Consider the following 57671-nt stretch of genomic DNA (forward strand, 5'->3'; position numbering starts at 1 on the left):
CGACCGCATGGATCTCGCCCTTGCGGCGGCTGATTTTGCCGTAACCCGGGCGGGAGCTGCCACCGTGAGCGAATTGTGTGCGCTCGGGATTCCGGCCGTATACGTGCCATACCCGGTCGGCAATGGCGAACAGCGTTTCAACGCTGCACCGGTGCTGGCGGCCGGTGGCGGCATTCTGATCGATGATAAGGACTTCGTGCCGGCTTTTGTTCAGGCTGAGCTGGTGACCCTGTTGGGCGACCGGGCGCACGTGGCGGCTATGGCGCGGGCGGCGGCATCCGTGGGCGCGCTCGACGGAACGATCCAGATGGTCGACCTGATTCACGAGGCGCTCACGACCTGAACGTCGGTGGGCACGCGTAACGTAGTGCCCGCACAAACTGTTTTTTTAGCTTCAATCGAGAAGAGCGCACCACGGTGATCAAACCAGACCTCAACCTGACTATTCCCGACACGCTCGGAAGTGTGCACTTCGTGGGCATCGGCGGATCCGGCATGAGTGGCATCGCTCGGCTGTTTCTGGATCGGGGCTATACGGTCACTGGGTCGGACGCGAAGGATTCATCGAACATGCAGGCCCTGCGTGAACTCGGTGCGACCGTGTACATCGGGCATGATGCCGCCAACGTCGGAACCGCCGATTCCCTCGTCGTCACCGGCGCCCTCTGGCAGGACAACCCCGAATACGTGCTCGCAAATGAACGCGGCCTGCCGGTGCTGCACCGCGCCCAGGCCCTGGCCTGGCTTATCCGCCAGCACCGCCTGGTATCGGTCGCCGGCGCACACGGCAAGACCACCTCCACCGGCATGATCGTCACCGGACTGCTCGGCCTCGGCCAGGACCCCAGCTTCGTCAACGGGGGCGTGATCGAATCGCTCGGGGTGAGCTCCGCGAGCGGCGCCGATGACCTGTTCGTGGTCGAAGCCGACGAATCCGACGGTTCGTTTCTGCTGTACCACACGGCGGTCGCCCTGATTACGAACGTCGACCCCGACCACCTCGACCACTACGGCTCGCTCGAAGCTTTTGAGGCCGCCTTCGTCGAATTCAGCCGCGCTGCCAGCGAACTGGTCGTCATCTCCTCCGATGACATCGGCGCGGTGAGGGTCACCGCGGCCATTACGGCCGGCCTGAATAAAGCGGATGCCGCCGCCCGCGTCGTCACGTTCGGCCAGCACCGCGATTCCACAGTACGCGTGCATTCCATCACCACTGCCGGGCCGGTCAGTTTCAGCGTCTCCTGGGAGGGAGCGGATTACAGCGCCACCCTGCGCATCCCGGGCAAACACAACGCCATCAACGCCGCCGGCGCGTTCGCCGTGCTGGTCGGTCTCGGTTTCGACCCCGCCGCCAGCCTCGACGCGATCGCCGGCTTCGGCGGCACCCAGCGCCGGTTCGAACTGCACGGCACGGTCGGCGGCGTCAGCGTCTATGACGACTATGCCCACCACCCGACCGAGGTCGCTGCCGCTCTCGCCGCGGCCCGTACGGTGGTCGGTGAGGGCCGCATCATCGCCGTGCACCAGCCGCACCTGTACAGCCGCACCCGCCTGTTCGCGCGGGAATTCGCCGAGACCCTTGAGACCTTCGCCGACCAGACCATCGTGCTCGGCGTCTACGGCGCCCGCGAAGATCCAGAACCCGGTGTCACCGGCGCCCTCGTCTCCGACCGGTTCCGCGACCCCTCGCACGTTGCCTACGTGCCCGACTGGCAGGATGCGGCCGACTACCTCGCCGGTATCGCCCGCGACGGTGACTTCGTCGTGACCCTCGGCTGCGGAGACGTCAACCGCATCGTGCCCCAGCTGCTCGCCGCGCTCGAAAAAGTACGCGGATGAGGCGGCGGTGAAGCGACCGGCCAGCTTCGATCGGTCGGGCGAGCCGACTTCCGAGCCGGTTCGCCCGGCCGCTCCTGCCTCGAAACGGCGTGCGGACTCGCCCCGGGCCAAACCGAAACCGACGCCCACGCCCACGGATTCTCACGCGGCTCCAGCGCCTTCGCGGGTGCCCAGGAAGAAACCTTCCTCGTCGACAGCGCAGAAGGCTGCGCGTGCCGGGGGTGGCGCTGCACAAAAAAGTTCGCCAAAACCGTTCAGTGCGTCCGACACGACGACAGAACCGATCGTTCTCGCTGGGGGACGGGCGTCCGCTTCGCTGATCACAGCCGCGCCCGTGTCGGTTCTGATGCCGGCTGCGCCGGCGGCTTCGGAGCAGGCAGGTGGGGTCCAGGAGCCCTCTGGCGACACTGCGGGTGCCCGTGCGGCCCGGTCGTTGCTGCGGGCGGCCCAGCGCGCCCGCAAACGGTTCGAACGGGCCGAAGTGCGGCGGTTCACCGGGCGCACACGTCGTCGGCGCACTGCGTGGATTCTCGGTGTCGGTTCGATTCTTCTTGCCTTCACGCTCATCATCGGCGCCGCCTACTCACCCCTGATGGCTCTGCGCACGATAGAGGTCGTCGGGACGAGCCGCATTCCGGCGGGGGAGGTGTCGGCAGCGCTTTCCGAGGAGCTCGGAACCCCGCTGCCCCTGATCGACAGCAACCTGATCAAGCGTGAGTTGTCACAGTTCGCCTTGATTCAGAGCTACGTCACCGAGAGTCGCCCACCGGGCACACTCGTGGTGCGCATCGTCGAACGGGTACCGGTGGGTGTGCTTGCCGGTCCGACCGGATTCGACCTGGTCGACGCCGCCGGGGTGGTCATTGAAACGTCGCCGGAGCGCACGGCAGGCTACCCGCTCATTGACGCGCCGGACGGAATCACCAGTGCCGGATTCAAGGCCGCCGCCGCGGTCCTCGCAGCCCTGCCCGAAAGTATCCGTACCCAGTTGGACGCGGTGACTGCCGTTACCACCGACGATGTCACACTGAGCCTGCTCGGTGGTGAGCGGGTGGTCTGGGGCAGCCCGGAAAAATCCGGCTACAAAGCCATCGTGCTCGCCGCCCTACTGATCGGCCACCCCGCCGGCACGGTCAATGAGTACGACGTGTCGTCGCCCGACAGCGCGGTGTTGCGCTAGATCGCAACGGATTCTGCCCGTTCTTCGCGACACGCGGGCGAGCCTCCCCAGTGACGCGTCGCACCCGCATACTTTCGTAAACAGGAATTGCATACTCAGCATAACTTTAAACTTCGACTAGAGGTTTAGGGTTCCACCCGGAGGCCGGACGTGTCAAACAATCAAAATTATCTAGCCGTCATCAAGGTTGTCGGTATCGGCGGTGGCGGTGTCAACGCCGTCAACCGCATGATCGAATTGGGCCTCCGCGGTGTCGAGTTCATCGCCATCAATACGGATGCCCAGGCTCTGCTCATGAGCGATGCCGACGTCAAGCTCGATGTCGGTCGCGACCTCACCCGCGGGCTCGGTGCCGGCGCTGACCCTGAGGTGGGTCGCCGCGCCGCCGAGGATCACGCCGAGGAGATCGAGGAAGCCCTCGCCGGGGCCGACATGGTCTTCGTCACCGCTGGAGAGGGTGGTGGCACCGGAACCGGTGGCGCCCCCGTCGTGGCCCGCATCGCCAAGTCCATCGGCGCGCTCACCATCGGTGTCGTCACCAAGCCATTCGGCTTCGAGGGCAAGCGCCGCCAGGCCCAGGCCGAGACCGGTGTTGCCTCGCTCAAGAACGAGGTCGACACCCTTATCGTCGTGCCCAACGATCGCCTGCTCGAAATCAGCGACCGCGGCATCAGCATGCTCGAGGCCTTCGCGACCGCTGACCAGGTGCTCTTGGCTGGCGTGCAGGGAATCACCGACCTGATCACCACCCCCGGGCTGATCAACCTCGACTTCGCCGACGTCAAGTCGGTCATGCAGGGCGCCGGCTCGGCCCTTATGGGCATCGGCTCGGCCCGCGGAGCCGACCGTGCGATCAAGGCGGCTGAACTCGCCGTCGCGTCGCCCCTGCTCGAAGCCTCGATCGACGGCGCTCACGGCGTACTCCTGTCGATCCAGGGCGGATCCAACCTGGGAATCTTCGAGATCAACGATGCGGCCCGCCTCGTGCAGGAAGCTGTGCACCCCGAAGCCAACATCATCTTCGGTGCCGTCATCGATGACACCCTGGGCGACGAGGTACGGGTCACCGTGATCGCTGCCGGCTTTGACGGTGGCGAGCCCGGCGCCAAAGCGGTCGAGGTTCGGCGTGCCGACCTGGTGGCCGCTGGAATTGCGGCCGGTGCCGGGTCAGCAACGGCCGGTGCGGCAGCATCCGCCGGCAGCGCCACGAAAGTCCCGGCGACCGAGTCCAGCAGCTACAGCGATGGCGAGCTCGCGGCGTCCGTCTGGGGCGGCTCTGACGCTGGTAACGGCGTGACCGTTGCCGACCCGGCCTTTGAAGAAGAGGTCGACGACCTGGACATCCCCGACTTCCTCAAGTAAGTCGATGACAGGCAATCCCGGAGCCGATCAGGTCGCATCGGCTTCGGGATGTACCCTGATCACCAAACGAATCGACCACACGCAACGGACAGAACACTATGAGCCTGGCATTTCCCAACGGGGTTTCCTCCGAACCGGCAGCTGACGCGTCGGCACCGAGCGATTTGGCAACCCGTCTGGAAACCGTGCGCGTCGGTGTCGCCGATGCGGCCCGAACAGCGGGCCGCGATCCGGCCGACATCGCCACGATCGTCGTGACCAAGTTTCACCCCATTTCACTGATCGAAGAGCTCTACGCCCTCGGTATGCGCAACATGGGCGAGAACCGGCACCAGGAGGCGCAGTCCAAGGCCGCGTCGCTGGCCGATCTCGACCTCGTTTGGCATTTTGTCGGGCAGGTGCAGGGAAAGAAGGCGCGCCAGGTGCGGGCCTACGCCAACGTTATCCACTCGGTTGATCGGGAGTCTCTCGTGACCGCACTGGCCTCGGAAGAATCGACTATCGACTGCTTCATCCAGGTAAATTTGACGGATGACGCGGCGCGCGGAGGCGTGGATCCCGCACATCTGTCGGCCCTCGTAGACAGCGCTCTCATGGTTCCCGGCGTGCGCCTGCTCGGGCTCATGGCCGTCGCTCCCTTGGGGCAGGAGCCGCGTCGTGCTTTCGCCTACGTTCGCGAGCTCAGCGAACAGATCCGTCAGCAGGTGCCCACGGCCACCGCGTTGTCTATGGGCATGAGCCAGGACTACGCGGCTGCCGTGCTCGAAGGGGCGACACACCTAAGAATTGGCACGGCAATCACCGGCAATCGCCCGGTGCTCAGTTAATCTCGAAGTAGCAAACCAACACGGAGGTCGACATGTCCAACCCGCTCAAGAAAACCATGGTTTACCTGGGTCTGGCAGACGAAGAGCTGGAGTACCAGGCGCCCGCCAGCGCCCAGAGTGCTGCCGCCAGCAACCACGTGAGTGCGGTGCCTGCACGCGGGCACGACAACGCGCCGTACGGTAACGCCGCACCCTCCAACGCGGCCCAGAACTCTGCCGGTCGTGCACCGGTCACCCCGCTGCGTAAGACTTCGACCCCCCAGAATGTGGCTGCGTCTGATATGAATGAAATTCTCACGGTTCACCCGCGCGCCTACAAAGACGCCCAGGTCATCGCCGAATCCTTCCGTGAAGGCATTCCCGTCATCATCAATCTGTCGCAGATGAGCGATGGTGATGCTCGCCGCCTGATCGACTTCGCCAGTGGCTTGTCGCAGGGCCTCTACGGCAAGATCGAGCGTGTCACGGCCAAGGTCTTTTTGCTCTCGCCGTCCCACGTCGTCGTCTCCGGCGACAGCACCACCGAAGAGGGCGCTGAGGATAGCTCCTTCTTCGCGCAAGGCTAGACTTAAGTGTGACTGGTCTATCGATTCTGGGGAATCTTCTCTACTTCCTGTTCTTCATGTACTTCCTCGTGCTCTGGGGTCGGTTTATCATTGACCTCGTGCGCGGTGTCAACCGGTCTTGGCGTCCGCAGGGCTTCCTGCTCGTGCTCGTCGAATTCGTCTACACGCTGACGGACCCGCCAGTACGTTTCTTTCGTCGTCTGGTCCCGCCGCTGCGCATCGGGCCGATCGCGCTGGATTTCGGCTTCACGCTGACGATGCTTTGCTGCATCGTCGGCATGACCGTGGCAGGAATAATACAACGCGCCTAGTGGGGCATGTATCCTTGACGGATGACTGGTTCGCCCTGAGCCTGCACTCGCTCGACGGAAGCCCGTAGTCAATCCAACACTTGAGGCACCCATCGCCTCAAGTCAGTCAAATGTTCACAATTAACATAAGTTTTGAGGGTGGAAAGCCATGGCGCTAACTCCGGAAGATGTAGTCAACAAAAGGTTCCAGTCGACCAAGTTCCGTGAGGGATACGACCAGGACGAGGTCGATGACTTTCTCGACGAGGTTGTCGTCGAACTGCGTCGCCTCACCAAGGAAAACGAGGAACTGCGCGCTCAGGTCGGAGGGGACGCTGCCTCCGTGGCCGAGTCCGCTCCGCTCGCTGCCGCGTCGTCCGAACCCGTTGTCGTCACACCCGTTGTCGTCGAACCCGTCGCCGCTCCGGTTGCCGCAGTCGCCGCGACGCCGATCGACGAGACGGCCGGAACGACCAACCTGCTACAGCTGGCTCGCCGCCTGCACGAGGAGCACGTCAAGGAGGGCGCTGAAAAGCGCGACGCCCTGATAGCTGAAGGCCACGCCACTGCGGCGCGTGTCATCGCCGAGGCAGAGACCCAGCAGCGCGTTCAGCTGCAGAAGCTCGACCAGGAGCGTTCGACGCTCGAAGGCAAAATTGACGAGCTGCGCACGTTCGAGCGTGAGTACCGCCTGAAGCTCAAGAACTACATCGAGGGTCAGCTGCACGACCTCGACGCGAGCTCGGTCGGCTCTGCGGCTGACGCTGGAAACGCGCCGAAGCCCAGCTTCCAGGGCTTTGGAGCCTAGCGCCCGAACGAAGAAGCGTTCGCGAGCGCTCATCGTTCTAGCCCTCGTCGCGCTGGGCGTTTACGCGCTTGATCAATCCAGTAAGTATCTCGTCGTCGCTTCGATGACCGAGGGTTCCGTCATCCGGGTTCTGAACGATGCGCTGCAAATGCATTTCGTTCGGAACCCGGGGGCGGCATTCTCCCTCGCGAGCGGGTCTACCTGGATCTTCTCCATCATCGCTGCCGCCGTCGTAGTGTTCATTCTGTGGTTCGCCCGGCGCATCCGCTCATTCGCCTGGGGTCTCGTTTTCGGGCTGCTCCTCGGCGGAGTGCTGGGCAACCTGACCGACCGGCTGCTGCGCGAACCCGGCTTCGGGGTTGGGCACGTCGTCGATTTCATCTCGACACCGTGGTTGTTGCCGGCGATCTACAACGTCGCCGACATGGCCATCGTGAGCAGCATGGTCATCTTCATGATTCTGACCATTCGCGGTATCGGCCTCGACGGCAATAAGGTCGTGGCCGTCAGCAAGACCGCCACCCCAACACTGAAACAAACGGATGCTGTGACCCCCGATTCCATGACCCGCGAATCAGTTGACCCCGATTCGACGACCAGTGACCGGCCAAACCCCGGGGCCGAGGCTCGGCCATGACCGGTTCCCACGACCTGTCCAGCGCCCCGGAGCGGCGATCGCTGCCCCTGCCAGACGGGCTGGAAGGCGTACGCGTTGACGCCGGTCTGGCCAAGCTATTCGGATTCTCCCGCGGCTTCGCTGCCGAGGTGTCCGAGGCGGGCGGCGTCGTGCTCGACGGCGCCATCGTCGGCAAATCGGATCGCCTCCGGGCGGGCAGCTGGATCGAAGTCACCTGGCAACCCAAGCAACCGGTGCGCATCATCCCTATTGCCGTTCCCGACCTCACGGTCGTGCACGACGATGAGAGCATCGTCGTCATCAACAAGCCGGCCGGCGTGGCCGCCCACCCGAGCGTCGGATGGACCGGCCCAACCGTTCCGGGCGCCCTGGCGGCGGCGGGGTATCGCATCGCGACGTCCGGCGCTGCCGAACGGGCAGGCATCGTGCACCGCCTCGACGTCGGTACCAGCGGGCTCATGGTCGTTGCCAAGTCGGAGACGGCCTATGTCGCCCTCAAAAAGGCGTTCCACGACCGCGAGGTGGACAAGATCTACCACGCGGTCGTACAGGGCCACCCCGACCCGCTCGCCGGCACCATCGACGCGCCCATCGGGCGCCACCCGCGGTCCGACTGGAAGTTCGCGGTACGGGCTGACGGTAAGTCTTCGATCACCCACTACGAGACCCTCGAAGCCTTCCCTTCGGCCTCCCTGCTCGAGGTGCACCTGGAGACCGGTCGCACCCACCAGATCCGTGTACACATGACGGCGCAGCGGCATCCGTGTGTCGGCGACGCCATGTACGGCGCCGATCCGTCGATCACCGCCCGACTCGGACTCAAGCGCCAGTGGCTCCACGCCAAACAGCTGGCTTTCACCCATCCGGACAGTCACGAATGGGTCACCTACAACGCCGATTACCCGGCTGACCTCTCGCATGCCCTCTCGGTGCTGCGCGGAGACTGACCGGCCGACTCGTCCCTAACCGTTTCATCAACTCGTCGGAGTCTTTGTGAGTAACCCGGTCAGTGCCACCGAAAATTTTGTGCACCTTCACGTGCACAGCGAATACTCAATGCTCGACGGTGCAGCCCGCGTGAAACCCTTGATCAAGGCCGCTGTTGAGCAGGGGATGCCTGCGGTGGCGATCACCGACCACGGTAACGTGTTCGGCGCGTTCGACTTCTGGAAGAGCGCGACCGACGCCGGTATCAAACCGATCATCGGCACCGAGGCGTACATCACCCCCGGTACCGACCGCCGTGACAAGACCCGGGTGCGCTGGGGAACGAGTGGCCAGAACCGCGACGACGTCGGTGGCGCCGGCTCGTACACCCACATGACCTTGCTCTCCGAGAACACTGCGGGAATGCACAACCTGTTCCGGCTCTCTTCGAAAGCCAGCCTCGAGGGGTACTACTTCAAACCGCGCATGGATCGCGAGCTGCTGAGCCAGTACTCCACGGGTCTGATCGGAACCACCGGCTGTGTCGGTGGGGAGGTACAGACCCGCCTCCGGCTCGGCCAGTACGCAGAGGCCAAGAAGGCAGCCGGAGATTTTCAGGACATCTTCGGCAAGGAGAACTTCTTCTGCGAGATCATGGATCACGGCATCGATATCGAGCGCCGAACCATGACCGACCTGCTCAAGCTCGCCAAGGAGCTGGACCTGCCCCTGCTGGCCAGCAACGACCTGCATTACACCCACGCTCACGACGCTACCGCCCACGCCGCGCTGCTCTGCGTGCAGTCGGCATCGACCCTCGACGACCCGAATCGGTTCAAGTTCGACTCCAGCGAGTTCTACCTCAAAACGGCCGCTCAAATGCGGCACCTGTTTCGTGACCACCCGGAAGCCTGCGACAACACACTGCTCATCGCCGAGCGCTGTGAGGTGGAATTCAACACCAAAGCCAACTACATGCCCCGTTTTCCCTGCCCGGAGGGTGAGAACGAGGAAAGCTGGTTCATTAAAGAAAACGAGATCGGGCTGGCCAAACGTTACCCGAAGGGCATCCCGGCAGACGTGCGGAAGCGCGCCGACTACGAAGTCGGGATCATCGTACAGATGGGGTTCCCCGGTTACTTTCTCGTCGTCGCCGACTTCATCATGTGGTCCAAGCAGCAGGGCATCCGCGTCGGCCCCGGTCGTGGTTCCGGTGCGGGCTCGATGGTCGCCTACGCGATGGGCATCACCGACCTCGACCCGCTCGTGCACGGGCTCATCTTCGAACGGTTTTTGAATCCCGACCGCGTCTCCATGCCCGACTTCGATGTCGACTTCGACGAGCGTCGTCGCGGTGAAGTCATCAAGTACGTCACCGAGAAATACGGCGAGGAACGCGTTGCCCAGATCGTCACCTATGGCACGATCAAGGCCAAACAGGCCCTGAAAGATGCCTCTCGCGTACTCGGCTTTCCGTTCGGCATGGGCGACAAACTCACCAAAGCCATGCCGCCGGCGATCATGGGCAAAGACGTGCCTCTCACCGGCATGTTCGATAAGGACCACCCGCGCTACCGGGAAGCGGCGGACTTTCGTGCGGTGATCGAAAGCGACCCCGAAGCCCGTACGGTCTTCGACACCGCCCTCGGCCTGGAGAACCTGAAGCGCCAGTGGGGCGTGCACGCCGCCGGCGTGATCATGTCCAGCGACCCCCTGATCGACATTATTCCGATCATGAAGCGTGAAGCGGATGGTCAGGTCGTCACGCAGTTCGACTACCCGGCTTCCGAAGCCCTCGGACTGATCAAGATGGACTTTCTGGGGCTGCGCAACCTCACCATCATCGATGACACCCTCGACAACATCGCGGTGAACCGCGGCCATCGGCCCGTACTCGAAGACCTCGGGCTTGAAGACCCCGCCGCCTACGAACTGCTCGCACGCGGAGACACCCTCGGTGTCTTCCAGCTCGACGGCGGCCCCATGCGAGCGCTGCTGCGGCTCATGAAGCCCGACAACTTCGAAGACATCTCGGCGGTCATCGCCCTGTATCGCCCGGGGCCCATGGGCGCCAACTCGCACACCAACTACGCGTTGCGCAAGACCGGTGTGCAGGAGATCATTCCCATCCACAAGGAGCTCGAAGAGCCCCTCAAAGAGGTCATCGGTACCACCTACGGTCTGATCGTGTACCAGGAGCAGGTCATGTCCATCGCGCAGGTGCTCGCGGGCTTCACGCTCGGTGAAGCCGACCTGCTGCGCCGCGCTATGGGTAAGAAGAAGAAGTCTGAGCTGGACAAGCAGTTCGAGGGCTTCTCAAAAGGCATGCAGGACCGTGGTTACTCCATGGATGCTGTGACCACGGTCTGGAACATCCTGCTGCCCTTTTCCGACTACGCCTTCAACAAGGCGCACTCCGCTGCGTACGGGGTGCTCTCCTACTGGACCGCGTACCTCAAAGCCGTCTACCCGGCGGAGTACATGGCGGCGCTGCTCACGAGCGTTGGCGACTCCCGCGACAAGCTTGCGCTCTACCTCAATGAGTGCCGCCGCATGGGGATCCAGGTGCTGGCGCCCGACGTGAACGAGTCGATCGGGTTTTTCGCGGCCGTGGGCACGGACATCCGTTTCGGCCTGGGTGCTGTGCGCAACGTCGGTTTCAACGTGGTCGAGGCTATTCGCAGCGCCCGCGAGGAAAAAGGCCGCTTCGATTCCTTCCACGACTTTTTGCGCAAGGTGCCGCTGCCCGTCGCTAACAAGCGCACGATCGAATCGCTGGTCAAGGCCGGGGCATTCGATTCGCTCGGCGCGACCCGGCGCGGCATGGTTGAGATTCACGAATCGGCCGTGGAGTCCGCCGTCAAGATCAAGCGGGAGGAGAGCAACGGCAATATCGGGTTCGACTTCGACAGCCTCTTCGACGAACCGCAGGACACCGAGCAGGTGCCTGACCGGCCCGAGTGGAGCAAGAAAGAGAAGCTCGCCTACGAACGGGACATGCTGGGGCTGTACGTGTCTGACCATCCGCTCGCCGGGCTGGAAATTCCTCTTGCCAAACACGCCAGCACGACCATCGCCGACCTGATCGCGTCAGAATCGACCGAAGACGGCGACACAGTGACCGTGGCCGGCCTGATCACGAGCGTGCAGCACCGTATCGCCAAGAAATCGGGCAACCAGTACGGCATGATCCAGGTCGAAGACTTCGGCGGTGAAATCACCGCGATGTTCATGGGCAAGGCCTACCTCGAATTCGCACCCGAGTTGGTCAGCGACTCGGTCGTCGTGGTGCGCGGCCGCGTGAGCCTGCGCGATGACGGCATGAACCTGCACGCGTTCAGTGTTTTCCAACCGGAGCTCGGCCAGGGCTCAGACCAGAGCCTGGTCTCGATCACGGTAGGGGAGGCCCGCGCGACCACCGATACTGTCGGTGCGCTCGGCGAGATCCTCCAGCGACACAGTGGAGATGCCGAGGTACGGTTGAAACTGGTCAAGGGCGATGTGGCTCGGGTGTTCGAACTGCCGCACCGTGTGAAGGTGAGCGCTGACCTGTTCGGCGAGCTCAAGAGCATCCTCGGCCCGAACTGCCTGACCTGATGAGCGGCGCACGCGCTGCAGAAGACTGACAGCGGGCCAGCCTAGGCTGGATACATGCACAAGCGAGAGCTGATCTATTCGACCGCCATCGGCGCCGGACGCGCCCTGTTCGGCCTGCTCCGGGTGCGCCCGACTGTGACCGGCCTGGAACATCTGCCGGCCACCGGCGGCGCGGTACTCGCGATCACCCACTTCGGTTACCTCGACTTCGCCCTGGTCGAGTGGATCACCTGGCGACACAACCGTCGCCACATTCGTTTTATGGCCAAGAAGGGCGCCTTCGACCACCCCCTAATAGGTGCGCTGCTGCGGGGGATGAAGCACATCTCGGTCGACATGGACAGCGGCCGGGAGGCCTACGCGCAGGCCGTCGACGCTCTACACGACGGCGAACTGCTCGGTGTTTTTCCCGAGGGCGGCGTGAATGCCTCGTTCACGGTGCGAGAGCTCAAAACCGGCGCGGTGCGCATGGCGCAGGCCGCGAACGTGCCGATCATCCCGGTCGCCGTGTGGGGTGGGCATCGGTTGATGACCAAGAACCACCGGTCTACACTTCGGGAGCGGGTCGGCGTGCCGGTGGGCATCCGCTTCGGCCAGCCGATTCCACCGGATACGGCAGGCCCGGCCGACCGCGACGTCGCGGCGCACACGCTGCGGCTGCACGACACCCTGCAGTCTCTGGTCGACGCCGTGCAGGCGGAATACCCGGTGCCGGGCGCTGGAGCGTGGTGGCAGCCCGCACACCTGGGCGGGACCGCGCCGACACCGGCCGAAGCTGCGGTCGTCGAGGCTGAACGGCGCCGCCGTAAGGCCGCGGAGAAGTTGGCCGCCGCGCAGGCGAAGCCGAGGTTCTAGACGGCGGCACCCGGCACTCGGTAAGTACGCTCGTGGTATAGCAGGGCCTCAGCGTCGGGGCCCATGCCACCGCCCTCGATCTGCACGACGACGACGGCGTTGTTGTGCACCGACACCCGTTCGACGATGCGGCCGATCATCCAGCTGGTCACGCCCTCCAGCACCGGAAGTCCGTAGGGGCCGGGCTGCCAGTGCTCACCGACGAAGCGTTCGGCGTGCGGCCCGGCCAGTTTCTCGGCGACGCTGCGGTTATGCGCGCCGAGCATGTGGATGACCACGCGGTCGGCGGCGGCGATGGACGCCCACGAGCTGGCCGATCGGGCCATGTTGAACGTGGCAAGCGGCGGAACCGCGGAGAGCGACGCGAGGGAGGTAGCCGTGAAGCCGACCGGGCTGCCGTCTTGGGCCAGGGTCGTTATCGCGGCGACCCCGGCGGCGTGACGGCGAAACGCGTGCTTGAACGCGGCAAGGTCGTCGGGGGCATGGGGATCAGCGGTGAGCGGCGGGGCGACCGGCAGAGTCAGCGGGGGTTCAACATTACTTTTCATACGCAACCAACAATCTGTTTCACCCTCAGCCTATTCCCGTGCGCTGCTTGTTCCGGCTCGCGGCGGATAGGCTGGGACACGATGATCCAGACTATTGACCTTCGCGGGACCGAGCCGACCCCGGCCTCCCTCCTGGCTGCTGTACCGCGCGCCCTCACGAGCGTCGCCGTCGCCGCCGACATCGCCGCCGACCTCATCGCCGACGTGCGCGAGCGCGGCGAGGCGGCCCTGCTTGATCAGGCCGAACGCCTCGACCGGGTGCGCCCGGACCAGGTGCGGGTTCCCGCCAGCCACATCAATGACGCGATCGCCGGGCTCGACCCGGCCGTTCGCACGGCCATCACCGAGACAATCCGCCGCGTGCGCCTCGCCAGCGCCGCGCAGGTACCCCCACACGTGACGACGACGATCGAGGCCGGAGCCACCGTCACCCAGCGCTGGCAGCCGGTGAACCGGGTCGGTCTCTACGTGCCGGGCGGCAAGGCCGTCTACCCCTCGAGCGTCGTGATGAACGTCGTGCCCGCGCAGGTATCCGGCGTGAGGTCCATCGCTTTGGCCTCGCCGGCGCAGAGCCACTTCGACGGCCGGGTACACCCGACCATCCTCGCCGTCGCCGGACTGCTCGGTGTCGACGAGATCTACGCCATGGGCGGTGCCGGCGCCATCGGTGCCCTCGCCTACGGGGTGGCTGACATCGGCCTCGAGCCCGTGCAGATCGTCACCGGCCCCGGCAACGTCTACGTTGCCGCCGCCAAACGGCTCATTCGTGGGCAGGCCGGCATCGACTCCGAGGCCGGCCCCACCGACATCCTCGTGATAGCGGATGCCGCCGCCGACCCGCTGCTCGTCGCCGCCGACCTGGTCAGCCAGGCCGAACATGATGAACTTGCAGCGGCCGTGCTCGTGACCGATTCGGCCGAACTCGCCGACGCGGTGGCGGCGCGCCTCACCGAGCTGGCAGCATCCACAACCCACAGCGCACGGGTGAGCGCAGCGCTCGGCGGCCGCCAGTCGGCGATCGTGCTGGTGGACAACCTGCAGGTTGCCGCAGGGTTCAGCAACGCCTTCGGACCGGAGCACCTCGAGATTCAGACGAGCGACCCCGATGCGGTGCTGGCCGACATTGAGAATGCCGGCGCGATTTTTCTCGGCCCGTATTCACCGGTGAGCCTTGGAGACTACGTCGCGGGTTCCAACCACGTGTTACCTACCGGGGGACAAGCCCGGTTCTCGTCGGGACTCGGCGCGTACACCTTCTTACGGCCGCAGCAGGTCGTTCGGTACAACCGCGAGGCTCTCGAAGCCGTCGCCGATCACATTGCGGCATTGTCCGGCGCCGAAGCCCTGCCCGCACACGGCGACGCAGTGGCTGCCCGTTTTCCGGCCGACCGCTAAGCTGACAGCACCATGTTCTGCCCGTTCTGTCGCCACCCCGATTCCCGAGTCGTCGACTCGCGCACGAGCGACGACGGACTGTCGATTCGCCGCCGTCGGCAGTGCCCGGAATGCGGCCGCCGGTTCAGCACCACCGAAACGGCGAGCCTGAATATCATCAAGCGCAGCGGCGTGGTCGAACCGTTCAGCCGAGAGAAGATCGTCTCCGGCGTGCGCAAAGCGTGCCAGGGGCGACCCGTCACGGACTCCGACCTCGCCATGCTGGCTCAGAAGGTCGAGGAGACCATCCGCCAGACCGGCGTCTCCCAGGTCGACGCCAACGACATCGGCCTGGCCATTCTCCCGCCGCTGCGTGACCTCGACGAGGTCGCCTACCTGCGATTCGCGAGTGTCTACCAGGGGTTTGACTCCCTCGACGACTTTGAAGCCGCCATCGCCGCGCTGCGTACCGGGCACTCACAACGCTCGAAAAAGCCGAGCGCAGCGTCAACCGCTGGCACACCTGTGGTCGACGCTGCCGCGACCAAACGGTAGGGCCCGATGTATCCGCTGTTCTTCAAGCTCGTGCTCACCCGGATGGACCCCGAGCGCGCTCATCACCTCGCTTTCACCGTCATTCGGCTGCTGCCGGCGCTGGGCATCGGCCATCTCGTTCACCGCTTCACGCGCCCGCGCACCGACCTCAGCGTGAACACCCTCGGCCTGCACTTTGCGTCACCGTTCGGCGTCGCGGCAGGCTTCGACAAAGATGGCGAAGCCGTGCTGGGGCTCGGTCAGCTCGGCTTCGGCCACGTCGAGGTCGGAACTCTGACCGCCGTAGCCCAGCCCGGAAACCCGAAGCCGCGACTGTTTCGCCTCGTGGCCGACCGCGCGGTCATCAACCGCATGGGCTTCAATAACCACGGTGCCGCAGCAGCCGTCGCCCGGCTCACCCGGGTGCGTGCCGCGGCCGGCCGTCCGGTGCTCGGCATCAACATTGGCAAGAGCCGCGTCACCGCCGTTGAGAACGCCACGGCTGATTACCTCCAGAGCGCCCACACCCTCGCTGCCCTCGCCGACTACCTCGTGGTCAACGTGAGTTCACCCAACACCCCGGGCCTGCGCGGACTGCAGGAATTGGACCAGCTCACCCCGCTGCTGACCGCGGTCAAGAGGGCCGCCGGCGTCACCCCGTTGCTCGTCAAGATCGCACCCGACCTGTCGGACGCCGAGGTCGCGCGCATCGCTGCCCTCACCGTCGAACTCGGCCTCGACGGCATCATCGCCACGAATACCACGATCTCCCGCACGGGCTTGCGAACGGATGCCGCCACCATCGCCGCCGCCGGAGCCGGCGGCCTGTCCGGCGCCCCGCTGCACGCCCGGTCGCTCGCCATCCTGCGGCAGATTCGTGCCGTCGTGCCGCCCGGGTTCTGCGTCATCTCAGTCGGCGGGGTGGACACGGCCGCTCAGGTGGCGGAACGCCTCGCCGCCGGCGCGACCCTCGTGCAGGGCTATACGGCGTTCCTCTACCGCGGTCCCCTCTGGGCCCGCCAGATCAACCGCGGACTCGACCGCATCCTGGCGCCTGCCGCTTTGTAACCCTAGGGATCCGGCCGCCCGGGCATCGAGCCGGTCTAGCGGAGGATATCCTTCCTTTGTCGACATCTGTTTGAAACATAGTCGAACTGGGATCGTTACATGACACGCTTACACTGCCCCTTCCGGGGCATTTTCGTGGCTCGACAGCGCCCGAAAACAAGCCTCTCCAAAACCACAGCAGCTGTATCTCCACAGCGCCCTTGCTTCCTTGAAAGGAAACCCGCAATGACACCGTCCAGAGGCTCGTTCAATCATCGATCGGCAACCCGGGTGGTACGCGGCGTCGCGGTCGCCGCCGTCCTGGCGTTCTCCCTGGCCGCGTGCGCGGGCAGCGATGAAGAAGTGGCCGGGGCGGACGGCGCGGCGGCATCGTTCGGGGACGCGAGCATTCAGTTCAGCTGGATCAAAAACGCCGAATTCATGGGGGAGTACCTCGCCGACGCGAACGGATACTTCAGCGCAGCGGGCTTCGACTCTGTCGACTTGATCGAGGGGCCGGCTTCGATCGAAGCAGCCGTCATCTCGGGCAACGTCGACATGGGCATCGGCAACGCGATCTCGACCGGCACCATCATCGCCAATGAGGGTGCGCCGCTGAAGATCATTGGCGCCACCTACCAGAAGAACCCCTTCACTATTCTTTCCCTGGCCGATAAGGGCAACATCGCAAGCCTCGCCGATTTGACCGGCAAGACCATCGGCGTTCAGGCCAGCAACCTGAGCCTCTGGGAAGCCTTCCTCGAAATCAACGACATCGACGAGAACTCGTTGACCACCCTCCCCGTGCAGTACGACCCGACCCCGCTGTTCAACGGCGAGGTAGACGGCTGGTTCTCCTACCTCACCAACGAATCCATCGACGCCGAACTGCTCGGACTCGACCCGGTGAACCTGCCGTTGGCCGACTTCGGCCTTCCCTTCGTGGCGGAGACGCTCACGGTCACCGACGACGCGATCAAGAACGACCGGGAAAAGCTCAAGGCCCTGCTCGTAGCCGAGATTCGTGGCTGGACCGACGCGATCAACGACCCGGAGGCCGCCGCACAGCTCACCCTCGAGACCTACGGGCCGACCTTCGACCTCACGATCGAGAAGGAGACCCGGCAGGCCGAGATTCAGTCCGTTGAGCTCGTGGTGAGCGCCGACACCCTCGCCAACGGCCTGTTCACGATCAGCGACCAGTTGCAGCAGCAGAGCATCGACACCCTCGCGGCTACCGGCCTGACGATCACGGCCAGCCAGTTGTTCGATCTGACCCTGCTCGACGAGGTCTACGCCGAGAACCCCGACCTGGTGGCTTACAGCAAATAGCAGCGGGGGAGCAATGGGCATCCGTCGGAACGACACGGTGGATGCCCATGCAAAACGTAAACTAAAAACCCGACCCGAGGAATCACCCCGCTTTGCCATCGCCAAGGAGCGAATCACGTGAGTAGTACTGATGCCGGAGTTCGTAACTCGGTCACGAACACGACTGCCGGTAGCGAGGCTGCGGGCACCGGCCTGCACATCTCCGAGCTGCACAAGGTCTTCACTGTCGGGCGCACCGACGTCGTCGCCCTGGATGACGCCAACCTGCACACCGACAAGGGCAGCTTTCTCTCGCTGCTCGGACCGTCCGGATGTGGAAAATCAACCATCCTGCGCATTCTGGCCGGACTGGAACAGCCCACGAGCGGCACCACCCGGGTCGACGGCAAGAGCCCACAACAACTCCGGCAGGGGCACCAGCTCGGCATTGCCTTCCAGGATTCGGCCCTGCTGCCCTGGCGCAGCGTGCGCTCCAACATTCGCCTGCCGTTCGAGGTCGCTCGTCTCCCCGTCGACGACGCCTACATCGACGAACTGATCGCCCTCGTCGGCCTGCAGGGCTTCGAGAAAGCGAAGCCGGCGCAGCTCTCCGGCGGCATGAAGCAGCGCGTGTCGATCGCACGCTCGCTCGTGCTCAAGCCCTCGGTGCTGCTGCTCGACGAACCCTTCGGGGCCCTCGACGACATGACCAGGCAGCGGCTCAACCTGGAGCTGCTGCGCATCTGGACACAGAAGCCAGCCACGACGCTCATGGTCACCCACGGCATCGCGGAAGCCATCTTCCTCTCCGACCACGTCGCGGTCATGAGCGCCCGGCCCGGCCGGATCAAAGAAATCATCGACGTCGACCTCCCCAGGCCTCGGCTGCCTGAGATGATGCGTACGCCCGAGTTCCACGCCCTACACGACCGCGCCTCCGACCTGCTGTTTGGCGATGCGGTCGTGGCGGGCGACGACCGGTGATCCGCAGTTCGCTGCGCGCCCTGCCCGCCTGGGCGACCGGCCTGATCGGAGCCGCGCTCGTCATTGGCCTGTGGTGGATCGGAGCCGTCACCGTCTTCGCCGAGGTCGGGTCGATGCCCGGCGGCGCAGTACCCACCCCGCTCGATGTGTTCGTGCAGCTCATTAGCGACGGGCCGGCTTTCTACCTGCCCCACGTCAGCGTCACCGTTCTCGAAGCGCTCATCGGCTTCGCCTGGGGCACTGGGCTGGCACTGGCCCTCGCGGCGCTTGTGCTCCTGCTGCCGCGCATCGAGAAGATCGCGATGCAGGTCGCCGTGATCACCTATTGCATACCGATCGTAGCCATCGGCCCGATCGCGTACATCGTGATCGGGGCGCCGAGCGCGGGCGACCCGGCAGGAACGGCAGTGTTTCTCGCTGCCATGTCGGTGTTCTTCACCACGGTCATCGGGTCGCTCGTCGGCCTCAAGGCAGCGGATGCCGCCAGCCTCGACCTCATCACCGTCTATGGCGGCAGCAAGTTCACCCAGCTGCGTAAGGTGCGCCTGATCGCCGGACTGCCCAGTGTGCTGACCGCGCTGCAGGTCGCAGCACCGGCCGCCTTCATTGGGGCCATCCTGGGGGAATATCTTGGCGGGGTCAGTCGGGGGCTGGGCATCGCCATGCTCGTGGCCGGTTCAACGGCCAACGTCGACCGGGTCTGGAGCCTCGCGCTCGTCGCCGGGGTCGCCGCGGGGCTCGGCTACGCGATCTTCGCCGTCATCCTACGTTTAGCAACGCCGTGGACGAACGGACGGAGTAGCCGATGAGCTTTGCACGGATAGCACTGTCAACCGTGGCGCGCGGTCTGCTCACCGGGCTCATCACCCTGGTGCTGGTTCTGATCGCCTGGCAGGGACTGCTCCTGGTGCTGGACATTTCGCCGTTTTTGGCCAAGGGGCCCCTCGACGTCTGGACCTGGCTCGTGACCGTACCGGATGCCGCCGATAATCGAGCCCTCGTCCTCGGCAACCTCATGGTGACCCTCGGTGACGCCTTTCTCGGGTTCGTAGCCGGGCTCACCTGCGCACTGCTCCTTGCAGTGCTCTTCACGCTGTCGCGGGGGATCGAGCATGCCCTCATGCCCATTGCCCTGCTGCTCCGGTCGGTGCCCCTCGTGGCGCTCGTGCCGATCATCAGCCTCATCACCGGGCGCGGCCTCACGACCGCCGTGGTGATGGGGGCCATCGTCGTGCTGTTTCCGGCGCTGGTGAACATTGCGTTCGGCCTGCGTTCCACCTCGCCGCAGATCAGCGATGTCATCACCGTGTACGGCGGCAGCGCCTTCACGACCCTGCGCAAGGTGGCACTGCCGAGTTCGCTGCCGTCCTTCTTCGCCGCGGTGAAGATCTCGGTGCCCGGGGCGATCACCGGCGCGCTGCTGGCCGAATGGCTCACGACCGGTCAGGGACTGGGCAATTCGATTGTCGCCGCCGTTGCCAAGGTGCAGAACTCCGAGGTATGGGCGTCGGTCGTGGTGATCACCATTGTGTCCCTCGTTCTCTACGGCCTGGCCCAGGTCGTCGAGAACCTGGTACTGCGTCGTATGAGCATGGGGTAGAGCGCCGCATACTGACGCGCTGACGCACAGTACGGTCGAAGATCGTGAGCGTGGCTAGAGCAGCCCGTGTTCGGCGAGCTGATTGGCGAGGCTGGAGCCGTCCGGGCCGTAGACCCAGGGCGCCTCAGGGCCGCCCTCGATGAGCACGGCGTCACGCGAGCGACCGCCGGCGAGAACCGCTTCGCTCGGGGAGAGCTGACGAATGGCCACGGCCGCTACGCTGCCCGGATAGTCGCGTTGAAAATCGCTGTAGATGGCTTCGTCGTGCTGACCGTCGTCGCCGATCAAAATCCAGCGCATCTGCGGAAACTGCTCGGCGAGTCGGCGGAGGTTGTCGCGTTTGTGGGCGCTGCCACTGCGGAACCAGCGGTCGTGCGTTGGTCCCCAGTCGGTCAACAAGAGCGCCCCGGCGGGATACAGGTTACGGGAGAGAAAACGTGACAGGGTGGGGGCCACATTCCAGGCGCCGGTCGAGAGGTAGATGACCGGGGAGCCGGGGGTGAACGACGCCAGACGCTCCAGGAACACGGCCATGCCAGGGGTCGGCACCCGGGCGTGCTCGTCGAGCACAAACGTGTTCCAAGCGGCCAGCAGGGGGCGGGGGAGGGTGGTGACCATCACGGTGTCGTCGACGTCGGAGACGATGCCGCAGCCGACCGTGGGTGCCACGATGAAGATCGGGGCTTCCACCACGTTCGAGGACTCGGTGTGCAGCCGGGCAACGTGCCAGCCGGCGGGCAGTGATACCGGAACTACGGTATCGACAACCCCGCCGCGATCCGCCTGAACTAGGTGCGTCCGCCCGTCGATCTCAATCGTGACGGTGACATCGTTGACGGGCACACTCGTGAAGCTCCGCCAGCCTCGAATGCCGGCGTCACGGCCATCCGCTCGGGGGCGTCTTTGACGTTTCGTGGGCTTTTCCGGCTTGGCCAGGAGCACGCGGCACAGGATGCGTACCCAGGCGGTCGAGCCGTAACCGGTATACGGGATGACGGTGGGCTGGTAGCCGCGGCGGCGGGCGGAATGCTCGCGATGTTCGTGGAGCCAGTCTTCGATGCGGGCCGCACGGTGCATGATTCGCTCGGGACTCGGCGCACGCGGAGTGGCGTCTGGAAACTCTGGCACGCATTCATTCTGCCATGTTTGCTGTGCATCCCCGATCAGGCCTGTGGAAAAAGGGTTTTACCCCGTAGTATGGTGACTTATCTTCAAGGGGGATAAATGTCGCTTGGTGGCCTATTAGGTGAAGGGACCGGTGCAGCACTACAGCAGGTGCGCACCGAGCCGATTCAGCAGCGCAGTGCTGCACGTCTGTCCGGTTTGCTCGATGCAGCCGCCGCCGTTGTGGACGAGGTCGGTTTCGACCGCATCACGACCGCCATGGTCGCCGAACGCGCCGGTGCCTCCATCGGCACCGTTTACCGCTACTACCCCGACAGGGTCGCTGTTTTGCACGCCCTGCATGAGCGTGCCGTAGCGCGCTTTCGGCAGCGTGTCGTCGACGAACTCGGCGCCACCACCCTCACCTCCTGGTGGGACGCCGTCGACTGCGTCGTCACCGCCTTTGTCGGCCTGTACCGTACGGAGGCGGGCTTTCGTATTGTGAACTTCGACGACCGTGACGGCGCTCCGGGCGCCGACGCCGTTGCGGACGCCGACTTCTTCGCCCGCCGCCTCGCCGACGTTCTCGTGAACGAGTTCGATCTGCCCAGCGGCGACGATTTGATCTTTCGACTCGGAGTTGCCGTGGAGATGGCCGACGCGCTGCTCGCCCGCGCTTTCTATAGCAATCCGCTCGGTGACGAGCGCTTTATCACCGAGTGCCGCCTGGTAATGCGCGACTACCTCGACCGCTTCTACAGCCCGCAGGCGCTGGATCTTCTCGCCACTTTGTCGTAGTACCCGCCGACAGCCGGGCCCCACTGGGCCCGGCTTTTTTGCGCCCGAAAGTCGCACCTGTTCGCTCAGGGATAAAACTTTGTTAGCGATGGGTTTTGCCTGTCGCTCTAAATAGTGATTGGGTTAGCATCTGGTTTGTGTTGGCCCAGAAGATGCGAGGAGCGAGCCGTCAGGATGATTGAATTCCACTCGGTGACCAAACGGTTCCCTGACGGCACGCTCGCCGTTGAAGATTTCAGCCTCGTGCTGCCTTCCCGCAAGACCACCGTGTTCGTCGGGACGTCGGGGTCGGGGAAAACCACACTGCTGCGTATGATCAACCGGATGGTCGATCCGACCAGCGGCTCCATCGACATTGACGGAGCCGATATCGGTACCCTCGCGCCGGTCAAGCTGCGGCGCGGCATCGGTTACGTCATGCAGAACTCCGGTCTCCTTCCGCACCGCAGGGTCATCGATAACGTAGCCACCGTGCCAATGCTGCAGGGGACACCGAAGAAGAAGGCCCGCGAAGAGGCGCTCCAATTACTCGACACGGTGGGACTTGACCGTTCGCTTGCCAACCGGTATCCCAGCCAGCTCTCCGGCGGCCAGCAGCAGCGCGTCGGTGTGGCACGTGGGCTCGCCGTCAATCCCAATATTCTGCTCATGGACGAGCCGTTCGGCGCGGTAGACCCTATCGTGCGCGCCGAACTGCAGCAGGAGCTGCTTCGTTTGCAACGAGAACTGGGCAAGACCGTAGTCTTTGTCACTCACGACATCGATGAGGCCTTCCTGCTCGGCGATCAAGTGGTCATTCTGCGCACCGGCGGGCTGATCGCCCAGGTGGGGTCCCCGGCGGAGATCCTGGCCAATCCGGCAGACGATTTTGTGGCAGCCTTTGTCGGAGCAGACCGCGGCAAACGCGTGCTGCACCTCGAGTCCCACTCGGACGGCGACGTGCTTGTCGACGCCGATGGACGGCTCGCCGGCGTACTTGCGGGTGGAACGTCCCCGAGTGCCGCCGCTGGAGCAAAGACCGCGACCGAAGAAAAGGCCGCCCCCGAAGTAAAGGCCGGTCCGTTCGCGGGATCGGGTGCCCCGGCGCAGGGTGGGGATCCCCGGTGACCTGGATATGGTCAAACCTGGACATCATTTGGGATCGCACTCTCGATCACGTCGTGCTGAGCGTTCCGCCCATCATCCTCAGTTTTCTCCTAGCTGTTCCCCTCGGTTGGCTGGCATACCGCTTCCGCGTTGGCCGCGGCATCATTCTCTCGGGCGTAGGCCTGCTGTACGCCGTACCCTCGCTCCCACTCTTCATTGTGCTTCCTTTCATCGTGGGAACGACCGTTCGTTCGCCGCTCAATCTCATCATCGCCCTGACGCTCTACGGTGTGGCGCTCATGGTGCGAGTGGTGGCCGATGGTCTCGCCTCCGTCGACCGGAACGTTCGACAGTTCGCGATGGCGGTGGGCTTCTCCGAGTGGACCCAATTCTGGCGGGTGGAGTTTCCACTCGCGGGGCCGGTCCTGCTGGCCGGGTTGCGGGTCGTCGCAGTGAGCACGGTCAGTCTCGCCACGGTGGGCGCTGTCATTGGTGCCCAGAGCCTGGGCAGTCTGTTCACCGACGGTTTTCAGCGCGGCATCCAGGCGGAAATTATTGCCGGGATTATCGCCACGGTCGGACTCGCCCTGGCACTGGATGGGGCTCTTGTTCTTCTCGGTCGCCTTCTCATGCCGTGGACGAGATCTGCGCCATCGACGGCGGCGCGCGCGCCGATGCGCTCTGACAAGGAGGCGGTGGCATGAACTTCTTTGCAGATGCAGTCGCGTGGCTGTTTGATCCGACCAACTATGTGGGATCGAATGCCATTGGCAGCCGGGTATTGGAACACCTGGGCTTTACTTTGCTCACACTTGTCTTTGCGTCCGTCATCGCCATACCCCTGGGCTTCTTCATTGGACACACCGGACGCGGGCGTGGCTTGGCCGTCGGAACCGCAGGCGCTTTCCGTTCCATTCCGACCCTGGGGTTGCTCACGCTTGTCGCTCTGTCGGTGGGAATCGGTCTGACCGCACCCTACGCGGCCCTCACGGTGCTCGCGATCCCACCCATTCTCGCGGGCGCATACACCGGCTTCGAAGCGATTGATCGAGCGACCATCGATGCCGCCAGAGCCGTGGGGATGTCGGCGGGGCAGATTGTGCGCAAAGTGGAGCTTCCGCTCAGCCTTCCCCTCTTGATGGGTGGGTTGCGCTCGGCCACGCTGCAAATCGTGGCCACCGCCACACTCGCTGCCTACGTGGCCGACATCGGACTGGGTCGCTTCCTGTTCACGGGGTTGAAAAATCTCGATTATGCGCAGATGCTGGGCGGGTCCATTCTCGTTATTCTGCTCGCGCTGCTGCTTGAGGGCATCTTTACGGTGCTTCAGAAATTGGTTGTTCCCCGCGGAGTTGCGGCCGGACGCCCCACAGACATCTGGGCCGGTTTCACCAAGCTGGCCCGGTGATGGAATTCGCCATCATGAAAGGAAAACGCATGTTCACAGCAAAAAAAGGCCGACTCGCGCTCATCAGTGTGGTCGCGGTTGGGGCCGCAGTAGCCCTCGCAGGGTGCGCGTCCGGTGATCCCTTGGGCAGTGGAAGTGGTGCCACAAGCGCTGCCGACACGCTCGTTGTGGGTTCCCAGGACTACTACTCCAACGAGATCATCGCCGAGATCTACTCGCAGGCATTAGAGGCCAACGGTTTCACCGTCGACCGCACGTTCCGGATAGGCCAGCGTGAGGTGTACCTACCCGAGCTGGAAGCAGGCGGCGTCGATGTGTTCCCCGAATACACCGGTAGCCTGCTGCAGGCACTCGAACCGAACGCTGTCGGTGGCACGAGCGACGCGATCTACACCGAGCTCCAAGCGGCGCTTCCCTCCACCCTGCGCGTGCTGGACAAAGCGGCGGCTTCAGACCAGAATTCCTGGACCGTAACCCAAGCCTTCGCGGATAAATACAACCTAACGGACATTGCGTCACTGAAGAATGTCACCGAACCGCTCATGGTTGGTGGCACCTCTGTGCTGGAGACACGTCCGTATGGGCCGGCCGCCCTCAAGGCGAAGTACGGCATCGAAACCGCCGGTTTCACCCCGATTGAGGATGGTGGTGGCCCGCTGACCGTTAAGGCTCTTGTTGACAACGCTATTCAGTTGACCAACATTTATACGGCAAGCCCCAACATCAAGTCAGACAAGCTCGTGGCGCTGAGCGACCCAGATAATCTCTTCTTCGCGGACAACGTCGTGCCTTTGGTTTCCGAAAAGGTCACCGACAAGGCCGCGTCGGTACTGAACAAGATCAGTGCTGCCCTCAGCACTGAGGACCTGGTGAGCCTCAACTCCGAGAGCGTCAATGACCAGAAGTCCGCTGAGGCCATCGCGGCGGCCTGGCTCGAAAAAGCAAACCTCTTCTAGCAGTATCGTTTCCCCCAAAACCCTCACAACGACCCCGTCTTGGGCGGTGTGAGGGTTTTGTGCGTCTATGCCCGCAACAGCACGATGGCTGGAGCGAGGGCGAGCGCGATCGCGGTCACGAAGACGGCCATGGTGGCGAGGCGGGACAGGGGAAGAGCCTGGTTTATGAGCCGGTACACCCGCGGAGCGACGAGCGCGCGCTCCGGCGACGAGATCCACGGCTCGTCCGACTCGCCATCCGACGTCGTGGCGAGGACCTCCGGTTGTTGCCCCAGCCCCACGAGCGCGATAGCGGTAGCAAGTGTTCGGTCGTCCACGTCGCGGCGTGCGCGATCGTCCGCGATCATTTCAACCAAGAGCGCCACGGCATTTTCGGCGCGATTGGCGATGGGAAACCAGGGTAGGGCGCTGTGCCAACTCTTGAAGGCCAGTAACACCAGGTGATGCTGCTGAACCAGATGGGCTCGTTCGTGGGCGATCACCGCACGCACCTGGTCGGCGTCGAGCAAGCGGAGCAATCCTTTAGATAGCACCGTCGCGGAATGACCAGCACCGGGAAGGCAATAGGCGACCGGGGCAGGATGGTCGATGACGCGCATTCCCGGTTGGCCGTTCAGAGGATCGCTGAGCAGAGCGATGAGAGTGTAGTGGCGGCGTCGCTGTCGCTCGGCGCGCACGAACGTGGCGAACAGATTCAACAGCAGGTGAGTGCTGAGCAAAATAGCTGCCCCGAGCGCGAGCACGTGGGTGAAACGCGTATCGGCCGGAAGAGTGCCGGACCGTAGGCTGTAGCCGAGGGCGATGACGCTCTGTGGCAGAGCGTTACCGAACGGAACAAGACCGTAGAGCAGCAGTGAGCCGATCATCGACATGCCACCGGACAGGGCGATGGCCTGCCAGAGCACGAGGGCGACGCCCGGGGAGCGCGCGGGCCAATCCGAGCGGGCCAGCACCAACGGAAAAGGCCAAGCGAGAGTCACGGCAATGACGCCAAGCAGGGCGGCGCTAATGATCACGGGTATCGCAGTTAAGGTCTGGCGGAGTTAGACGTTGTCGGTCGTCGCAACGCCGAGGAGCTGGCGCAGTGTGTCTGCCTCCTGAGGGGTGACGCCTCCAATGAACCGCACGAGGGCCGCTTGGCGGTCAGGCACCTGCCCGAGCACCTCATGCATGAGCCCGGCCGTGTGGGTCGCACGGGTCATAACAGCGGTGTAAGCGTGTGGGCGCACGCTGCGGTCGCGGGTGACGAACCCCTTTGTCTCAAGTCGAGACAACACCGTCAGAACGGTTGTGGTCGCCAGTGGCTTCGTGGGCCCGGTCGCAAGACCCGGGCTCATCAAAGAGTCCTTGAGATCGTTGGCGGTCAACGGTGTGGGGGAGTCCCACAGGACATCCATCAGAAGCCGCTCAAGCACGCCCAAATTTGCCATACATGGCATCTTACGCTGTCGAACTGTAATTTCTACGTGTCGTAGAAAATCACTGTCGTACTCAGGTTTCTACACAGCGTAGAAGGGTAATCTTCTACACAGCGTAGAAAAGTGCGCGGGTAACAATAATGCTGGAGGGCATATGAACGAGTGGTTGGACCCTTTACTCCTCTCACGGTGGCAGTTCGGTCTCACGACCATGTATCACTTCATTTTCGTACCACTCACGATCGGTATGGCGCTCACGGTCGCGATCTTCCAGTCCGCGTGGGTGCGCACGGATAAAGCTAAGTACCTGCAGCTCACGCACTTCTTCGGCAAGATCTTTCTGATCAACGTCGCCATGGGCGTGGTGACCGGAATCGTTCAGGAATTCCAGTTCGGTATGAACTGGTCGGACTACTCGCGTTTCGTCGGTGACGTCTTCGGTGCTCCGCTCGCCTTCGAGGGCATCGTCGCGTTCTTTCTCGAGGCGACGTTCATCGGATTGTGGATCTTCGGCTGGGACAAACTGCCCAAAAAGATTCACCTGGGCACGATCTGGATGACCGTGGTCGGCTCGATCGCCTCGGCCTATTTCATTCTTGCCGCGAACGCGTTCATGCAAAACCCGATCGCGTACACGATCAACGAGGAGAAGGGGCGCGCCGAACTCACGAGCATCTGGGAACTGCTCACGAACCCCATTGCCATCGCCGCGTTCCCGCACACGATTTTCGCCTGCTTCATGGTGTCTGCCGGACTCATCATCTCGGTAGCCGCCTGGCACCTCTATCGCAACCAGCACCTCGACACGATGCGTCCAGCACTCAAGTTCGGTCTCTGGATGATGGTCATCGCCGGAGTGCTCACCACGCTCGCCGGTGACCAGCTCGGTCTGGCCATGGTCGAGGCCCAGCCGATGAAGATGGCGGCGGCCGAGGCACTTTATCACACCGCGACCGGTGCCAACGCAAGCTTCTCAGTGTTCACGCTGGGCACTCCGGACGGCGTACAAGAGCTCTTCTCCGTGCGTATTCCGTACCTGCTCTCCTTCCTGTCGACGCATACTTTTGACGGCACAGTCGAGGGCATCAACAACTTGCAGGCCCAGTACGTCACCCTCTACGGTCCTGGCGACTACACCCCGATGATCTGGATCACTTATTGGGCATTCCGCTGGATGATCGGACTCGGCCTGGCGCACATGCTCGTCGCCGTCGTCGGCCTGTGGCTGACCCGTGGGGGGCGCAGCCCGAAGCGCACCTGGGTGTGGAAGGTCGCTATCTTGAGCTTTCCAATGTCGCTGCTGGCGATGAGCGTCGGTTGGGTCTTCACGGAGATGGGTCGTCAGCCCTGGCTCGTGTTCGGACTCATGCGCACCGCGGACGGTATCTCGCCCGGCGTGACCGGTGTGGAGATTTTGATCTCGTTGATCATCTTCACCCTGCTCTACGGAATCCTCGCCGTGGTCGAGTTCAAGCTCATCCTGAAGGCCGTCCAGAAGGGCCCGGACGATGCGCCGGTTCAAGACGCCGAATCCGGCGCGCACCAGCACGCTGTCACGGTCTACTAGAACGGGGTTACGGAAAATACACAATGGATCTTACAATTCTTTGGTTTTGGATCATCGCTTTCATGTTCATCGGGTACTTCGTACTCGATGGCTTTGACTTCGGGGTCGGTATGTCCCTGCCCTTTCTCGGTAAAGACGACACCGATCGCCGCGTTCTCATCAACACCATCGGTCCAGTCTGGGACCTCAACGAAACCTGGGTCATTGTGGCCGGGGCGTCGCTCTTCGCGGCGTTCCCGGAGTGGTACGCAACAATGTTCAGCGGCTTCTACCTGCCCCTGCTGCTCATTCTGGTGGCCCTGATCCTGCGTGGTGTGTCATTCGAATATCGGCACCAGCGCCCGGAATCATCGTGGAAGAAATGGTTCGACGGCCTGATCATCGTCGGTTCGGCCGTTCCGGCGTTTCTCTGGGGTGTGGCGTTTGCCAACATCGTGCGCGGCGTGAAGCTCAATGCCAACCACGACTACATCGGTACCCTCTTCGACCTGCTCAACCCATATGCCCTGCTCGGCGGCATCACGACGCTGCTCTTGTTCTTCGTGCACGGGGTGGTGTTCGTGTCGCTCAAAACCGAGGGAGACATTCGACTGCGGGCCCGCAAGCTGGCGACGAAAGCTGGAATCGTGACGATCCTCGCCGCGGCCACTTTCCTAGCCTGGACGACGCTCGCCTACGGCACCGTGGCATCCGCTCTGCTGGCCGCCCCGGCCGCTGCCCTGCTGATCGCATCGTTCCTGGCCAACCTGCGCGGCGCCGAACGGCTCGCGTTCGCCCTGATGGCCGGCACGATCGGTCTTCTCGTGCTGACCCTGTTCTCGTCGTTGTTTCCCGAGGTCATGCCGGCCAGCAACAACCCGGCCAATAGCCTGACGATCGCAAACGCCTCCTCGTCGACGTACACGCTCGGTGTGATCAGCTGGACCGCCCTGATTGGTATGCCCGTCATTCTGCTCTATCAGGGCTGGACCTACTGGGTGTTCCGTAAGCGCATCGGCCGGGCGCACATCGACCTCGCCGTACACTAAAACAGTGCGTCCCCTGGATCCTCGTCTTCTTCGCTACGCCCACGCCGCGCGTCGGTTTCTTCTGGTCGGCGCGCTGCTGGGCCTGGCGCAAACGCTCGTCGTCATCGCGTTCGCGTGGCTGCTGACCCGAGCGATCACGTTCACCGTCGCGGGGGAGCCCCTTCGTACTATCGCGCCGACCCTCGCCGCCCTCGCCGGAGTCGTCGTGCTGCGCTCGGCGCTCATCTGGCTGCTCGAAGTTGCGGCCAACCGTGGCGCCGCTATGGTCAAGAGCCAGCTGCGCGCCAAAGTCATTGCCCAGCTCGCCGAGCGCGGCCCCGACTGGGTCGCATCCCGGCAGAGCGCACGACTCTCGACGGTCGTGACGACCGGACTGGACGCGCTCGACAACTATTTCGCCCGGTACCTGCCCCAATTGTTGCTCACCATGATCGCCACCCCCATCCTGATCATTGTCATCCTCTCGCAAGACCTCATCAGCGGGCTCATCGTCATTGTCGTGATTCCGCTGATTCCTATTTTCATGATTCTCATCGGCCGGGTCACCCAGTCGGTGCAGCAGGAGCAGTGGCAGGCCCTGCAGCGGTTGTCGACCGGGTTTCTCGACGTGGTCGGGGGCCTGGGAACCCTGAAGATTTACGGCCGCGAACGACGCCAGTTCGATCGAATCAGGTCGATCACCGAGGAATACCGCACCCGCACCATGAAGGTGCTGCGCGTCTCGTTCCTCAGCGGTTTCGTACTCGAACTCGCCGCTAGCCTCTCAGTCGCGATCATCGCCGTGTCGATCGGCCTACGGCTCATCGACGGTGCCCTGCTGCTCGGCGTCGGCCTGTTCGTTCTGCTGCTCGCCCCAGAGGTTTTTCTGCCGGTGCGCCAGGTCGGAGCGCAATTCCATGCCGCATCCGACGGGCTCGCCGCCGCCGAAGAATTGTTCGCCATTCTCGACGACGAGACGACGCCGGAAATCTCGCAAGCGGATGCCGTCGCCCACACGGTGCAACTCGGTTCGGGCACCCTGGTGCTCAACGGAGTCTCCGTTCGGCGTGGCGACACCCTCGTGATCGACCACCTGCACGCGGAATTTGCCCCCGGACAACTCAGCGTGCTGCGCGGAGTGAGCGGAGTCGGCAAGTCGACCCTCGTCGCAGCCCTGCTCGGTTTTGTCCCTTTTACCGGTAACCTCACCCTCGATGGTGTGACAGTTTCGGCCGGCTCGACGCGCGGCTGGCTGGCCTGGGCCGGCCAACGCCCGGGCCTGTTCCGTGGGACAGTGGCCGACAATGTGGCGCTCGGCGCAGCATCCGTTGAATCCACCGGCCCCGACCAGAGCCTGGTCGTGCAGTCACTATGCTGGGCCGGCGCCGCGGAGGTGTCACCGGCTACGGTCCTCGGGGTCAACGGTGAGGGTCTCTCGGGCGGTCAGGCCCAACGTGTCGCCGCAGCGCGAGCCATCTACCGGGCCCTCGCGACCGATTGCCACGTGCTGATCCTGGACGAACCGAGTTCGGCGCTCGACTCCGACGCCGAGGCCGGTCTGCTCGTCGGGCTCAGACACCTGGCCGATCAGGGGCGCGTGGTGATCGTCGTCAGCCACCGCGCGGCTGTTGCTGCCGCCGCCGACAACGTGATCGAACTGCAGGAGCTGACTCATGTCTGAGGCCACGCTCCACCCGCATACCCGCGACGTGTTGCGCCTCGCCCAGCCTCGCCCACGCTGGTTCGTTCCCGGTCTGCTGGCCGGCATCGGCAGCGCCGTCATGGCGGTGGCGCTTTTGGCCTGCTCGGCCTGGCTGATCACCGTCGCGGCCGAAATGCCGTCCCTCGCGGTTCTGGGTTTGGCCGTCGTCGGGGTTCGCACCTTCGCCATTTTTCGCTCCGTGTTTCGCTATCTGGAACGGGTGTCCAGCCACGATGCCGCCTTCCGGCAGCTCGCCGAGCTGCGCCTCGGCATGTTTCGACGCATCGTGCCCATCGCCCCGGCCGGGCTCGCCAGCTCCGGGCGTGGTGATCTGCTCACCCGCCTCGTGCGGGATGTCGACGATCTTCAGGACCTGCCGTTACGGGTCGTGCAACCGCTACTGGTGGCGGGAATAACCGCCCTGCTCAGTGTGGTCGGTATCTGGCTGATCGTTCCGGCTGCCGGACTCACGCTGCTGGTCTGCCTGCTGCTGGCCGGAATACTCGGAACCCTCTTCTCCGGCACACTTTCCGCACGTGCCGATCGTGAACTCGCGCCCCTGCGCGGGGCCCTCGCCGACGAGGTGCTTGAGATCGTCGAAAACCTCGACGTCCTCACCGCCTTCGACGCTCTCAACCCGCGCCTCGCACAGCTTGAGCGTACCGACGCGCGCCTCCGACAGGCCACCCTGCGCCGATCGGTCGGGATCGGCGTTCAGTCGGCGGTTGTAGCGCTGTTTGCCGGTGCGGCAACGCTCGGGGCGCTCTACTTTGGTGTCCCCGCCCTCGACAGCGGTGGTGGCCTGCTCAGCCCCGTGCTGCTCGGCCCGACCGTCATCGTGGCCGTGCTTGTACCGATGGCCGTGTTCGAGGTATTCGGCATGATTCCCCTCGCAGGCTCGGCCTGGCGGCAGGTGCGGGTGAGTGCCACCCGGGTCGCTGACATCGTTCCGGCGGCGGTACCGGGGGAGATTCCCGTCGAGGTGGTCGACCCGTTGACGCTTTTTGCCCCCGATCGGGCCAGGGGCCCGGTCGTTCTGGAACTGACCGACCTCGGTGCGCGCTGGCCAGGGCAGCACGAACCCGGCGTGGCCGGCATCACCCTACGGTTGGCGCCGGGCGATCGCGTGCACCTGGCCGGGCCGAGCGGCGCCGGCAAGACCACCCTCGCCCAAACCCTCGTGCGCTTTCTCGACTACACCGGTTCGTATCGATTGAACGGGGTTGAGGCGCGGCTGCTCGCCCAGTCCGAGGTGAGACGCGTGGTCGGACTGTGCGAGCAGCGCCCGTGGTTATTTGACGACAGCATCCGCCAGAATTTGCTGTTCGCCCGGGATACCGCCACCGATGCCGAGCTCGAGGCCGTGCTGGCGCGCGTCGGACTAGCCGAGTGGTCCCGCGCACGCGGCGGCCTTGACGCCCGGGTGGGCGAGCGCGGTGCGCTGGTCTCCGGCGGTCAGGCGCAGCGCATCGCCCTGGCGCGGGCCCTGCTCGCCGATTTTCCGGTGCTGATCGTCGACGAGCCCACCGCCAATGTCGACAGTGCGGGGGCGGATGCCCTCGTGCGCGACATCCTGACGGCCGCGGCTGATGCGCACCGCGCAGTGCTGCTCATCTCGCATACCCCGGTGCCCGACGAGCTCGTGACCGCGAGGGTAACGCTGCCGGCCCGTGCCGGAGGGCAGACCGTAATCAGTCCATGTGGCGCAGTTCGCGGCGGTGCAGCCACTTCTTGATGAGGAAGACCGCGAGCGTGAACAGGGCGATCACGCCGACGAAGAGGTAGCCGGCGAAGTGCAGGCGCCCACTCAGCTCGCGGTAGCCGTCCGCCGCAGCCGATCCGACGCTCACGTAGGCGAGGGACCAGATGATGCAGGCGGGTACGGTCCAGGCCATGAAGGTGCCGTACCGCATACGGCTCATTCCTACGGTGAGCGGGATCAGCGAGTGCAATACCGGCAGAAAGCGGGAAATGAAAACGGCCAACCCTCCGCGCCGGTCGAGGTAGGTCTCAGCGCGAGCCCAGTTGTGCTCGCCGATGCGCCGGCCCAGCCTGCTGCTCCTGATGAATGGGCCGAAGTGGTGCCCGAGGGCAAAACCGATGCTCTCTCCGGCCAGGGCTCCCACGATCACGGCCAGAACCAGGGTGACGAATTCCACCGGGCTGGCTACCGCAGTGCTGGCAACGATCACAATAGTGTCGCCGGGTGCGACCAGCCCCACCAGCACCGAGGTCTCCAACAGCATGCCTACACCGGCCAGAAGCGTTCGAATGACCGGGTCGACGCCGGAGACGGTGTCGAGAATCCACGTGAGGATGTCATTCATTGTGCCCAGCCTACGTGCCGCGCGCGATTCAACAAGGTCGTCCCGGCCCACACCGCGTCGAAAAGCTAGGCTGTTGTGGTGACCGGCACCGTGCAGAGCAAGCTCCTGGCCGGTTGGTTCGACCCTGCCGCGGTTTTTACGGCGCTTTATGCCTCCGACCGGTATTCTTTCTGGCTCGATGCCGGACCGGGCGCGCGCACCGGCGTCAGCTACCTCGGGGCCGCGTCGCCCCGGTCCCGTTTCGTCACGGCCTCGGTGATAGAGGGAACGGTCACCAGCACATACGTTCATCCGCAGGATTCCCGGCCTCCGGTGAGCACACACGAGACCGTCTTCGAGTTTCTGCGTCGCGACCTCACCGGCGATACCCCCCCTGCAGGCACTGCCTCGCGTCAGGATGGGTTTGAGCTTGGTTGGGTCGGCTGGCTCGGCTACGAACTGGGCGCGAACACCGTTGGGACGCCCACGCACGAGTCGCGGTACCCCGATGCCGCACTGCTCGAAATAGACCGCATGATCCGGTTCGACCACGATGATCGTACGGTGACGCTCGTGGCACGAGCGAGTGCCGGCGAGACAGGAGCGTCCGTCGCCGACTGGTTCGACCAGGTCATCGCGGCGCTACCGGCGACCCAGACGGTGAACCGTGTCACACCCGCGCCGACCCGCGCTCCCTCGCCGCGGGCATCCGCTGCCCCAAAGTGGCGTCACAGCCCCACCGACTATGACGCCCTGATCGAGACCTGCCTGGCTTTCATCGGCAACGGCGACGCGTACCAACTGTGCCTGACCAATGAGATTCGGGTGCCGGGCGAGTGGCACCCGGTCGAAACCTACGGCCGGCTGCGAGCTGGCAGCCCCAGCCACCACGGCGGTTTGCTGCGCTTTGGTGACGTGGCGCTGCTGAGCGCGAGCCCAGAGCAGTTTCTGCACGTGAGCCGGGATCGACGCATCCGGACCAAACCGATCAAGGGCACCCGGCCACGCTCGACCGAGGCGGCCGAAGATGAACGGCTGAAAGTGGAACTTGCCCGCAGCGACAAAGAACGCGCCGAAAACCTGATGATCGTCGATCTCATGCGCAACGACCTCGGACGAATCGCCGAGCTCGGCACCGTAGCAGTCTCCAGCCTGCTGGCGGTGGAGAGCTACCCGCACGTGCACCAGCTGGTCAGCACCATTGAGGCGCTTCTGTCACCGGGTATTACGGTGGTCGACGCCATCGAGTCGTGTTTTCCGGCCGGTTCCATGACGGGTGCCCCGAAGCAGAGCGCGATGACCATTCTCGACGCGCTCGAGCGGGGGCCACGGGGTGTCTATTCCGGGGCATTCGGCTATATCGGGCACGGCGGCGTGGCCGACCTGGCCATCGTCATCCGCAGCATCGTGCTCGATTTCGAGGGAGCCAGTATCGGAACGGGTGGTGGAATCACCGCCCTCTCGATCGCCGCCGAAGAGATCGAAGAGACCCGGATCAAGGCGGCCGCACTGCTGGCGAGCCTCGGCATCGCCGCGCCCTAGTAATCTAGACCCTGCACACGTGCGCTTCATCGCGCGTGCGCCCGAGCGAATGCTCCCGCATCGATCATGTACAACCCCTGCAATGAATGAGAGTCACGTGGCACACGAGCATGACAGCGTACGCATTGACGCGCGCGACGAGAGCGACGAAGAAGTGTACGACTTCGCGGCGATCCAGGCGAAGTGGCAACCCATCTGGGAGGAACTCGACCCGTTCAAGACGAGCGCCGAGGGCGATACCCGCCCGCGCAAGTACGTGCTCGATATGTTCCCCTACCCCTCAGGCGACCTGCACATGGGTCACGCCGAGGTGTATGCGCTCGGCGATGTCGTCGCCCGCTACTGGCGCCACCAGGGTTTCAACGTGCTGCACCCAATCGGCTGGGACTCCTTCGGACTGCCGGCCGAGAACGCCGCCATCAAACGCGGCATCGACCCGCGCGGCTGGACCTACGACAACATCGCCCAGCAGAAGAAGAGCATGAAGCTCTACGCGACCAGCTTTGACTGGGACCGCGAACTGCACACGAGCGACCCCGAATATTACAAGTGGACCCAGTGGCTGTTCCTGCAGCTGCACAAGAAGGGGCTCGCCTACCGTAAGGACAGCTGGGTCAACTGGGACCCGATCGACCAGACCGTGCTTGCCAACGAACAGGTACTGGCCGACGGCACGAGCGACCGCAGCGGCGCCGTCGTCGTGAAGAAGAAGCTCACCCAGTGGTACTTCAGGATCACTGACTACGCCGACCGCCTGCTGGATGATTTGAACCAGCTCGAGGGCACCTGGCCGGCCAAGGTGCTCAACATGCAGCGCAACTGGATCGGACGCTCCATCGGAGCGGATGTCGACTTCGCTATTGAGGGCCGCACGGAGCGCGTCACCGTGTTCACGACCCGCCCCGACACGCTTTTCGGCGCCACCTTCATGGTCGTGGCGCCAGATTCTGACCTCGCCGCCGAACTCGTCGCCGAGGCCACGCTTGACGTGCAGGAGGCGTTCCAGGAATACCTCCTACAGGTGCAGCGCAGCACGGAGATCGAGCGTCAGGCCACCGATCGTCCCAAAACCGGCGTGTTCCTCGGTCGCTACGCGATCAACCCTGTCAACGGCGAACGTCTGCCCGTCTGGGCTGCCGACTATGTGCTCGCCGACTACGGCACCGGCGCGATCATGGCCGTGCCGGCCCACGACCAGCGCGACCTCGACTTCGCCCGCGCCTTCAACCTACCCGTGCGGGTCGTCGTCGACACCAACTCTCCGGCCACCGGCATGATCCCGGTGATCACCCAGGGCATGCTCGACGGCACCGAAGAGCTGCCAGAGCTCGACCCGCTCAGCACCGGCATCGCGCTGGCAGGCGAGGGCCGCCTGATCAATTCGGGCCCCCTCAACGGCCTGAGCAAGATCACCGCCATCAAGCGCATCATCGAGCAACTGACCAACGACGGGCTCGGCCGCTCCGCGAAGAACTATCGCCTGCGCGACTGGCTCGTCTCACGCCAGCGTTACTGGGGCGCTCCAATCCCCATCATCCACGGCGCCGACGGCGCCGAGATTCCGGTGCCTGAAGATCAGCTGCCGGTATTGCTGCCGCCGGCAGAGGGGCTCGATCTGAAGCCGAGGGGAACTTCGCCCCTGGGCGGAGCGACCGACTGGGTCAATGTGCCGAACCCGATCGACGGCACCCCGGCGACACGCGACGCCGACACCCTGGACACCTTCGTCGACAGCTCCTGGTACTTTCTGCGGTTTTTGAACCCGAGTGATGACACCAAAGCCTTCGACCCGAAGGAGGCCGAGAAATGGGCACCCGTCGACCAGTACGTCGGCGGTGTCGAGCACGCCATCCTGCACCTGCTCTATGCGCGCTTCATCACGAAGTTCCTGTTCGACGAAGGCTACGTGAGCTTCACCGAGCCCTTCACCGCGCTGCTCAATCAGGGCATGGTCATTCTCGACGGTGCCAAGATGAGCAAAAGCCGCGGCAACCTCGTCTACTTCACCGAGGAAGTCGAACGCCACGGTGTCGATGCCGTACGCCTCACAATGGCCTTCGCCGGCCCGCCCGAAGACGACATCGACTGGGCTGACGTGTCTCCGGTCGGCTCGGCCAAGTTTCTCGCCCGCGCCTGGCGCGTCGCACGCGACGTAACCAGCGCGCCCGACGTGGAGTGGAAGACCGGTGACGTCACCCTGCGCCGCGTCACCCACCGCTTCCTCGCGGATGCGCCCGGCCTGGTGGAGTCGTTCAAGTTCAATGTCGTCGTGGCACGTTTGATGGAGCTCGTCAACGCCACCCGCAAGGTCATCGACACCGGTGCCGGCTCAGGGGATGCCGCAGTGCGTGAAGCCGCCGAGGCCACCGCCATGGCGCTGAACCTCTTCGCCCCCTACGCGGCTGAAGACATGTGGCAGCACCTCGGCTACGAGCCGTGCATCGCTCTCGTGCCATGGCGCAAGGCCGAGCAGACCCTGCTCGTGCAGGAGTCCGTGACGGCGGTCGTGCAGGTCGACGGAAAGATGCGTACCCTGCTCGAAGTTTCGCCGAAAATCTCCAGCGAAGACCTCGAGAAAATGGCGCGGGACGCTGCTGCGGTCATCCGTTCGATCGGTGATCGCGAGATCATCAAGGTGATCGTGCGCGTGCCCAAGCTCGTCTCGTTCGTCACACGCCCGTAGCGCTGCACGAATGAGCAGTCCCGGTCGATCGCGCGCGATCGGCCGGGGTCTTCTCCACAGGACTGCTCCTGCTGGAGGCATCCACAGATAGGGTAGTGTGCGGCTGGCGGATGCTGTGCCCGGCCTAGCGTGCGAGCATGCAGCCCGATCGTTCCCCGCTCGATCTCGACCGCCTTGCTCCGGCTTCTCGGGGTCGTCCCCGACTGCGGGTCGGCGTCGGAGCGGCCGTCGTGTTGCTGCTGCTCGCCCTCGTTGTCGCCGTCATCGTGTCCGCCGTCGGCCAGCAGGCCGGGCAGCGCACGGTCGGGTCCGAAGCGTCGATCGCCTCGGGCAGCAGCGCGACATTAGAACCGTTCGACGCAGGGGCGGGTGCGGGCGCCGCGCCCGGCCAGGCGATTGCGGCCGTCGCCGATGTCACCATCTTTGTGCACGTTCTCGGAGCTATCGCACGGCCCGGGCTGTTTCAACTATCTGACGGCGATCGGGTTATGGACGCGATTGCTGCTGCCGGTGGTTTGACGGCGGAGGCCGATCCTGCGGGCGTGAATCTGGCGCGCCTCCTCAGTGATGGCGAGCAGTTCTATGTACCCCGGCAGGGCGAAGTGCCTCCGGACCTCCCCGCGGCGGTCGGCGGCACTGGGGTCGGCGGCACTGGGGTCGGCGGCACTGGGGGAGCTAACGCGAAAGCGCCCAAGGTCGACCTCAATACGGCCACCGTAGCCGACCTGGACTCCCTGCCTCGGATCGGCCCGACCATGGCCCAGCGCATCCTGGACTATCGCACGAAGAACGGCCGGTTTACGAGCATCGACGGGCTGCGCGACGTCGCCGGCATCGGCGATAAAACCTTCGAGGCGCTCAAAGACTTCATCACGGTATGAGCCTCGATCTGCGGCTTGCGTTGCCGGCACTGGCCGTGTGGCTGACCGCCGGCCTGCTGATCGGCGCGCCCACCGTGGCCGGCGCGGTCGCTGTGACGCTGTGGCTGGTAGCCGGTGGCTGTATCGGCGTACTGATGATCAGCCGACTGGCGCGGCGCATCGAGTGGCCGACAGCGCCGAGATCCAGGCGCTGGCAGACAGCGTGCGCCAGCGTGCTGCTCTGCTGCGCCGGCGCGGCGCTCGTAGCCACCGCCGTCGCCGCGTGGGCGCCGGTTCGGCTGCCGCCCGAGGTGCGCGACGCCGCCGGGTCACACGCGCCGGTCACCGCGACACTCACTATCTGGTCGGTTCCGGTTGCGGCCAAAGCCTTCATCGGCAGCGGAACCTCGGGACGGGTACGGTACAAGGCCACCCTGACCCAGATCGACAGCCGCGGCACGACCGCGCACGTGTCGAGCCCGGTCGTGGTGTTCGGCGAAGCAGCCAGGGGCGGAACCGAACCAGAAATCGGGTCAATCCTCCAAGTGCGCGGCACGCTGCGCATGACTGAGCCCGGTGATGCCGCGGTCGCCCTGTTATTCGCTACCGAAACGGCGCATGGTGTTGCGGCGCCCCCGTGGTGGTTGCAGTGGGCCAACGAACTGCGAGCCAAGTTTGCTACGGCCGCGACGAGCCTCGCTGGCGACGGGGGTGACCTGCTGCCCGGACTGGCCATCGGTGACACGAGCGCAGTCAGCCCCACGCTTGATGCCGCGATGAAGACCAGCTCTCTGAGCCACCTGACCGCGGTATCCGAAGATGCGGTCATAAATAGGGATGGGTTAAATGAGTGAGCAAACTTGAGCAAGTTGTTCGTGTGCCGGGGTCCAGCCGATCTCAGGTACGGCTAAAATCTGACTCATATCGGTGGACATTTTTCGTTCCCTTCCGCTTTAGGTCGCCGTGCCCTAGGTTGACAAAGCGACAGCTCGGTCGCTGACCCGAAGCGAGGCTGAAATGCGCTCTGTGATCGCCCGTGCCCGCACTGTCAGCGGAGCCTTGGTATTTATTCTTCTGGTGAGTGGCTGCGCACCGGGTTCGGTCGTTACAGCAGTAGACCAGACGGCGAAGCCAATTAGTTCGATAGCCGATCCGGCGCCGCAGTTCACGACCAACGCAACCGCGGTCACATCTGACGGCGGCAGCGTCGAACAGGGTGGAGTCCACGTCACTGTCCCTAAAGCCGTAACCACCGACGGGTCAGACCTCAAGGTGAGCATCGGCGAGGAGATCGGGCAGGCGAAGTCCGAGTTCGCGACAGAGATGTTCGGGATCCCCGTGCGCGTGGACCACACCGCGGACCTCTCGAAGACGGTGACGATCGAGTGGGATGTCTCCATGCTTCGGGAAAGCCAGCAGGGTCTCAGCCTTGTGCGGTGGAACGAGGAACTGGGCATGTGGGTGACGAGCAACGAAGTTATTACCGTCGAAGACGACACTGCAACGGTGGAGGTGCAGGAATTCTCGACCGTGAGCTGGACACAGATCTGGGCCCAGAAGATCGGTGAGATGACTGACAAGCGAATCGACGAACCGACGTGCACTGGGGCAGATCTGGCCAATTGGGTCGACAACACTGTTGACCCCGATGAAGGCAGTCCGAACGCTGCCATCCGCGTATGTTTTGATCCGGACCGCGACGACATCGTGACCGTCCGCATCGGCAATAACAGAACCTTCGCCCAGGTACTGCAGCTCAACGACGTAGCTGATGATTTCAAATGGCGATGGAACGGGGACGACAAGTTCGACATCACGGCAACGGTCTACAACGCGGCGCACACCGTCCTTGATGACGGCGACACCATGGTGCTTCCGCCCCTCTCAACTCAGGCTATCGGCATCGGGCGCCCGTCCGCCAACGGGTCCACGGTGATTGTGGGCTCCGCAAATGTCGGCTGGCAGTCAGCCCTCACCGATGTCATCGCGCTGAGTGCTGACGCCATGAGTATCGGGGGAACCAAGAACCCGGCTCTCGACGCCGTCATCCAGGTGCTTTTCGAGTGCGGAGGAAGCAAGCTGCTGGGACGTCCAGGCACGGTCGCAGATTGGACTCGTGGTGCGGTCGACGCTATCGGAGGCTGCGCTGACGAGATTCTCCGTCCGGACAGCGAATTCGGGCAGAGGTTTGAGACACTGTCTCGACAGCTCATCGCGAAAGGCGGATTCAGTAGCACTGCCACGATTCAGCTGAACCGTGCCGCTCGGGGCGTGTCGTCGGCGTTCAAAGCGTTGAAAGTAGCTGACCTCGCGTTCTACGCCTCCGATCAGTTCGCCAATTCTCTCGTCGGTCCGCTCGTCTGGTCCATCTCGGGGCGCGGCGCTGCCTCGGCCATCGGAGAATGGTCTGCCAGTTGCTCGGACACGGCAAGTGATTCCGATCGGCTGTACCGCAACATCGCACTGCAGGACCAGTTTGCTAACACTTCCAAGGAACTTTGGCAATACACCGGTTGGGCCGCGGCAGTTCAGAATGGCGTCGCACCGCTGCAGACATGTACAAACGAGTACCGGCAAGAATTGGCTGACATGCTCCCCGGAAGCTGGGCGGATGCGAAAGCCGCGAAGGTTGTGGCTACCGCTGTCATGGCACTGAGTGATGCCTGCACCAACATTTACAGCGTCGGAATGCTCGATCGGATGAAGCAGTCGGGGTTTGTGCTCAATACACCGCCTTATGGGCTCACTCTCGACGATGTCGGCACGATGGGGCTTTCGGACGAAACCCTTAGTGAGATTTTGGGTATGCACTCCGAGGATCTGACCTGTAATTGGTTCACCGACAGCCTTCACTATGGTCTCAGCACACGGATCTCCGATCTAACTCCCGATGAAGCTGCCATTGTCCGAGGCCGGTTGGAAGAGCCCGGATATGAGCGCGAGGAATTTGGTGGAGGAACGCGCTACTCCTCCTCGGGGACCAGCTCCTTGGGCGACTTTGGCGAGAGTTTCTTCCTTCGCGGAACCACTTGGATAGTGAGCACCTGGTCAGGATCGGCCCCCAGCGGGTATACACGAGACATTGTTGAAAACATGGGTTGAGATTGCCCAGCGCCTAGGTGTGGTGGCGGCGATTAAGGCTGCAGAGAGCATGAAGTAACTCGGCAACCTGTGGCTCGCCTCCCTCAAGAACTACTCCGGTTGCTAAAGTTTTTTACTTTGCTGCAGTCCACGATCGACGTTCACCCCCAGCAAGTCCTGATGGATGCCGGGTATTGTTCAGCAGCGAACTTGGACTACGTCACGACCGTCGATGCGGCCAGCGACGGCCTGACTGAGTTCTTCATCGCGACCGGTCGGGTGAAGCACGGCGAACGCGTTCCGGACGTCCCCCGGGGTCGGATCCCCGCCAATGCGACCTTGCGCGAACGCATGGCTCGGAAGCTGAAGACGAAGAAGGGCCACGCTGTTTATGCGCGGCGCAAAGCGATCGTGGAGCCCGTGTTCGGCCAAATCCACGCCCGGCAAGGAAAATTCGTCCTCCTGCGCGGGCTGGAACAAGCCGCCCACGAATGGGACCTGATAGCCGCGTGACACAACCTGATGAAGCTACACACCATGCAAACCAAGGCCCTTCTCGCCGGGCAAACCGCGCTGACAGCGGGACAGCAATCTGAAGGCCACGGCTGGAGCTGCCCTGACGGGCAGCTCCAGCCTGGCCCGAGACCGTCATGTGGCGCTGGCCCTATTTTCAGTCGGTACGAGCACATCCACACTGCGAAGAACTTCACGAGCGCCACAGCCCTCTCTGTCAACCTTGGATAAGGCACCGGGATCGTCCCGAATAGTGTCGTAGAGGGTGGGGAAGGAGTTCCCCTTGACGAACGCAGTAATGACAGAACGTAGCTCGACCGGGCAGGCTGTAGAGATGGAAGATGTTCCCGATCCCCAGGTTCCCGAGCGTGCTCGGAGGCGAACCTATACCGCCAAGTACAAACGCGACATTCTGACCGAGTACGACAGCCTGAACCGGCAGGCCCGCGGCGCGCTGCTCCGCCGGGAAAAGCTGTATACCTCCTTAGTCAGCTCGTGGCGTGACCAGCGAGATAAGGGGGTGCTGGCTGCGTTGGCGCGGCCGGCGGGAGCGCCGCCGGCGAGTACGTCGGAGAAGGACGCGGCCCGGCTGCGGAAAGAGAATCTCCGGCTGTCGGGCGAGTTGGATACGGCGAGGCAGGTGATCGCGATCCAGGGAAAACTCTCGGCTCTGTTGGATCAACTCTCGACCAACAGCAGCGAGACGAACACCGAGAAATAATCGACGCCACCATCAGCGCCCTCGTCCCTCTCGTGGGCACGCGGGACGCGTGTTTGGCCGTGGGCCGGTCGCGGGCGACGCACTACCGCCAACACCCGCGGTCGCCACGGCCGCCGTCATCGCCGCGGCCCCGGCCGCAGCCGGCGAAGCAGCCGCGCGCGCTGACCGAGCTGGAGCGCGCTGCTGTTCTGGAGGTGTTGCGGTCCGAGCGGTTCGTGGACAAGGCGCCGGCGGAGATCCAGGCGATCCTCCTCGACGAGGGCGCCTACCTCTGCTCGGTAGCGACGATGTATCGTCTATTCCGCGCCCACGGCGAGACCGGTGAGCGTCGTTCTTAGGCCGAGCACCCGGCGCGCGTCAAGCCCGAACTGATCGCGACGGGACCCAACATGACGTGGTCGTGGGATATATCGAAGCTGATGGGCCCGGCCAAATGGTCGTACTTTCACTTGTATACGATTATCGACATTTACTCGCGGTACGTCGTCGGCTGGATGGTCGCGACCCGGGAGTCCGCCGAACTGGCTGAGCGGCTCCTGTTCGACACGATCGACAAGCAGAACATTCGCCGAGACCAGCTGACGATCCACTCCGACAACGGCTCCTCGATGGCGTCGAAACCCGTCGCATTTCTGCTCGCCGACCTGGGCGTGACCAAGTCGCACTCCCGCCCGCATACGAGTAATGACAATCCCTTTTCGGAGTCGCATTTCAAAATTCTGAAGTACCGGCCCGAGTTCCCCGACCGGTTCTACAGCCTCGCCGAGGCACGCTCATTCTGCACCGAATTCTACGACTGGTACAACCACGAGCATCGCCATTCCGGCATCGGAATGCACACCCCTTTCAACCTTCATCATGGCCGCGCGCCGGCCATCCAGCACGCTCGCGCCCGCGTTCTCACGACGGCATATGCCGCCCACCCGGAACGCTTCGTGCGGCAGCACCCGCAGCCACCAACGTTCCCGACGACGACCTGGATCAACGAACCCGAAAAGAAAGAAACGAACTCAATGACCGGCTAAAGAAACTGACTCACAAAGGTTGACATCTTCCGCCGCGGGACATCGCCCATTCGGGTGCGAAGCACAATGATTTTTCGCCGGGTGACGAAGCGACAACCCACGCCTGATCTTCGGGTCTCCAGACGCCGGAATCGCATAAGACGTCTTCCGCTGCAAACCTGATATTGACCCCGGCAAGTGTCTCCGGGATGTAGGACACATGCATGTGGACGGCTTTGTCGTCCAGGCCAACACTTTGAAGCGCGAAAAGTCGAGCTGCCTTGTCGACGCTTTCGATCAAATTGAAGTATGCACCGGCAATCCCTGATCTGCGAATCAGATTGAGATGAGCGAGGTGTTGTTCTGCGGCCTGAGCCAAGTCGTAATTGCCAACACCGTTGCCAGAGAACACGATCATCCCTGTGTGGTTTCTATGCTTGTCGACGACATCATTGACGAGCCGGTCTATTTCCAGTGGATCCGTGCTCTCGACGATTTAGGCGAGCGCTTCGGTGACGTCCTCCATCTCATTTAGAAGTTTTCGTGCAACGCGTTTCTGTTCGAGGATGCCGTCGGGAATGTTTCCTACCCTATTTATTAGCGGGAGTAGATAGTCGGCGTCAACACTCTCCCTGCGGGCAGCCCCGTTACCTTGTAGGTAGCCCTTGAAGCTTTGCTTCTGAAGGGTGTTGGCCTGTTAGGCCCGGCATGGTTGCTGCCCCCAGTCGTTAATGATCCGGGGGGTGTTGTCACCGGGCCTGACTGGTATTGGGTGATCGCTAATAGGGGCTCGACTGGAACTGGTTTCCTGGCCGAACGTAACGTGGATGCCGAGACTTGATGCCGTGGACAGGCCAACCGATCCGCATGGCTGACGGGAAACTCATGATTGAGAATTACGACAGCGTTGACGTGTTCATAGGTGTTGACGTTGGAAAAAGCGAACATCACGCGGTCGCGCTGGGCCGCTCCGGGAAGCGACTTTACGACAAAGCGCTACCCAACGACGAGGCCAAATTGCGAGCGGTCATCCGCAAGCTGAAGCTGCGCGGCCAGGTGCTCTTGGTCGTCGACCAGCCCGAAACCGTGGGCGCACTGCCGGTGGCTGTCGCGTATGCCGAAGGCATCCTGGTGGGCTATTTGCCGGGCCTGGCGATGAGGCGCATAGCTGTTCTGCACGCTGGTGAAGCGAAGACGGATGCCCGCGACGCGGCGATCATCGCCGAAGCTGCCCGTACCCTCCCGCACGCGTTGCGGCCGATTCGGCTCGAAGATGAGCAGGTCGCAGAGCTGTCGATGTTATGCGGATTCGACGATGACATCGTCGGTCAGATGACCGCGACGAGCAACCGGATCCGGGGCTTGCTGATGCAGATCCACCCAGCGTTGGAGCGGGTTCTGGGCCCGCACCTCGACCACCCGGCCGTCGTGGACCTCCTCCAGAGATACCCGACACCGACCGCGCTCAAAGCCCTCGGCAAAGCCCGGCTCGGCAACCGCCTCGTCAAGCTCGCCGCACGCATGGGCCGTCGCCTGGCGGAGGAAATCTTCCACGCTTTGTCCGAGCAGACCGTCGTCGTCGGCGGCACCCACGCTACCCGGGCGGTGCTGCCGCGCCTCGCCGAACAGTTGGGGACGCTGCGCCGTCAACGCGCGGAGATCGCCGTCGAGGTCGCCGAGCTCGTCGAGGCGAACCCGCTGGAACCGATCATCAGGAGCATGCCCGGCGTCGGCGTCAGGACCGCCGCCCGCGTCATCACCGAGATCAGCGGCAAGGGCTTTGCCACCGCAGACCACCTCGCCTCCTACGCCGGCCTCGCGCCGGTGACCCGACGCTCTGGCTCGTCCATCCGTGGCGAGCATCCCTCACGGCGCGGCAACAAGGTTCTCAAACGAACGCTGTTCCTGTCGGCTTTCGCCGCCCTCAGCGACCCCGTCTCACGCAGGTACTACGACCGCAAGATCGCCCAAGGCAAACGCCACAACCAAGCCCTGATCGCCCTGGCCCGCCGACGCTGCGACGTGCTCTACGCCATGCTCCGCGACGGCACCCTCTACGAAATCAAAACATCACTCACGACTTGACGAAACACATAGGGGCACCCCCCGCGCCGAGATGCCGCAAATACTGCTTGTTCTGCCGAACGTCTGCCCGAGTCAGCGCCGCCTCGATCCGCTTCAATCCCAGGGATTGTGAGATTACTTCGAAGTTACTGTCGCGAAGAATTTGATTGGCACGGCCTTCATACACGTCTCGGTCGTCGTCTGACTTTCGCGTGAACATTGCAGAAATTTCCGCTGCCGAAAGCAGGAACAGACGTTCATCGTCATCACGGCCCGTACAGACGATGAGGAAAAACTCTCCTGCTGGATTCCCGGCCTCATCCTGCGTGTACCGTACAGGCACAGACATATTGGTGTTTCCGTCCTGAACGAACTTGACCTGGATCACGCCGAACCGCGGTGGCTTTGAGTCGAGAACGTTGACCCGTAGCGAGTTGAGCTGGACAATGAAGTCCGCGCCGTGGACGTCGACCGACCGTTCAAGAACCCAGAAGCGGTTCATCAGGAACGCCTTCGCCCGGGCTTCTCCGAGCGCACCGTGCTCCATGCTCTTCAACCAAGGTGTGTTCGTCACGGCTCTCGAATCTGCGAATGCGGTCTCCGCCAGTCTAGGAGCGGTAAAGCCGCCAGGCCGATCGCCAGGGTGGACGGGTGCATGGGTATCTTGCCAGCCCGTCGAGAGCTCGGCAACGAAAGCATCGCGGGTGTTGACGCCCGGCCCAAGATGGCCAATCGCTGATGAGTGGGGGCCTCCGATTGGCGGTTGCTGCAAAACGGTTGCGCGAATCATTCAGAGAATGATTCGTCGGGGATACTGATGAGACTTCAGCCGTTCCTTGCGCGGTCCTTCGGTGGATCACGACAAACAACGACGTTAGCCCGGGCTCTGCCTCTGAGGGAGAGCCATATGGTTGCATTCCCGGCCTTGGGAGTTTTTCGAGATCAAGTCTCGTACTTCGGCTGCTCCGCACTCGCGGGGAAGTGGGATGACGGCCGCGGACCATTAGCTTCTACTTTGAGTTTGAAAAGAACCTTCACCTCTTCACTGTCACCGGCGGGACGCCGGTGATTTACTGGCGGCGTTCGTGGGGGAGCGAAGCGGAGGAGAGTCGTCTGCAGCTGGGCACCCGATAACACCCCACCAGGGGTGTTGAGAGGGCAAGACATTACCCAGGTGAGCGTCAGCGAACAGAGGGGTAACGGCGCAGTAAGGACCCGAGGAGCGCAGCGACGAAGGGCAAGGCCGGAGCGCAGCGGAGGGCGCAGTCGACGTCGGCTATGCCGACCACCAAAGCAAGATTTTCATGTAGCGCAGCGGAATGAAAATCGACGCGTGGTGTCGTCGAACCTTATGCCCTTTCCCTTCTCCTCACGCATTCGGAGCTTCAGCGGAGAATCGTGGTCATATCTGCACGTATATCAGCGAAACATGATGGTTCCACACCCTCTGTCTCCATCCCCGTCGACGTAGGAGACAGCACTAGGGGATGGAGACAGTGACATCATGTTGCGTTGGAAAGGCGGGGTTTGGCTGTCACCGGCTTTTCTGGGGCCTTGGCACCAGGGTGACAGCCATTGAGCGTAGCGATGCAGGGCGCGTTTCACCCTTTGTCACCATGCTCGTTTCACCCTGCCGTGGCCGCGGGCACGCGGCTACCTTTGCCTCATTACCGGCGCAGGGGATCGACGCAGCGCAGCGGAGACGGTCGCCTCTCCTGTGGCTTCTTACGCCCGTATCCGAGCTCGTCTCGGGCATCCTGTTGCTGCTTCTCTTGTGCCCGCTACTGGCCTCGTAGAGGCGTCCCTGCCGCTTCTCAGCAACGACCTCAGCAACGACACCAGTCACCAGACCTCGTCACCAGATTCAGCGCGGGCTTGCCACCTCTGCCCAGTGCGCTGAGTAAAAAGAGAGCGGCTCCCGCAGCGGCTACAGGCCGGCTACAGCGCTGTTTCAGAGCTAGCTCCAACGCTGCTCCAATACAGCTCCAACACCGTTTCAGAGTCTGTTCCAACACCGCTCCAGAGCCAGTCCAGGATCCGCACCGGAAGGCGCTGTCACTCCACCAACCCTTGCTGCCAGCACAGTCGCTGGCCCGGTTCTCTGCCCAGTGGGATTGGTAAGTTCAGGCAGGTGCGCGGCTTTTTGCGGAGCTGCCTGAACTTAGGAATTCCAGTTATCCGCTTATGCCCTCTCGGACCTTCAGAGGCTCCAGAATCGGCGCATGCGTCGAATCTGGATTGCACGCTTCTATGCCGACGGGGCGTAGCCCCGGGGACGGCTTTGGCCCACTCAGCTCCTGCTGACTGCTGAGCTGCATCCTGACCTGATTCAGCACGTGTATCTACACCGGCTCATTCCGACGGTCACCAGGGGAAAGACCGTCGTCGTTCAAGAAGTCTCGTCGAAGGGGGCGAGGCGCGGCCCGTCAGTTGTGGCGATCTCTGTGACTGGGGGTCCTGATATTCACTGCCAGAACCGAACTGCTTCATGAACTCTCTGATCGGTCAGGTCGCGTAGCTGTGTCGAGCGCGGCGATGTGCTTCCGATTCTCCCGAGCATCGATGCCAGGACCTCTATCCGAGCGTTAGCTGAACACTTGAGTCATTTAAGTATCACGTGATACCTGTACGTATCAGGCTCGCAGCCTACTTGGAGGATTCGATGGATCTCGGAATGCCGCTTGTCACTGTCTTCGGTCGAACCGAGGGCGCAGTCCTGACCGCCCTCGCGCGCGGGTCGGCGTCGGTGAACGGCCGCCAGATCGAACGTCTCCTCGGCGGAACAGTAAGCATCAGGGGCGTCCCGGGCGCCCTAGAGCGTTTGACTCGGGCCGGGCTTGTGCTGGCAGCGTCCCGACAGGCCGAGACGCTTTACCGTGTGAATCGGGAACATCTGCTCTGGTTGACCGTGGAGGCGACGATGAACTCTTTGACTACGCTCCGCCAGCGCATCCGCGATCTTGCCCACGAGAGCGCCCCGAACGGAACCGCTGTCGTGCTGTATGAGTCGGTCGAACGAGTTGAAGCCACCGCCGACTCCGACATCGACCTGCTGGTCGTGTACCCGGACCAGATACCCGCGAGTCTCCGTGAGGACTTCGTCGATGAGCTGGGGCGTCGCGTAGAGCTCTGGACAGGCAACCCGGCACAGGTGATCCACATCACCGTGGGCGGCCTCGTGGAATCCGCAGGACGTGGTGATGCGCTTGTCGATCTGTGGCTGAACGACAGCGAAGTCCTGATCGGTGAACTCCCGACACTAGATCAGCACCAGTAATGGCACGCCAAACGGCCAAGCGCCAGAACATCGACCGGTCTGCGATCCAGGCTCGGCTCGCGGACGCACTGAAGTTCCTCGAGGCAGCGCAGCCGTTCGTCGAAGACGACAGTGTGTCCTCCTGGAAGGTGGCCGGCTCGAATGCGGTGAACGCAGGCATCGCGGCCTCAGACGTTATCTGCGGCGTTCTCCTCGGCGAGTGCTCCCGCAGCGGAAACCACAACGACGCCGTTGCCCTTCTCGTGGAAGCGACTCAGCCAGACGCTGCGCCGCGCAGGCATCTCACCGCGTTGCTGGCTGATAAGAGCAACTATCAATATGGAACAGCCGGTGTTCGCCAAGATGCTGCCAGGGCGCTCGTCGAGCACGCCGCTCGAAACTGGTTGCGGAGGCAGAGCGTCGCGCGAAGCGATAACCCAGCATGGGGCCTGACCGCGAAACTGTCGAGCTGAAATCCGCTCGATTTCGCGGCCACGCGAGACGAGTTCACCAGCCAAGAATCGGACTAGAGCTGCTGATCACCGAGTAAATTCTGTGTTCTGGAGGTCACCCCAAACATACTGCCGGCTCTCTGTTACGGTCATCTTGTCTACCCCTAGACAGCATGCGCTGACAGAAGTCCCCGAAGATGAAGAGCCAGAAGGTTGTAGACCAGCTATGTTCAGTCGAGAATCCCAGCCGGAGCTTCAAATCAAGCTCGAAGCGGCCGATGCTGCTGTTGCCGCCCACCCGCTCGCAGCTGAACGGATCAAGCGCGCTCATGCCATCATCGAGTCGACAGACAGTGCCGACAAGGACTTGGTCGAGCAGAAACTCGCCGAAGAGGGTCTTCCCGACCTCGCCGAGATCGGTCTGATCCAGGTGCGCAACTCGGTCAGCTGGTGGAAGCTGCATCGGGAAAGAAACAAGATAACCGACAAGCTCGAAAAGCTCGATAGCTGACGGCCCTGCGTAGGATTTAGCGACGCCGAGCAGCCAATGACGCGCAGTAGCTGATTCCTGAGCGAAGAACTCGCTCGTCCTAAGCTCAGCGCTTAGGCCGGGCGATTTCTTGGGTACCTGAACACCTGATTCATGGCGGAATCACGTGACTTCTGGAGGTATCAGGTTCACAGCCCGCGTTGAGGATCGCCCTCCGGGTGCTCGGCCGCATGTCACATTGCTATAACCACTGAAACCCAAGTGACATGTGCGCTGGATTACTGACAGACAAAATTACCAATAACAGCTAATATTGACAGGTATACCTGTCATCTTGGGAGGAGCAATCATGGTAACCAGACGCTCGCCCGCACGAACACGCATGCTCAAAGAGCTCGGCTCGAACATCGCCCGGTGGCGGAAGCTCCAGGGCCTCAGCGCCACGGTGCTGGCCGAGCGTGCCCACGTCACCCGGGACACACTTCGGGCGATCGAGACCGGCACCGGCGCTCCTCGCATTGACTCGCTGCTCGCTGTGTTGACTTCCCTCGGCATGGCCAACACAGTGATCGCCAGCACCGACCCGTGGAACTCGATCGCCGGTCGGGCTCTCATGGACGAGCAGATCGGCATGGCAGGCCAGCACCCGCCAACCAGCACCCGCCAGCCCGCAGCGAACGGAAAGTGACGAACTCATGAGCCACGACCAGATGAGGCTCGTCGACGCTGTCGACGTGTATCTCGACGAAGGCCCGGCGGCTCCCGTCATGGTCGGTCACCTCCGCGCAACTTTCGTTGGTAGCAGCAGGCTGCTTGGGGGCAGCAGCTTCGAGTACACGGCTGAGTACGTTGCGAGCCCGGCCGCGTACGCGATCTCGCCAGAACTACCCCTCGTGGCCGGTAAACAGTTCTCCGGTGAGGACGCTGCGCTGTTTGGCGCGTTCTCCGATGCGACGCCGGACGACTGGGGCACAGGCCTCATCGACGCGGCGTTTGCACGAGGGCGAACCGGTGTGTCTGCTGCAACGCCCAGCAGAGCGCAGCCGCTCGCGATCGGCGAGTTTGACCACCTGGTGCAGCAGAATGACCTCACCCGCATGGGTGCGCTCCGGTTTAGAGAGCCCAGCACGATAGCGCTTCGTCACGCTGCCCCCGAGTGGCTGACCGCCGCCGCGCACACCGCGACGAACCCGAACGACGTACGGCGCATAGCTGAAGCTGTCGCCCGGTTCGAGGAATATGAAGCCACGGACGAGGACATGGAGATCCTCGGTTACACCGGGTCCAGTCTCGGTGGCGCCCGGCCCAAGGCCACCATCCAGGAATCCGACGGCAGCCTGTGGCTGATGAAGCTCCCCTCGAACCGCGACCGGCGCATCGACACGGAGGCCTGGGAAGCAACGGTGCTGGATCTTGCAACGGCGGCCGGCCTGCGCGTGCCCCGCCACCGCCTGATCCGTCTGGACGAACACAAATCCTCGCTGCTCATCGAGCGTTTCGACCGCCGCCCGGCTGCTCACGAACGTGTCGGCTACATGTCCGCGCTGACGGCAATGCAGCTCGGACCGCAGAAGACGGCCAACTACGAAGACTTCGCCGACACTATCGATCAGGTCACGCTCTCGGCGTCCGCTGACGACCTGCGCGAGATGTTCGGCCGCGTAGCGCTCGGTGTGCTCGTGGGCAACGTCGACGACCACTGGAAGAACCACGGGTTCACACGGGAGAACAGCACTTGGCGGCTGAGCCCGGTCTTCGATGTGAACCCGACTCGTGCGGGAAGCCGAGTGCGTTCGCGACAGATCAACGAACGAGACGACCCCTCGAACCGTGACGTGCGCCTGCTGATTGAGGGCCGAGACGCTTATCGTCTGACGAAGCCCGAAGCATCTGAGGTACTTTCCCGCGTAACGCGTGCGGTCGGCACCTGGCGCGAAACCGCGCACAAGAACAACATCCGCAGCGCCGAGATTGAGCACATGACCTCCGCATTCAACGAGGTCCAGTTCGAGCACGCCGCGAAGTTCGTGACCGAAAACGCTGCGCAACCGGCGTCAGCGGTGGGCACCCCGCGCTTGGCCCAGCGCAAGCAGCGCTTCCCGGAGCTGTTCGTCGACGGAGACGGCGACGGTTCTGTAGTTGCCGAGGGTCAGCCCCCCGAGCCGGGACGCTGACCCGACTACCACCCACCATAAGAACTCGAAAGGCACGACCGTGTCCAAAAACATGAAGCCACTCCCCAGTCCCTTTTACGTCAACGAGCAGCTCGCGGGTTGGCACGACGAGACCGGGTTCAAACACACCGGTCTAGGGGTTCCTGATCGATAGTCTGGTGACATGCCCAACAAGACACGCGGCGCCACGCGCTCACCTGTAGTTGCAGCTTGCGTCGTCCTTCTGGGCTTGTTAGTGCTTTGGATGGCGCAGCCGGTCCTGCCCGGTTGGGCCTGTTCGGCTAGTCTTCCGGCGGTATGCCCTCCGCAGTTGTTGCCTGTTCGTGCATCGTTGATCAGCGCAGGCATCCTTTTCGCATTACTCGCGACTGTCATCGTCGGGCTGTTGCTTCGGCCCCGAGCAAACCGCTGGCTGGGCCTCATTTCCCGAATTGTCGTCTTCACCGTGCCCGTGGTTCTATTCCTGACAGTCGTCGCGCACTTCTTGATACCGCAGCCCTGATCGAGGCTGCCGGACGCGTCAAATCGCCCATACGCGCCCGCGCCGACTTGGGACACCGGCATTATGTGGTCGATTTCGAGCAAGAGGTGCGGCTCGGCGGCAACCGAGACGCGGCACTGCACGCATGCGTAGCGGTCGTGCTCCTTGATCTCGCCCCGGAGTCGCACCGTCATCAGCGCGCGTTGTCCGGCTGCCGACTTCGTCCAGCGGATCATATGAATACGGTGTACTTCGAGTGTCTTTTTCGTGTCTTTACGCTAGCTTGATGGTAGATACTCCGTGCACTCGCGCGTAGTGTTGGAATACACGACAGATGGAGATGGGGCTCGCAATGGCCAACAAAACGCCAAACAAGACTGCTGTCAAGGCCCCCGCTCAGCTCGCCAAACGGTACGTAACGCGCGACGCCGCGACGGGCGCGTTCAAGCGAACGATTCGACTCGACATCCGCGAGATAACCCGACGTCTCAACGCTGCCCTGGGCGGGACGCTCGTGGCTGTGCTGGCTGGCTCGAAGGATACCAAGGCCTCACACAAGTGGGCCAAAGAGGGTGGCCCCCAGCCGCGCCCGGAGGCAATCAAGCGACTCGCCTTTGCCTACGAGCAGTGGCAAAAGGTCGCCGAGGTCGAGGGCGAGCACGTCGCACGAGTGTGGTTCATCGGCGCCAACCCCTGGCTGGACTACGACACCCCGGCTAATGCAATCAGGGAAGATCGTCTCAAGGAGGTCAGTCGCGCCGCCGATGCCCTCATCGACGATTCGTTCAGCGGTTGACGCAACGGTGACCGCCCGAATCTGCACGAAAACCGGGCTCGCGCTCACCTCGGGCACGGGGAGCCCCTTCCGAATCGCACGGCAGTCTTACGGCCCGCTTGCTCCGAAAGCTCGCGAGCCCGGCGACGATGTCCGCGGCTGGAGCCGGTACGACACGGTCGGCCGCACACTCTACGCGAGCGCTGACAAGTTGACCGCCTACATGGAACTGCTAGCGCCGTTCCGGACTGAAGTAACGCCGTTGTGCCTCTTGCCAGTGGACTCCTCGCCCGCCGCGACGACTATTTTGCAGCGCTCGGCGCCTACCGCCGCGGCGATCCCGGGCCGCTAATTAGCTTGTTCGCGCACTCAGCCCGTGCTGCCGCCGAGTGCTCGCGCGGCACAATCGCTCGACTGAAGGCGATGCCCGATGCTTGGGTAGCAGAGCTGCGCCCTCGCGCCGGATCCGCGGCCGCCGCACTGATTCAGGCGTTCTATGACCACCCGGTGATGAGTGCGGCCGAGATCGAGGCACGGTCTGGGTCTGTGGCTTTCCCGGCCTACCGGGCCATCGACCAGCTCACCCGAGCCGGGTACATCCAGGAAATCACCGGGCGCAAAAAGAATCGTGTGTGGGCTGCGTAAGGGGCGCTGGCCGAGCTGGATGTTCTTGACCGGTGCGTCCAAGCCGCGATGGCGTGAAGTGGAGACTCGCGGACGCAGCGCGCACCGCTGTTTTTGACAAACGGTGTCGATCTGCGGCAAGCACTCAAGGAAGACATCTAGCCGGTTACGAGCTCGCTGTCTTGGCGAGTGAAGAAACTACTTCGCGGCAGGTGTCTGAGAAAGCTTGACGATCCACTGTGGCGTCGCCACGCCACCGCGGCGGTTGGCGTTCACGCGAACGCGCGCCGCCACGGCCTGAGCTTTCGGGCTGGGTCGGCTGTCACTCTGGCGTTGCTGAATCTCGTTGATCGTCATGGTGTGCCTCCTATTCCTGTACCAATTATGCGCGCGGGCTCCTGAAAATGCCACGTATGAAGCCAAAGATTCGAGCGCGGATGCTGGTTGGTATGGGCAAATCATCGTTCTCAGCGGGCGCGCTAGCAGGACCAGTGAATATTCTCGTGGGCCCCGGGTCCAGGAACCACTGCGTTGCCGCTTCGATAAACGCTCGTTCTGGCTTGGTCTTCGATTCGAGCGCGTCGAGCATTTCGAGGCCGGTTATCTGCGTGGTCTCCTCCGCCGCCAAGGTCAGGTTTAGTGCGTACTCGGCGCGCTTCCACCATTGCTCCTTGCGGGAGTTCTTCGTCGTCGCGATATAAGCGATAACGGCAGCGACGACGGCCAAGCACCCTGCGAATCCGGGAGACTGTGCGAAATCCGGGAACCAGAAGAGGTACGTGCCGCAAAAGTCGCGCAGATTGTCGAGTACCTGGCCCATCCGCCCAGCATGCCAGAGACACCAGCATGCCAGAGACAGAGGACGAGCGGACGAAAATCCGAGATGACGCATCTCGTGTTTGCCAGGACAACCACCACTAGTCCCGCTGTGATTCGTGTTTAGCAACGGTAAACACGAATTAGAGCGTGCCCAGTGAGCCACTGGGTACCAGGAAGCGGTGCAGAACGGCGCTTCGATGTCCAAGTCTCTATCCGAGAGTTACCTGAACACTTGAGCCATTTAGGTATCACGTGATACCTGTAGGTATCAGGTTCACAGCCTACTTGGAGGACTCAATGAATCTTGGGATGCCGCTTGTCACTGTCTTCGGTCGAACCGAGGGCGCAGTCCTGACTGCCCTCGCGCGCGGGTCGGCGTCCGTAAACGGTCGCTAGATCCAACGTGTCTTGGGCGGAACTGTGAGCATCAGGGGCGTCCAGGGCGCCCTGGAGCGTCTTACTCGGGTAGGCCTCGTGCTGGCAGCGTCCCGGCGGGCGGAGACGCTCTACCGCGTGAATCGGGAGCATTTACTCTGGTCGACAGTGGAGACGACGCTTAACGTTTTGACTGAGTTCCGTCAGCGCATACGTGCTCTTGCCAACGAGAGCGCCCCGAACGGAACCGCTGTCGTGCTGTATGGGTCGGTCGAACGAGGTGAAGCCACGGCCGACTCCGACGTCGACCTGCTGGTCGTGTACCCGGATGAGGTGCCCGCGAGCCTCCGTGAGGATTTCGTCGACGAGTTGGGGCGACGCGTGGAGCTGTGGACTGGCAACCCTGCCCAGGTGATCCAGATCAGCGTGGGGGGCCTCGTGGAATCCGCAGGACGCGGTGACGCGCTCGTTGACCTGTGGCTTCACGACAGCGAAGTCCTGATTGGTGAACTCCCGATGTCAGTGCAGCGCCCGTAATGGCACGCCAGAGTGGCAAACGCCAGAACATTGACCGGCCCCACAGCCGGGCGACCGTCGACAGCCGCTATCAATCCTGAAACCCGTCGACTAAGCAACCCTGATAGAGTTTACGAATTAGTAAAGGAACGTGATCGTTATGACAGCCACTATCCTCGCACGTGCCGCTCGAGCAGCCAGCGGTCTCAGCCAGAGCGAGCTCTCGCGTCGTTCAGGGATCGCGGGGTCATCTCTCTCCCTCATTGAGAACGGCAAGCGCGATCCAACCGTTTCGACTTTGGAAGCACTTCTAGGCAAGACGCAACACATCCTGGTCACGATTCCCACCGTGCGAGCGGACGCCGCCCGCATTGCAGACCAGATCAGCGCGGCGCTTGCGGACGCATCTACCAGCGATGCAGCGCTGGCCAACACAGCGCTGGCTGACACCACGCTGGCTAACACCGCGTTCGGAAGCGTCGGGGTCGCTAATACCGCGCATGCGTTCCGGCGCTTCATCCAGCTGGCCGACAACCTGGCAGCCGAAGCTGGTGCGACCCGGGTTGGCCTCACACTTACCGAGCCGGCGCCGACTGGATCAGCACACTGGGATGCGGCGATCGCGGCTCTCTGCGAGTACCGCTTGAACGCGGATGCTCTTCCGGTACCCGAATGGATCACCGCACAGGTCGGAAACCCGGACGAGCCTTGGCAGCCAAGAACCACCCGCTACAATATCCTGGCCGACCCGGCAGAAGTGCCGCCCGAGTTCCTGCGTCGTGGCATTCTGATCGAAGCAGCCACTCTAGTGAGCATCTAATGGCCCGCGACGAGCTTGATCGAGATGACCTAATCCGGGGTATCAACGCAGTCATCACGAAGCTTCGTGCAACCGGTCGACCCGCAGGAATTCGCATCGTGGGAGGTGCTGCGCTGGCACTGCGCTACTTCGATCGACGCACAACCACCGACATAGACGCACGGCTACAGCCTGAAGCGCCAATTCTCGCGGCTGCCGCAGAAGTAGCCCGTGAAAACCAGTGGCCGCCAGATTGGCTCAATAGCAACGCCGCTCAATTCATCCCGGCCTACGGCGCCGACGCAGGCTGGGAAGTCATCTACGCCAGCGAAGGCATCACCGTCGAGGTTGCTTCACCGCGCGCTCTGCTGGCCATGAAGCTCAACGCCTCACGTCCCGGCCGCGACGACTCAGACATCGCCAACCTCCTCGCCATTTGCGAGATCCCCAACGTCGACGCCGCAGAAGACCTCCTTGAGGAGTTCTTCCCGGGTGATGGGCTACCCAACAAGGCGCTCAAACTCCTGACGCCCATATTTGCCGAAGGGCTCCCGACCGTTCCGGACGTGCCACCAGCACCCGTGCTCGGCTTAAGCAACGAACCACCAGGGCCCGAAGCCGACTTGCCAGCGCGGATGCGTCGGTTCCCTGAACTGCGCGGAGTGAAGCTCGATCCCCGTGGCCTGGGCGAAACAGCTGCTCGCGACATCGACCCCGACAGCGGCTACCAGCGCTGACGCGCGTCGTCACCGCCGTGCCCTAGCGCTCCATTACTGAGCCCGGCGCCCGGTCGTTCTCCCGCGC

Annotated in this window: 53 protein-coding genes and 3 pseudogenes (1 of these 56 only partly in view); 47 read left to right on the plus strand and 9 right to left on the minus strand. The window is 63.4% G+C overall.

All coding sequences use genetic code 11. From position 1 onward, the window contains the following. The 12 genes from CXY83_RS04510 to CXY83_RS04565 all read left to right on the plus strand — a co-directional run. Positions 1 to 343, plus strand: partial view of a glycosyltransferase gene (locus CXY83_RS04510; protein WP_104196199.1) — the 3' portion only. The gene continues 731 nt to the left of window position 1, outside the view; only the last 343 of its 1074 coding nucleotides appear in the window; the start codon falls outside the window, past its left edge; it ends in the stop codon at positions 341 to 343. Positions 344 to 417: 74 nt separating this feature from the next. Next, on the plus strand, positions 418 to 1839 hold the full coding sequence (murC, locus tag CXY83_RS04515) for a UDP-N-acetylmuramate--L-alanine ligase (protein WP_104196200.1): 1422 nt from the start codon (positions 418 to 420) through the stop codon (positions 1837 to 1839). A gap of 334 nt (positions 1840 to 2173) precedes the next feature. Beyond that, positions 2174 to 3019 (plus strand): FtsQ-type POTRA domain-containing protein, encoded by an 846-nt coding sequence (locus CXY83_RS04520; RefSeq protein WP_233200584.1) that lies wholly within the window; start codon positions 2174 to 2176, stop codon positions 3017 to 3019. Positions 3020 to 3169: 150 nt separating this feature from the next. Continuing rightward, positions 3170 to 4381, plus strand: a complete 1212-nt coding sequence (gene ftsZ, locus CXY83_RS04525) for a cell division protein FtsZ (RefSeq protein WP_104196201.1) — start codon at positions 3170 to 3172, stop codon at positions 4379 to 4381. 98 nt (positions 4382 to 4479) lie between these two features. Further along, positions 4480 to 5208, plus strand: a complete 729-nt coding sequence (locus CXY83_RS04530) for a YggS family pyridoxal phosphate-dependent enzyme (RefSeq protein WP_104196202.1) — start codon at positions 4480 to 4482, stop codon at positions 5206 to 5208. Positions 5209 to 5240: 32 nt separating this feature from the next. Next, positions 5241 to 5774, plus strand: a complete 534-nt coding sequence (locus CXY83_RS04535) for a cell division protein SepF (RefSeq protein ID WP_104196203.1) — start codon at positions 5241 to 5243, stop codon at positions 5772 to 5774. 8 nt (positions 5775 to 5782) lie between these two features. Further along, on the plus strand, positions 5783 to 6085 hold the full coding sequence (locus CXY83_RS04540) for a YggT family protein (RefSeq protein WP_233197860.1): 303 nt from the start codon (positions 5783 to 5785) through the stop codon (positions 6083 to 6085). Between the two features lie 148 nt (positions 6086 to 6233). Then, entirely contained in the window at positions 6234 to 6872 is a 639-nt protein-coding gene (locus CXY83_RS04545) for a DivIVA domain-containing protein (RefSeq protein ID WP_104196204.1), read from the plus strand. After that, positions 6862 to 7509, plus strand: coding sequence for a signal peptidase II (gene lspA / locus CXY83_RS04550; protein WP_104196205.1), 648 nt, complete (start codon positions 6862 to 6864; stop codon positions 7507 to 7509). The genes CXY83_RS04545 and lspA overlap by 11 nt, the downstream gene beginning before the upstream one ends. Next, positions 7506 to 8456 carry an RluA family pseudouridine synthase gene (locus tag CXY83_RS04555; RefSeq protein WP_104196206.1) on the plus strand — a complete coding sequence of 317 codons (951 nt, stop codon included), beginning with the start codon at positions 7506 to 7508 and terminating at the stop codon, positions 8454 to 8456. The genes lspA and CXY83_RS04555 overlap by 4 nt, the downstream gene beginning before the upstream one ends. Positions 8457 to 8565: 109 nt before the next feature. Further along, the gene (gene dnaE, locus CXY83_RS04560; protein WP_104196278.1) at positions 8566 to 12033 is read left to right on the plus strand and encodes a DNA polymerase III subunit alpha; all 3468 of its coding nucleotides are present in this window, start codon (positions 8566 to 8568) and stop codon (positions 12031 to 12033) included. Positions 12034 to 12087: 54 nt separating this feature from the next. Then, a complete protein-coding gene (locus CXY83_RS04565; RefSeq protein ID WP_104196207.1) occupies positions 12088 to 12888 on the plus strand; it encodes a 1-acyl-sn-glycerol-3-phosphate acyltransferase in 801 nt (266 codons plus the stop codon). Here CXY83_RS04565 and CXY83_RS04570 read toward each other — a convergent pair. Continuing rightward, complete coding sequence (locus CXY83_RS04570; RefSeq protein ID WP_104128409.1) at positions 12885 to 13436, minus strand: flavin reductase family protein; 552 nt, start codon at positions 13434 to 13436, stop codon at positions 12885 to 12887. The two genes, CXY83_RS04565 and CXY83_RS04570, sit on opposite strands and share 4 nt — an antisense overlap. Positions 13437 to 13517: 81 nt before the next feature. On the opposite strand from CXY83_RS04570, the gene hisD reads away from it, so the two are divergent. The 7 genes from hisD (at position 13518) to CXY83_RS04605 (ending at position 20286) form a co-directional block, all read left to right on the plus strand. Further along, the gene (gene hisD, locus CXY83_RS04575; protein ID WP_104196208.1) at positions 13518 to 14831 is read left to right on the plus strand and encodes a histidinol dehydrogenase; all 1314 of its coding nucleotides are present in this window, start codon (positions 13518 to 13520) and stop codon (positions 14829 to 14831) included. Positions 14832 to 14843: 12 nt separating this feature from the next. Continuing rightward, complete coding sequence (gene nrdR / locus CXY83_RS04580) at positions 14844 to 15365, plus strand: transcriptional regulator NrdR (RefSeq protein WP_104196209.1); 522 nt, start codon at positions 14844 to 14846, stop codon at positions 15363 to 15365. Between the two features lie 6 nt (positions 15366 to 15371). Next, positions 15372 to 16412, plus strand: coding sequence for a quinone-dependent dihydroorotate dehydrogenase (locus tag CXY83_RS04585; RefSeq protein WP_104196210.1), 1041 nt, complete (start codon positions 15372 to 15374; stop codon positions 16410 to 16412). A 225-nt stretch (positions 16413 to 16637) separates the two neighbouring features. Beyond that, positions 16638 to 17723, plus strand: a complete 1086-nt coding sequence (locus tag CXY83_RS04590; RefSeq protein WP_104196211.1) for an ABC transporter substrate-binding protein — start codon at positions 16638 to 16640, stop codon at positions 17721 to 17723. 117 nt (positions 17724 to 17840) lie between these two features. Beyond that, positions 17841 to 18686: an ABC transporter ATP-binding protein gene (locus CXY83_RS04595; protein WP_104196212.1), complete on the plus strand. Its 846-nt coding sequence runs from the start codon at positions 17841 to 17843 to the stop codon at positions 18684 to 18686. Continuing rightward, positions 18683 to 19495: an ABC transporter permease gene (locus CXY83_RS04600; RefSeq protein WP_233200585.1), complete on the plus strand. Its 813-nt coding sequence runs from the start codon at positions 18683 to 18685 to the stop codon at positions 19493 to 19495. Before CXY83_RS04595 ends, CXY83_RS04600 begins: the two co-directional genes overlap by 4 nt. Continuing rightward, the gene (locus CXY83_RS04605; protein WP_104196213.1) at positions 19492 to 20286 is read left to right on the plus strand and encodes an ABC transporter permease; all 795 of its coding nucleotides are present in this window, start codon (positions 19492 to 19494) and stop codon (positions 20284 to 20286) included. Before CXY83_RS04600 ends, CXY83_RS04605 begins: the two co-directional genes overlap by 4 nt. A 54-nt stretch (positions 20287 to 20340) precedes the next feature. On the opposite strand, the gene CXY83_RS04610 is transcribed toward CXY83_RS04605, so the two are convergent. Continuing rightward, positions 20341 to 21363, minus strand: a complete 1023-nt coding sequence (locus CXY83_RS04610) for an App1 family protein (protein WP_104196280.1) — start codon at positions 21361 to 21363, stop codon at positions 20341 to 20343. 147 nt (positions 21364 to 21510) lie between these two features. Between CXY83_RS04610 and CXY83_RS04615 the strand changes: the two genes are divergently transcribed. The 5 genes from CXY83_RS04615 to CXY83_RS04635 all read left to right on the plus strand — a co-directional run bounded on the left by CXY83_RS04615 (position 21511) and on the right by CXY83_RS04635 (position 25638). Then, positions 21511 to 22188 carry a TetR/AcrR family transcriptional regulator gene (locus tag CXY83_RS04615; protein WP_104196214.1) on the plus strand — a complete coding sequence of 226 codons (678 nt, stop codon included), beginning with the start codon at positions 21511 to 21513 and terminating at the stop codon, positions 22186 to 22188. Positions 22189 to 22362: 174 nt separating this feature from the next. After that, positions 22363 to 23295, plus strand: a complete 933-nt coding sequence (locus tag CXY83_RS04620) for an ABC transporter ATP-binding protein (RefSeq protein WP_104196215.1) — start codon at positions 22363 to 22365, stop codon at positions 23293 to 23295. Then, positions 23292 to 23978, plus strand: a complete 687-nt coding sequence (locus tag CXY83_RS04625) for an ABC transporter permease (RefSeq protein WP_104196216.1) — start codon at positions 23292 to 23294, stop codon at positions 23976 to 23978. The genes CXY83_RS04620 and CXY83_RS04625 overlap by 4 nt, the downstream gene beginning before the upstream one ends. Beyond that, on the plus strand, positions 23975 to 24682 hold the full coding sequence (locus CXY83_RS04630) for an ABC transporter permease (RefSeq protein WP_104196217.1): 708 nt from the start codon (positions 23975 to 23977) through the stop codon (positions 24680 to 24682). The genes CXY83_RS04625 and CXY83_RS04630 overlap by 4 nt, the downstream gene beginning before the upstream one ends. Before the next feature lie 29 nt (positions 24683 to 24711). Then, positions 24712 to 25638 (plus strand): ABC transporter substrate-binding protein, encoded by a 927-nt coding sequence (locus CXY83_RS04635; protein WP_104196281.1) that lies wholly within the window; start codon positions 24712 to 24714, stop codon positions 25636 to 25638. 65 nt (positions 25639 to 25703) lie between these two features. On the opposite strand, the gene CXY83_RS04640 is transcribed toward CXY83_RS04635, so the two are convergent. Together CXY83_RS04640 and CXY83_RS04645 are read right to left on the minus strand one after the other, a co-directional pair. Next, positions 25704 to 26654 (minus strand): M56 family metallopeptidase, encoded by a 951-nt coding sequence (locus CXY83_RS04640; protein WP_233200586.1) that lies wholly within the window; start codon positions 26652 to 26654, stop codon positions 25704 to 25706. A 27-nt stretch (positions 26655 to 26681) separates the two neighbouring features. Beyond that, complete coding sequence (locus CXY83_RS04645) at positions 26682 to 27068, minus strand: BlaI/MecI/CopY family transcriptional regulator (RefSeq protein WP_104196219.1); 387 nt, start codon at positions 27066 to 27068, stop codon at positions 26682 to 26684. 142 nt (positions 27069 to 27210) lie between these two features. On the opposite strand from CXY83_RS04645, the gene CXY83_RS04650 reads away from it, so the two are divergent. The 4 genes from CXY83_RS04650 to cydC are packed head-to-tail and all read left to right on the plus strand — an operon-like array spanning position 27211 to position 33067. Next, entirely contained in the window at positions 27211 to 28623 is a 1413-nt protein-coding gene (locus tag CXY83_RS04650; RefSeq protein ID WP_104196220.1) for a cytochrome ubiquinol oxidase subunit I, read from the plus strand. A gap of 23 nt (positions 28624 to 28646) precedes the next feature. Then, positions 28647 to 29651, plus strand: coding sequence for a cytochrome d ubiquinol oxidase subunit II (gene cydB, locus CXY83_RS04655; RefSeq protein ID WP_104196221.1), 1005 nt, complete (start codon positions 28647 to 28649; stop codon positions 29649 to 29651). Positions 29652 to 29655: 4 nt separating this feature from the next. Further along, positions 29656 to 31311 (plus strand): thiol reductant ABC exporter subunit CydD, encoded by a 1656-nt coding sequence (cydD, locus tag CXY83_RS04660; RefSeq protein ID WP_104196222.1) that lies wholly within the window; start codon positions 29656 to 29658, stop codon positions 31309 to 31311. Further along, a complete protein-coding gene (gene cydC / locus CXY83_RS04665) occupies positions 31304 to 33067 on the plus strand; it encodes a thiol reductant ABC exporter subunit CydC (RefSeq protein ID WP_104196223.1) in 1764 nt (587 codons plus the stop codon). The genes cydD and cydC overlap by 8 nt, the downstream gene beginning before the upstream one ends. Here the strand turns inward: cydC and CXY83_RS04670 are convergent. Continuing rightward, complete coding sequence (locus CXY83_RS04670; RefSeq protein WP_104196224.1) at positions 33024 to 33659, minus strand: DedA family protein; 636 nt, start codon at positions 33657 to 33659, stop codon at positions 33024 to 33026. The genes cydC and CXY83_RS04670 overlap by 44 nt on opposite strands. Positions 33660 to 33737: 78 nt before the next feature. Here CXY83_RS04670 and CXY83_RS04675 point away from each other — a divergent pair, with 78 nt between their 5' ends. From CXY83_RS04675 to CXY83_RS04715, 7 genes and pseudogenes are all read left to right on the plus strand, one after another. Continuing rightward, positions 33738 to 35180, plus strand: coding sequence for an anthranilate synthase component I family protein (locus tag CXY83_RS04675; RefSeq protein WP_104196282.1), 1443 nt, complete (start codon positions 33738 to 33740; stop codon positions 35178 to 35180). 82 nt (positions 35181 to 35262) lie between these two features. Then, positions 35263 to 37863 (plus strand): leucine--tRNA ligase, encoded by a 2601-nt coding sequence (leuS, locus tag CXY83_RS04680; protein ID WP_104196225.1) that lies wholly within the window; start codon positions 35263 to 35265, stop codon positions 37861 to 37863. A 137-nt stretch (positions 37864 to 38000) separates the two neighbouring features. Continuing rightward, positions 38001 to 38744 (plus strand): helix-hairpin-helix domain-containing protein, encoded by a 744-nt coding sequence (locus tag CXY83_RS04685; protein ID WP_104196226.1) that lies wholly within the window; start codon positions 38001 to 38003, stop codon positions 38742 to 38744. Beyond that, positions 38741 to 39577, plus strand: coding sequence for a hypothetical protein (locus CXY83_RS04690; protein ID WP_104196227.1), 837 nt, complete (start codon positions 38741 to 38743; stop codon positions 39575 to 39577). Before CXY83_RS04685 ends, CXY83_RS04690 begins: the two co-directional genes overlap by 4 nt. Before the next feature lie 163 nt (positions 39578 to 39740). After that, positions 39741 to 41825 carry a hypothetical protein gene (locus CXY83_RS04695; RefSeq protein WP_104196228.1) on the plus strand — a complete coding sequence of 695 codons (2085 nt, stop codon included), beginning with the start codon at positions 39741 to 39743 and terminating at the stop codon, positions 41823 to 41825. 132 nt (positions 41826 to 41957) lie between these two features. Then, positions 41958 to 42317: pseudogene (locus CXY83_RS04700) on the plus strand (transposase); the annotation flags it as partial. Between the two features lie 298 nt (positions 42318 to 42615). Beyond that, positions 42616 to 44063, plus strand: a pseudogene (locus tag CXY83_RS04715) (IS3 family transposase). A 10-nt stretch (positions 44064 to 44073) separates the two neighbouring features. Here CXY83_RS04715 and CXY83_RS17330 read toward each other — a convergent pair. Further along, a complete protein-coding gene (locus tag CXY83_RS17330; RefSeq protein ID WP_146069848.1) occupies positions 44074 to 44460 on the minus strand; it encodes a hypothetical protein in 387 nt (128 codons plus the stop codon). Between the two features lie 409 nt (positions 44461 to 44869). Here CXY83_RS17330 and CXY83_RS04725 point away from each other — a divergent pair. Next, a pseudogene (locus CXY83_RS04725) lies at positions 44870 to 46127 on the plus strand (IS110 family transposase). Here the strand turns inward: CXY83_RS04725 and CXY83_RS04730 are convergent. Next, positions 46117 to 46896 carry a hypothetical protein gene (locus CXY83_RS04730; protein ID WP_146069849.1) on the minus strand — a complete coding sequence of 260 codons (780 nt, stop codon included), beginning with the start codon at positions 46894 to 46896 and terminating at the stop codon, positions 46117 to 46119. The pseudogene CXY83_RS04725 and the gene CXY83_RS04730 sit on opposite strands and share 11 nt — an antisense overlap. Positions 46897 to 48780: 1884 nt before the next feature. Here CXY83_RS04730 and CXY83_RS04735 point away from each other — a divergent pair. The 8 genes from CXY83_RS04735 to CXY83_RS04770 all read left to right on the plus strand — a co-directional run bounded on the left by CXY83_RS04735 (position 48781) and on the right by CXY83_RS04770 (position 54379). Continuing rightward, positions 48781 to 49383: a nucleotidyltransferase family protein gene (locus CXY83_RS04735; protein ID WP_146069850.1), complete on the plus strand. Its 603-nt coding sequence runs from the start codon at positions 48781 to 48783 to the stop codon at positions 49381 to 49383. Then, complete coding sequence (locus CXY83_RS04740; protein ID WP_104196235.1) at positions 49383 to 49835, plus strand: hypothetical protein; 453 nt, start codon at positions 49383 to 49385, stop codon at positions 49833 to 49835. Before CXY83_RS04735 ends, CXY83_RS04740 begins: the two co-directional genes overlap by 1 nt. A gap of 205 nt (positions 49836 to 50040) precedes the next feature. Next, complete coding sequence (locus CXY83_RS04745; RefSeq protein WP_104196236.1) at positions 50041 to 50325, plus strand: hypothetical protein; 285 nt, start codon at positions 50041 to 50043, stop codon at positions 50323 to 50325. Between the two features lie 328 nt (positions 50326 to 50653). Then, on the plus strand, positions 50654 to 50992 hold the full coding sequence (locus tag CXY83_RS04750) for a helix-turn-helix domain-containing protein (RefSeq protein WP_104196237.1): 339 nt from the start codon (positions 50654 to 50656) through the stop codon (positions 50990 to 50992). Positions 50993 to 50999: 7 nt separating this feature from the next. Then, positions 51000 to 52478 (plus strand): type II toxin-antitoxin system HipA family toxin, encoded by a 1479-nt coding sequence (locus CXY83_RS04755; protein ID WP_104196238.1) that lies wholly within the window; start codon positions 51000 to 51002, stop codon positions 52476 to 52478. Positions 52479 to 52641: 163 nt separating this feature from the next. Continuing rightward, on the plus strand, positions 52642 to 52980 hold the full coding sequence (locus CXY83_RS17600) for a hypothetical protein (protein ID WP_158251831.1): 339 nt from the start codon (positions 52642 to 52644) through the stop codon (positions 52978 to 52980). Between the two features lie 331 nt (positions 52981 to 53311). Next, positions 53312 to 53755, plus strand: a complete 444-nt coding sequence (locus tag CXY83_RS04765) for a hypothetical protein (RefSeq protein ID WP_369831122.1) — start codon at positions 53312 to 53314, stop codon at positions 53753 to 53755. A 243-nt stretch (positions 53756 to 53998) separates the two neighbouring features. Further along, complete coding sequence (locus CXY83_RS04770) at positions 53999 to 54379, plus strand: hypothetical protein (protein WP_199184887.1); 381 nt, start codon at positions 53999 to 54001, stop codon at positions 54377 to 54379. Positions 54380 to 54556: 177 nt separating this feature from the next. Here CXY83_RS04770 and CXY83_RS17605 read toward each other — a convergent pair whose 3' ends face one another. After that, the gene (locus tag CXY83_RS17605) at positions 54557 to 54715 is read right to left on the minus strand and encodes a hypothetical protein (protein ID WP_158251832.1); all 159 of its coding nucleotides are present in this window, start codon (positions 54713 to 54715) and stop codon (positions 54557 to 54559) included. A 25-nt stretch (positions 54716 to 54740) separates the two neighbouring features. Continuing rightward, a complete protein-coding gene (locus CXY83_RS04775) occupies positions 54741 to 55178 on the minus strand; it encodes a hypothetical protein (protein ID WP_104196239.1) in 438 nt (145 codons plus the stop codon). A 419-nt stretch (positions 55179 to 55597) separates the two neighbouring features. Between CXY83_RS04775 and CXY83_RS04780 the strand changes: the two genes are divergently transcribed. The 3 genes from CXY83_RS04780 to CXY83_RS04790 all read left to right on the plus strand — a co-directional run bounded on the left by CXY83_RS04780 (position 55598) and on the right by CXY83_RS04790 (position 57604). Next, positions 55598 to 56089, plus strand: a complete 492-nt coding sequence (locus CXY83_RS04780) for a nucleotidyltransferase family protein (RefSeq protein ID WP_233200588.1) — start codon at positions 55598 to 55600, stop codon at positions 56087 to 56089. 139 nt (positions 56090 to 56228) lie between these two features. Beyond that, the gene (locus CXY83_RS04785; RefSeq protein ID WP_104196241.1) at positions 56229 to 56888 is read left to right on the plus strand and encodes a helix-turn-helix domain-containing protein; all 660 of its coding nucleotides are present in this window, start codon (positions 56229 to 56231) and stop codon (positions 56886 to 56888) included. After that, on the plus strand, positions 56888 to 57604 hold the full coding sequence (locus CXY83_RS04790) for a DUF6036 family nucleotidyltransferase (protein WP_199184888.1): 717 nt from the start codon (positions 56888 to 56890) through the stop codon (positions 57602 to 57604). Before CXY83_RS04785 ends, CXY83_RS04790 begins: the two co-directional genes overlap by 1 nt. Positions 57605 to 57671: the final 67 nt, after the last annotated feature.

Origin of the sequence: Cryobacterium sp. M15 (assembly GCF_002929675.1) — a bacterium.
GTDB lineage: Bacteria > Actinomycetota > Actinomycetes > Actinomycetales > Microbacteriaceae > Cryobacterium > Cryobacterium lyxosi.

Excerpts from the sequence above, each read along its gene's own strand:
- CXY83_RS04570 (WP_104128409.1), bottom strand. The coding sequence starts at position 13,436 with ATGAAAAGTAATGTTGAACCCCCGCTGACTCTGCCGGTCGCCCCGCCG.
- CXY83_RS17605 (WP_158251832.1), bottom strand. The coding sequence starts at position 54,715 with ATGACGATCAACGAGATTCAGCAACGCCAGAGTGACAGCCGACCCAGC.
- CXY83_RS17600 (WP_158251831.1), top strand. The coding sequence starts at position 52,642 with ATGCCCAACAAGACACGCGGCGCCACGCGCTCACCTGTAGTTGCAGCT.
- CXY83_RS04785 (WP_104196241.1), top strand. The coding sequence starts at position 56,229 with ATGACAGCCACTATCCTCGCACGTGCCGCTCGAGCAGCCAGCGGTCTC.
- leuS (WP_104196225.1), top strand. The coding sequence starts at position 35,263 with ATGAATGAGAGTCACGTGGCACACGAGCATGACAGCGTACGCATTGAC.
- CXY83_RS04695 (WP_104196228.1), top strand. The coding sequence starts at position 39,741 with ATGCGCTCTGTGATCGCCCGTGCCCGCACTGTCAGCGGAGCCTTGGTA.
- CXY83_RS04645 (WP_104196219.1), bottom strand. The coding sequence starts at position 27,068 with ATGGCAAATTTGGGCGTGCTTGAGCGGCTTCTGATGGATGTCCTGTGG.
- CXY83_RS04745 (WP_104196236.1), top strand. The coding sequence starts at position 50,041 with ATGTTCAGTCGAGAATCCCAGCCGGAGCTTCAAATCAAGCTCGAAGCG.
- cydB (WP_104196221.1), top strand. The coding sequence starts at position 28,647 with ATGGATCTTACAATTCTTTGGTTTTGGATCATCGCTTTCATGTTCATC.
- CXY83_RS04670 (WP_104196224.1), bottom strand. The coding sequence starts at position 33,659 with ATGAATGACATCCTCACGTGGATTCTCGACACCGTCTCCGGCGTCGAC.
- CXY83_RS04545 (WP_104196204.1), top strand. The coding sequence starts at position 6,234 with ATGGCGCTAACTCCGGAAGATGTAGTCAACAAAAGGTTCCAGTCGACC.
- CXY83_RS04555 (WP_104196206.1), top strand. The coding sequence starts at position 7,506 with ATGACCGGTTCCCACGACCTGTCCAGCGCCCCGGAGCGGCGATCGCTG.
- CXY83_RS04730 (WP_146069849.1), bottom strand. The coding sequence starts at position 46,896 with ATGATTCGCGCAACCGTTTTGCAGCAACCGCCAATCGGAGGCCCCCAC.
- CXY83_RS04590 (WP_104196211.1), top strand. The coding sequence starts at position 16,638 with ATGACACCGTCCAGAGGCTCGTTCAATCATCGATCGGCAACCCGGGTG.
- CXY83_RS04615 (WP_104196214.1), top strand. The coding sequence starts at position 21,511 with ATGTCGCTTGGTGGCCTATTAGGTGAAGGGACCGGTGCAGCACTACAG.
- CXY83_RS04605 (WP_104196213.1), top strand. The coding sequence starts at position 19,492 with ATGAGCTTTGCACGGATAGCACTGTCAACCGTGGCGCGCGGTCTGCTC.
- CXY83_RS04620 (WP_104196215.1), top strand. The coding sequence starts at position 22,363 with ATGATTGAATTCCACTCGGTGACCAAACGGTTCCCTGACGGCACGCTC.
- CXY83_RS04635 (WP_104196281.1), top strand. The coding sequence starts at position 24,712 with ATGTTCACAGCAAAAAAAGGCCGACTCGCGCTCATCAGTGTGGTCGCG.
- nrdR (WP_104196209.1), top strand. The coding sequence starts at position 14,844 with ATGTTCTGCCCGTTCTGTCGCCACCCCGATTCCCGAGTCGTCGACTCG.
- CXY83_RS04790 (WP_199184888.1), top strand. The coding sequence starts at position 56,888 with ATGGCCCGCGACGAGCTTGATCGAGATGACCTAATCCGGGGTATCAAC.
- CXY83_RS04685 (WP_104196226.1), top strand. The coding sequence starts at position 38,001 with ATGCAGCCCGATCGTTCCCCGCTCGATCTCGACCGCCTTGCTCCGGCT.
- CXY83_RS04740 (WP_104196235.1), top strand. The coding sequence starts at position 49,383 with ATGGCACGCCAAACGGCCAAGCGCCAGAACATCGACCGGTCTGCGATC.
- CXY83_RS04565 (WP_104196207.1), top strand. The coding sequence starts at position 12,088 with ATGCACAAGCGAGAGCTGATCTATTCGACCGCCATCGGCGCCGGACGC.
- CXY83_RS04650 (WP_104196220.1), top strand. The coding sequence starts at position 27,211 with ATGAACGAGTGGTTGGACCCTTTACTCCTCTCACGGTGGCAGTTCGGT.
- cydC (WP_104196223.1), top strand. The coding sequence starts at position 31,304 with ATGTCTGAGGCCACGCTCCACCCGCATACCCGCGACGTGTTGCGCCTC.
- CXY83_RS04735 (WP_146069850.1), top strand. The coding sequence starts at position 48,781 with ATGCCGCTTGTCACTGTCTTCGGTCGAACCGAGGGCGCAGTCCTGACC.
- CXY83_RS04750 (WP_104196237.1), top strand. The coding sequence starts at position 50,654 with ATGGTAACCAGACGCTCGCCCGCACGAACACGCATGCTCAAAGAGCTC.
- dnaE (WP_104196278.1), top strand. The coding sequence starts at position 8,566 with ATGCTCGACGGTGCAGCCCGCGTGAAACCCTTGATCAAGGCCGCTGTT.
- hisD (WP_104196208.1), top strand. The coding sequence starts at position 13,518 with ATGATCCAGACTATTGACCTTCGCGGGACCGAGCCGACCCCGGCCTCC.
- CXY83_RS04775 (WP_104196239.1), bottom strand. The coding sequence starts at position 55,178 with ATGGGCCAGGTACTCGACAATCTGCGCGACTTTTGCGGCACGTACCTC.
- CXY83_RS04765 (WP_369831122.1), top strand. The coding sequence starts at position 53,312 with ATGGCCAACAAAACGCCAAACAAGACTGCTGTCAAGGCCCCCGCTCAG.
- CXY83_RS04755 (WP_104196238.1), top strand. The coding sequence starts at position 51,000 with ATGAGCCACGACCAGATGAGGCTCGTCGACGCTGTCGACGTGTATCTC.
- CXY83_RS04585 (WP_104196210.1), top strand. The coding sequence starts at position 15,372 with ATGTATCCGCTGTTCTTCAAGCTCGTGCTCACCCGGATGGACCCCGAG.
- CXY83_RS04535 (WP_104196203.1), top strand. The coding sequence starts at position 5,241 with ATGTCCAACCCGCTCAAGAAAACCATGGTTTACCTGGGTCTGGCAGAC.
- CXY83_RS04610 (WP_104196280.1), bottom strand. The coding sequence starts at position 21,363 with ATGCACCGTGCGGCCCGCATCGAAGACTGGCTCCACGAACATCGCGAG.
- CXY83_RS04690 (WP_104196227.1), top strand. The coding sequence starts at position 38,741 with ATGAGCCTCGATCTGCGGCTTGCGTTGCCGGCACTGGCCGTGTGGCTG.
- CXY83_RS04630 (WP_104196217.1), top strand. The coding sequence starts at position 23,975 with ATGAACTTCTTTGCAGATGCAGTCGCGTGGCTGTTTGATCCGACCAAC.
- CXY83_RS04530 (WP_104196202.1), top strand. The coding sequence starts at position 4,480 with ATGAGCCTGGCATTTCCCAACGGGGTTTCCTCCGAACCGGCAGCTGAC.
- CXY83_RS17330 (WP_146069848.1), bottom strand. The coding sequence starts at position 44,460 with ATGATCGTGTTCTCTGGCAACGGTGTTGGCAATTACGACTTGGCTCAG.